The 57671-nt window shown below is 57.5% G+C and carries 49 protein-coding genes and 1 tRNA gene (2 of these 50 only partly in view); 23 read left to right on the top strand and 27 right to left on the bottom strand.

The features are described 5' to 3' along the window. From LIO64_RS05300 to LIO64_RS05255, 10 genes are all read right to left on the bottom strand, one after another. Positions 1 to 173, bottom strand: partial view of a peptidylprolyl isomerase gene (locus tag LIO64_RS05300; RefSeq protein WP_290548407.1) — the beginning only. It extends 901 nt beyond the left edge of the window; 173 of the gene's 1074 nt are visible here — the first part of the coding sequence; the start codon lies at positions 171 to 173; the stop codon falls past the left edge of the window. Between the two features lie 27 nt (positions 174 to 200). After that, positions 201 to 1295: a type IV pilus twitching motility protein PilT gene (locus LIO64_RS05295; protein ID WP_290548406.1), complete on the bottom strand. Its 1095-nt coding sequence runs from the start codon at positions 1293 to 1295 to the stop codon at positions 201 to 203. 25 nt (positions 1296 to 1320) lie between these two features. Then, a complete protein-coding gene (locus tag LIO64_RS05290) occupies positions 1321 to 2403 on the bottom strand; it encodes a type IV pilus twitching motility protein PilT (protein ID WP_290548405.1) in 1083 nt (360 codons plus the stop codon). Positions 2404 to 2820: 417 nt separating this feature from the next. Next, positions 2821 to 3204, bottom strand: coding sequence for a hypothetical protein (locus LIO64_RS05285; RefSeq protein WP_290548404.1), 384 nt, complete (start codon positions 3202 to 3204; stop codon positions 2821 to 2823). After that, on the bottom strand, positions 3165 to 3653 hold the full coding sequence (locus LIO64_RS05280) for a phage holin family protein (protein ID WP_290548403.1): 489 nt from the start codon (positions 3651 to 3653) through the stop codon (positions 3165 to 3167). Before LIO64_RS05280 ends, LIO64_RS05285 begins: the two co-directional genes overlap by 40 nt. Before the next feature lie 15 nt (positions 3654 to 3668). Beyond that, complete coding sequence (locus LIO64_RS05275) at positions 3669 to 3995, bottom strand: hypothetical protein (protein WP_290548402.1); 327 nt, start codon at positions 3993 to 3995, stop codon at positions 3669 to 3671. Between the two features lie 144 nt (positions 3996 to 4139). After that, the gene (locus tag LIO64_RS05270; RefSeq protein WP_290548401.1) at positions 4140 to 5144 is read right to left on the bottom strand and encodes an MlaD family protein; all 1005 of its coding nucleotides are present in this window, start codon (positions 5142 to 5144) and stop codon (positions 4140 to 4142) included. A gap of 18 nt (positions 5145 to 5162) precedes the next feature. Then, positions 5163 to 5981 (bottom strand): ATP-binding cassette domain-containing protein, encoded by an 819-nt coding sequence (locus tag LIO64_RS05265; RefSeq protein ID WP_290548400.1) that lies wholly within the window; start codon positions 5979 to 5981, stop codon positions 5163 to 5165. Positions 5982 to 5996: 15 nt separating this feature from the next. Beyond that, positions 5997 to 6797, bottom strand: coding sequence for an ABC transporter permease (locus tag LIO64_RS05260; protein ID WP_290548399.1), 801 nt, complete (start codon positions 6795 to 6797; stop codon positions 5997 to 5999). Between the two features lie 75 nt (positions 6798 to 6872). After that, on the bottom strand, positions 6873 to 8285 hold the full coding sequence (locus LIO64_RS05255; RefSeq protein ID WP_290548398.1) for a hypothetical protein: 1413 nt from the start codon (positions 8283 to 8285) through the stop codon (positions 6873 to 6875). A gap of 177 nt (positions 8286 to 8462) precedes the next feature. Here LIO64_RS05255 and LIO64_RS05250 point away from each other — a divergent pair, with 177 nt between their 5' ends. The 9 genes from LIO64_RS05250 (at position 8463) to LIO64_RS05210 (ending at position 20985) form a co-directional block, all read left to right on the top strand. Then, entirely contained in the window at positions 8463 to 10313 is a 1851-nt protein-coding gene (locus LIO64_RS05250) for an ABC transporter ATP-binding protein (protein ID WP_290548397.1), read from the top strand. After that, positions 10307 to 12091 (top strand): ABC transporter ATP-binding protein, encoded by a 1785-nt coding sequence (locus tag LIO64_RS05245; RefSeq protein WP_290548396.1) that lies wholly within the window; start codon positions 10307 to 10309, stop codon positions 12089 to 12091. Before LIO64_RS05250 ends, LIO64_RS05245 begins: the two co-directional genes overlap by 7 nt. Positions 12092 to 12219: 128 nt before the next feature. Then, entirely contained in the window at positions 12220 to 14160 is a 1941-nt protein-coding gene (locus LIO64_RS05240) for a phospho-sugar mutase (RefSeq protein ID WP_290548395.1), read from the top strand. Positions 14161 to 14287: 127 nt separating this feature from the next. After that, a complete protein-coding gene (locus LIO64_RS05235) occupies positions 14288 to 14800 on the top strand; it encodes a peptidoglycan endopeptidase (protein ID WP_290548394.1) in 513 nt (170 codons plus the stop codon). 136 nt (positions 14801 to 14936) lie between these two features. After that, on the top strand, positions 14937 to 16148 hold the full coding sequence (ftsA, locus tag LIO64_RS05230; RefSeq protein WP_290548393.1) for a cell division protein FtsA: 1212 nt from the start codon (positions 14937 to 14939) through the stop codon (positions 16146 to 16148). Positions 16149 to 16173: 25 nt separating this feature from the next. Continuing rightward, on the top strand, positions 16174 to 17625 hold the full coding sequence (locus tag LIO64_RS05225; protein WP_290548392.1) for a hypothetical protein: 1452 nt from the start codon (positions 16174 to 16176) through the stop codon (positions 17623 to 17625). Next, positions 17625 to 19010 (top strand): DUF6056 family protein, encoded by a 1386-nt coding sequence (locus LIO64_RS05220; RefSeq protein ID WP_290548391.1) that lies wholly within the window; start codon positions 17625 to 17627, stop codon positions 19008 to 19010. Before LIO64_RS05225 ends, LIO64_RS05220 begins: the two co-directional genes overlap by 1 nt. 78 nt (positions 19011 to 19088) lie before the next feature. Next, positions 19089 to 20075: a hypothetical protein gene (locus tag LIO64_RS05215; RefSeq protein ID WP_290548390.1), complete on the top strand. Its 987-nt coding sequence runs from the start codon at positions 19089 to 19091 to the stop codon at positions 20073 to 20075. After that, entirely contained in the window at positions 20059 to 20985 is a 927-nt protein-coding gene (locus tag LIO64_RS05210) for a hypothetical protein (protein ID WP_290548389.1), read from the top strand. The genes LIO64_RS05215 and LIO64_RS05210 overlap by 17 nt, the downstream gene beginning before the upstream one ends. A 139-nt stretch (positions 20986 to 21124) precedes the next feature. Here the strand turns inward: LIO64_RS05210 and LIO64_RS05205 are convergent, their stop codons facing one another. Further along, entirely contained in the window at positions 21125 to 22108 is a 984-nt protein-coding gene (locus tag LIO64_RS05205; protein ID WP_290548388.1) for a metallophosphoesterase, read from the bottom strand. Positions 22109 to 22157: 49 nt separating this feature from the next. Here LIO64_RS05205 and LIO64_RS05200 point away from each other — a divergent pair, with 49 nt between their 5' ends. After that, positions 22158 to 22304, top strand: coding sequence for a hypothetical protein (locus tag LIO64_RS05200; protein ID WP_290548387.1), 147 nt, complete (start codon positions 22158 to 22160; stop codon positions 22302 to 22304). Between the two features lie 158 nt (positions 22305 to 22462). Here the strand turns inward: LIO64_RS05200 and LIO64_RS05195 are convergent, their stop codons facing one another. Continuing rightward, positions 22463 to 22795, bottom strand: a complete 333-nt coding sequence (locus LIO64_RS05195; protein WP_290548386.1) for an SMR family transporter — start codon at positions 22793 to 22795, stop codon at positions 22463 to 22465. Positions 22796 to 22954: 159 nt separating this feature from the next. Next, positions 22955 to 24178, bottom strand: coding sequence for a saccharopine dehydrogenase family protein (locus LIO64_RS05190; RefSeq protein WP_290548385.1), 1224 nt, complete (start codon positions 24176 to 24178; stop codon positions 22955 to 22957). A 226-nt stretch (positions 24179 to 24404) separates the two neighbouring features. Between LIO64_RS05190 and LIO64_RS05185 the strand changes: the two genes are divergently transcribed. Next, a complete protein-coding gene (locus tag LIO64_RS05185) occupies positions 24405 to 25355 on the top strand; it encodes a thioredoxin family protein (RefSeq protein WP_290548384.1) in 951 nt (316 codons plus the stop codon). Positions 25356 to 25736: 381 nt separating this feature from the next. Beyond that, complete coding sequence (locus LIO64_RS05180; RefSeq protein WP_290548383.1) at positions 25737 to 26702, top strand: thioredoxin family protein; 966 nt, start codon at positions 25737 to 25739, stop codon at positions 26700 to 26702. 358 nt (positions 26703 to 27060) lie between these two features. Here the strand turns inward: LIO64_RS05180 and LIO64_RS05175 are convergent, their stop codons facing one another. Next, complete coding sequence (locus LIO64_RS05175; RefSeq protein WP_290548382.1) at positions 27061 to 29196, bottom strand: alpha-L-fucosidase; 2136 nt, start codon at positions 29194 to 29196, stop codon at positions 27061 to 27063. A gap of 487 nt (positions 29197 to 29683) precedes the next feature. Between LIO64_RS05175 and LIO64_RS05170 the strand changes: the two genes are divergently transcribed. From LIO64_RS05170 to LIO64_RS05140, 7 genes are all read left to right on the top strand, one after another. Continuing rightward, positions 29684 to 31543, top strand: a complete 1860-nt coding sequence (locus LIO64_RS05170; protein ID WP_290548381.1) for a peptide ABC transporter substrate-binding protein — start codon at positions 29684 to 29686, stop codon at positions 31541 to 31543. A gap of 5 nt (positions 31544 to 31548) precedes the next feature. Then, positions 31549 to 32463 (top strand): ABC transporter permease, encoded by a 915-nt coding sequence (locus LIO64_RS05165; RefSeq protein WP_290548412.1) that lies wholly within the window; start codon positions 31549 to 31551, stop codon positions 32461 to 32463. After that, the gene (locus LIO64_RS05160; protein WP_290548380.1) at positions 32460 to 33416 is read left to right on the top strand and encodes an ABC transporter permease; all 957 of its coding nucleotides are present in this window, start codon (positions 32460 to 32462) and stop codon (positions 33414 to 33416) included. The genes LIO64_RS05165 and LIO64_RS05160 overlap by 4 nt, the downstream gene beginning before the upstream one ends. Positions 33417 to 33437: 21 nt before the next feature. Further along, complete coding sequence (locus LIO64_RS05155) at positions 33438 to 33800, top strand: DMT family protein (protein ID WP_290548379.1); 363 nt, start codon at positions 33438 to 33440, stop codon at positions 33798 to 33800. 55 nt (positions 33801 to 33855) lie between these two features. Next, a complete protein-coding gene (locus LIO64_RS05150; RefSeq protein WP_290548378.1) occupies positions 33856 to 34083 on the top strand; it encodes a hypothetical protein in 228 nt (75 codons plus the stop codon). A 257-nt stretch (positions 34084 to 34340) separates the two neighbouring features. After that, positions 34341 to 35522: a tyrosine--tRNA ligase gene (tyrS, locus tag LIO64_RS05145; RefSeq protein WP_290548377.1), complete on the top strand. Its 1182-nt coding sequence runs from the start codon at positions 34341 to 34343 to the stop codon at positions 35520 to 35522. 33 nt (positions 35523 to 35555) lie between these two features. Further along, positions 35556 to 36536 carry a bile acid:sodium symporter family protein gene (locus tag LIO64_RS05140; RefSeq protein WP_290548376.1) on the top strand — a complete coding sequence of 327 codons (981 nt, stop codon included), beginning with the start codon at positions 35556 to 35558 and terminating at the stop codon, positions 36534 to 36536. Positions 36537 to 36558: 22 nt separating this feature from the next. Here the strand turns inward: LIO64_RS05140 and LIO64_RS05135 are convergent, their stop codons facing one another. After that, positions 36559 to 36915, bottom strand: coding sequence for a hypothetical protein (locus tag LIO64_RS05135; RefSeq protein WP_290548375.1), 357 nt, complete (start codon positions 36913 to 36915; stop codon positions 36559 to 36561). A 189-nt stretch (positions 36916 to 37104) separates the two neighbouring features. Between LIO64_RS05135 and LIO64_RS05130 the strand changes: the two genes are divergently transcribed. Further along, entirely contained in the window at positions 37105 to 38322 is a 1218-nt protein-coding gene (locus LIO64_RS05130; RefSeq protein ID WP_290548374.1) for a hypothetical protein, read from the top strand. Between the two features lie 42 nt (positions 38323 to 38364). Here LIO64_RS05130 and LIO64_RS05125 read toward each other — a convergent pair whose 3' ends face one another. From LIO64_RS05125 to LIO64_RS05110, 4 genes are read right to left on the bottom strand one after another with little or no spacing between them, the layout of a single operon-like run. Beyond that, on the bottom strand, positions 38365 to 40563 hold the full coding sequence (locus tag LIO64_RS05125) for a hypothetical protein (RefSeq protein WP_290548373.1): 2199 nt from the start codon (positions 40561 to 40563) through the stop codon (positions 38365 to 38367). Beyond that, positions 40560 to 42542 (bottom strand): BatA and WFA domain-containing protein, encoded by a 1983-nt coding sequence (locus tag LIO64_RS05120; protein ID WP_290548372.1) that lies wholly within the window; start codon positions 42540 to 42542, stop codon positions 40560 to 40562. Before LIO64_RS05120 ends, LIO64_RS05125 begins: the two co-directional genes overlap by 4 nt. A gap of 38 nt (positions 42543 to 42580) precedes the next feature. Further along, positions 42581 to 43525, bottom strand: a complete 945-nt coding sequence (locus tag LIO64_RS05115) for a M28 family metallopeptidase (protein WP_290548371.1) — start codon at positions 43523 to 43525, stop codon at positions 42581 to 42583. A 25-nt stretch (positions 43526 to 43550) separates the two neighbouring features. Then, the gene (locus tag LIO64_RS05110) at positions 43551 to 44435 is read right to left on the bottom strand and encodes a ParB/RepB/Spo0J family partition protein (protein ID WP_290548370.1); all 885 of its coding nucleotides are present in this window, start codon (positions 44433 to 44435) and stop codon (positions 43551 to 43553) included. Positions 44436 to 44929: 494 nt separating this feature from the next. Between LIO64_RS05110 and LIO64_RS05105 the strand changes: the two genes are divergently transcribed. Continuing rightward, the gene (locus LIO64_RS05105) at positions 44930 to 45256 is read left to right on the top strand and encodes a hypothetical protein (protein WP_290548369.1); all 327 of its coding nucleotides are present in this window, start codon (positions 44930 to 44932) and stop codon (positions 45254 to 45256) included. 163 nt (positions 45257 to 45419) lie between these two features. Then, complete coding sequence (locus LIO64_RS05100) at positions 45420 to 45812, top strand: hypothetical protein (protein ID WP_290548368.1); 393 nt, start codon at positions 45420 to 45422, stop codon at positions 45810 to 45812. Between the two features lie 127 nt (positions 45813 to 45939). On the opposite strand, the gene LIO64_RS05095 is transcribed toward LIO64_RS05100, so the two are convergent. The 4 genes from LIO64_RS05095 to LIO64_RS05080 all read right to left on the bottom strand — a co-directional run bounded on the left by LIO64_RS05095 (position 45940) and on the right by LIO64_RS05080 (position 49738). Beyond that, positions 45940 to 46521 carry a putative peptidoglycan-binding domain-containing protein gene (locus LIO64_RS05095; RefSeq protein WP_290548367.1) on the bottom strand — a complete coding sequence of 194 codons (582 nt, stop codon included), beginning with the start codon at positions 46519 to 46521 and terminating at the stop codon, positions 45940 to 45942. Between the two features lie 416 nt (positions 46522 to 46937). Beyond that, positions 46938 to 47012 (bottom strand) — tRNA-Thr (locus LIO64_RS05090). 93 nt (positions 47013 to 47105) lie between these two features. Further along, entirely contained in the window at positions 47106 to 49241 is a 2136-nt protein-coding gene (locus tag LIO64_RS05085; RefSeq protein WP_290548366.1) for a DNA gyrase/topoisomerase IV subunit A, read from the bottom strand. Between the two features lie 116 nt (positions 49242 to 49357). Continuing rightward, positions 49358 to 49738, bottom strand: a complete 381-nt coding sequence (locus LIO64_RS05080) for a hypothetical protein (protein ID WP_290548365.1) — start codon at positions 49736 to 49738, stop codon at positions 49358 to 49360. A 374-nt stretch (positions 49739 to 50112) separates the two neighbouring features. Here LIO64_RS05080 and LIO64_RS05075 point away from each other — a divergent pair, with 374 nt between their 5' ends. After that, a complete protein-coding gene (locus tag LIO64_RS05075) occupies positions 50113 to 52422 on the top strand; it encodes a hypothetical protein (protein WP_290548364.1) in 2310 nt (769 codons plus the stop codon). Between the two features lie 716 nt (positions 52423 to 53138). Here the strand turns inward: LIO64_RS05075 and LIO64_RS05070 are convergent. The 4 genes from LIO64_RS05070 to LIO64_RS05055 form a co-directional block, all read right to left on the bottom strand. Then, on the bottom strand, positions 53139 to 54359 hold the full coding sequence (locus LIO64_RS05070; RefSeq protein WP_290548363.1) for a ferrous iron transporter B: 1221 nt from the start codon (positions 54357 to 54359) through the stop codon (positions 53139 to 53141). A gap of 191 nt (positions 54360 to 54550) precedes the next feature. Then, entirely contained in the window at positions 54551 to 55036 is a 486-nt protein-coding gene (locus LIO64_RS05065) for a hypothetical protein (RefSeq protein WP_290548362.1), read from the bottom strand. 19 nt (positions 55037 to 55055) lie between these two features. Next, on the bottom strand, positions 55056 to 56636 hold the full coding sequence (locus tag LIO64_RS05060) for an arylsulfatase (RefSeq protein ID WP_290548361.1): 1581 nt from the start codon (positions 56634 to 56636) through the stop codon (positions 55056 to 55058). 95 nt (positions 56637 to 56731) lie between these two features. Continuing rightward, positions 56732 to 57671, bottom strand: partial view of an AI-2E family transporter gene (locus tag LIO64_RS05055; protein ID WP_290548360.1) — the 3' portion only. 335 nt of this gene lie beyond the right edge of the window; 940 of the gene's 1275 nt are visible here — the last part of the coding sequence; its start codon lies beyond the right edge, outside the window; the stop codon is at positions 56732 to 56734.

The raw sequence follows: 57671 nt of genomic DNA, 5'->3' as shown, positions 1-57671 counted from the left end.
TAGACTTCTGCAATTCGTGCGGAGTTGTCTCCGGGCGGCCCCGGCATCGGTTTCAGATAAGCATCCATTCTGCCGGCCAGAAAGCCATGCCAAAGAAACAGGTCCCCCACCAGATAGAGCAGGAACGCTCCGTAAATCACGAGTTTGAACGTGAATTTTCCAGTGGGGGACATGGGAAGAACAAATCAGGGGCACAGGGCCTAGTTTCCACCGCCGGAGTCTGCCAGGCGGGCGGATTCCGGAGGAAGGAAGTTGCGGAACCTCTTCTTTTCAATGCACTTCATGTAGGCTTCTTCCGGAGAGACGATGCCCTGCTGGAGTTTTTGCCAGATGGCGTCGTCCATGAATTGCATGCCCATAGCCTTGCCGCCGACGATGACGTCGGGGATTTTCTGCGTGGCTCCTTCACGAATGATGGCCGCCACGGCAGGCGTGGCAAAGAGGATTTCATTGACCGCTACGCGTCCCGGCTTGTCGCTGCGTTTCATCAGGAGCTGGGCCACGACGCCGCGAAGGGAACCCGCAAGCATGGTGCGCACCTGGGATTGCTGGTCGGACGGGAATACGTCAATGATACGGTCAATGGTCTTGCTGGCGTTGTTCGTGTGCAGGGTTCCGAACACCAGAAGGCCGGTTTCCGCCGCTGTAAGCGCCAGGGAGATGGTTTCCAGGTCGCGCATTTCACCCACCAGGACGATATCAGAGTCTTCACGGAGGGAAGCCCGCAGACCGTCTGCGAAGGAGGGCGTCTGGAGAGGCACTTCCCTCTGGGTGACGATGGATTTTTTATTGGGGTGGACAAATTCGATAGGTTCTTCCACCGTGATGATGTGCCGTGACTGGTTGCTGTTGATGTAGTCAATGATAGCGGCCAGGGTGGTGGATTTGCCGGAACCCGTGGGGCCCGTGACAAGCACCAGTCCGGATCTCATGTGGGCGAATTCCTTCACGACGGTAGGCACGCCCAGCTCTTCCAGCGTGGCAATTTTTGTGGGAATGAGACGGAAGACGGCTCCCAGACCATGCTGCTGTCTGAAGTAGTTGCAACGGAAGCGGGAGGTTTCATCCATTTCGTAGGCAAAGTCCAGATCCCCTTCCTCCAGATATTTCTGGAAGGCCTGGGGATCGCATATTTCCGCAAGAAGGTTTTTGAACGACTGGCCTTCCAGGTTTTCGTCGGAAATGGCGGAAATAGTCCCGTTGACGCGAATTTTTGGGGGCTGGCCTTCGCTGAGGTGGAGGTCGGAGCCTCCGGATTCTACGAGGTATTTAAAGTATTGGTCGATAACAGCCATAACAGGAGTGTGTCAAAATTAAAGGTTACTTGATTCCCAGGAAGGATTTCATGATGGTTTTGTCTTCCGCACGGAAGAGGCAGTCGTCCGTGGTGATGAGGCCCGCCTGGTGCAGGGCTCTCAGGGAGTCGTCCATCAGGATCATGCCCTGGGCCTTCCCGGTCTGGATGCAGCCGGGGATCATGAATGTCTTGCCTTCACGGATGCAGTTGGCAATGGCCGGTGTGTTGACAAGCATTTCAATGGCCAGGGCGCGGCCGTTGCCGTCCGCCCTGGGCACCAGCTGCTGGGAGATGATGCCGCGCAGGGATTCACTGACCATGATGCGGATCTGGTCGCGCTGTTCCACCGGGAAGACGTCCAGCACACGGTCTACCGTACGGGCTGCGGACCCCGTATGAAGGGTGCCCAGAACCAGGTGGCCGGTTTCCGCCGCCGTGAGCGCCAGGGAGATGGTTTCCAGGTCGCGCATTTCACCCACCATGATGACGTCCGGGTCTTCACGAAGAGCGCCGCGGAGAGCGCGCGCAAAGGATTCCGTATGCTTGTGCACTTCACGCTGGTTGACGTGGCAGTTTTTTGAGGGGATCAGGTATTCGATGGGGTCTTCAAGCGTGATGATGTGGTCGTGGCGGTCCTGGTTGATGAAGTCCACGATGGAGGCCAGCGTGGTGGATTTACCGGAACCCACGGAGCCCGTTACCAGAATGAGGCCGTTGGTATAGCGGGTGAGGGGAATTACATATTCCGTCGGAAGGCCGATTTCCTCCATGGTGCGCACCCGTGTGTTGATGATACGGAAGCAGATGTCATAGCCCAGACGCTGCTTGACCACGGAAGCGCGGTAGCGGCCGAACTCATTGGCATAGGCGAAGTCCACGTCTCCTTTTTGTTGAAGGCGGTTCCATTCCGGGTCTTCCAGAAAGCCCCTTGCCAGCACTTCCGTGTCCTGAGGCGTGAGATTGGGCGCTTCGTCCCAGATGGGGAGAAGCTGGCCGAACCGGCGCCAGGTGGGGCGGCTGTTGACGGCAAGGTGGATATCGGAACAGTCAAAATCCTGTCCAAGCTTAAGATATCCGTCGACGTGGGGCAAAATGTATTCGCTCATGTTGTGAATGCAGCAAACTGATAAAGCTACATACTAACGGAAACGGGGCTTTTTTGACCAGCAAAAAATGCTTGGGAAATGATTTCTGTGCATCCATTGTTCCGGTGCCCCGGCAGGACGGTCCCTTTTAAAGAAAATGGTGGCGGAGGTTGCAAAAAATGTTTGTCGGGATGCCGTGAGAAATTAGTAGATATTTTATTCCGGAGATATTGGAAACAAGGAAGGGAACGTTCTTTTAACCAAGTTTTCGATTGTCTGGAGACGTTTGTTCCTTGTTCCAGAAGGGCATTTTCTTTCCCTGTAAAGGTATTCCGTGTGGAAAATAAAGCCGACGCCAGTATTCCGACCCACTTTCTGGAAGGTTCTCCGAACCATTCCGACAGTTATCCCGGTTTTCTTCACCCGGAAAATGACCTGTTACTTGAACAGGTTGAGAATTTTTTTGCCGGCTAGGTCAATTCCCATCTTTTTTAAGGAAGGAAACGCCAGCGTAATCAGGATTTCAATGACAAAGCGGAACAGGGATGAGTTCATCAAGCTTCCAGACGTCCGCGGATGCGGCGGAGCTGTCGGTTGCTTCTTTTTCCCCGTAAACATCCTGATCAGCAGAATGCCGCCCACGGTGCCGATGATGGACCCGATGACAGGCAGGGACATGGCCCTTTTTTTCAAGTGCCGGAAATGGTCCACCTGCTGCTGCGTCTTCTGGACGAGCGTATCCGCCTCATTGACGATGTCCAGCCGGGAGGAGGCCACCCGCATCAGGAGTGCGAGCTTTTCTTGAGAGCCATTTGCAGACATGATAAATCCGTTTTAAGTTCTTCCGCCGTGGCCGGCGCGATGGGCGTGACGTGGATGCGGCTGAACATGATGAACGCCGCGGCGGCAACCAGCAGATGAAAACCGGCCGTTACTGCAAATCCGGCAATGACTCCCCAGAAGTGGGCCATGACCATGGTCAGCAGGCACCACAGGAAGAGGTAGCCGAAGACGGCCATGAAGGCACCCGCCAGAAGCAGGAGCATTTTTTTTCCCAGGCGTTGGGAGGCTTCCTCCAGCTCCAGTTTCAGCAGGGAACACAGCGCCTCCATGTGCGCGAGTGCGGCCTCTCCGGTTTCCCGGAGGGAACGGGCCATGGCTACGCCTTCTTCCTTTTCCTCCACAATGGGGGTGACGAAGGTGCGTTTGAATTTGTCAATCAGTCCCATGGCTCGGCTTGAAGAGGGGCGCCATGCGCTGGCAAAGCGCATGGCGCGGAATGAGGGTTAACGGCGGCGGATCAGAAGACCGATCAGAAGGCCCACACCCATGGCGATCAGCACGGACTGGGTGGGTTTTTCCTTCACGTATTCTTCGCCTGCTTCATGGAATTTCTTGGCCTGGTCACGAATGACTTCTCCCTTTTCCTGGGCGTAGTCACGGATGGTTCCGGCCTGTTCCGTAGCTGCCTTGCGGATCTGGTTTACTTTAGCCGCGGCGAACGCCCTGGCTTGTTGAAATCTGGTAACGGCAAGCTCGCGGGCGGAAGGGCAGGAGCAATTGGTGTCATTTGCTGCTGCGGTCGGTTCAAGTTCGGTTTGGTTGTCTTGCATGGTTGATTAGAGTGTTAAGGGTTGGTTCCTGTTGAAAAACATGTCGGCTTACATGTTTTCGCCTCTCACATTAGGGATTATTTAGCACGCTTCCCACTATTGGCAAGTGTGTAAAGCGGCTTCACCCGGAATTGTTCGCGTTCTTCAGCGGCGGCTTCCTGAAAAACCTCCGCGGGGATCCGGCTTGGCCTGGGGTTCGTTCGGATTCCGGTATCGCAGGATGCCGTAGTCCCTCAGATTCCGGATGAATTCCTGGGCATTGGAACGGAAACGTGCGTCGTAAAGGAGCAGCCCCAGGAACCCCTGGTTTTTACGCGCGTCCGCCGTGACGGAAGAGATTTGCTCGGACGCCTTGCGCAGGGCGCTCAGCGTGGGGGGGATTTCCTTGATGGCGGGGTCCAGGCTGTTGAGCTTTTCTTCCGCTCCGGCAATGATCTTGCGCGCGTCTTTGATGGTGTCCTTCATGGCCGCTACGGAGGTTCGCGTTTCTTCCATGATGGCGGGCAGCTGTTTTCCGGCCTGGTTCATCTGTGCCAGCATACTGCTGACATGCTGGAGGTTTTCCTGGCTCAGAATGCTTTCATTGATCAGTTTGGTAGTTTGGGCGAGGCCCTTGGCTGCCTCCCCGATGTTTAAAATGGCATCATCAATGTTGTCCGAATTTTTTTCAATCTGCTTGAGAATTTTCAGGATTTCCTCCGTAGCGCCCACAGCGTTGTTTTTGATCTTGCTGAAATCGCTTTCCGGCTGTCCGATGATGGTGGCATAGGGCTGGATATAGTTATGGGTGGGACGTGTCGGAGGAACGATGTCAATGTACTTGTCACCCAGGATGTTCTGCATGTCTACGCGGAAGACGGAGCCTTCCTGGATTTTCACATCGCTCTGGATGTTGGCTTCCAGCATGACTTCATTTCCGGAAGGCAGCAGTTCAGGCGCCTTGGTGACTTTTCCCACCGTGACGCCTCCCAGGCGTAACTGGGAGTCCTTGATGAGGCCTGCCGCATCCTTGAAGATGATGTTGATGGGGTAGGTTTGTTCCTTGGTGGTTTTGATGTTGCCGAACCCCAGGATGACGCCGATGATCATCAGGATTCCGGCAATCAGGAAGAGGCCCACCCAGGTTTCCGGTTTAAGTTTCTGCTTCATGGCACTGTGGTAAAATGATTATTGTTTTCGTTCCCGTTCCGCCCGTTCCAGCAGAACCCGTTGAAAGTTTTCATGACTGCCGGCCAGGGATGCCCAGTTTTCTCCGGAATCCCCGTACAGGAATCTTTGCAGGATTTCATCGTTGGAATGCAGCAATTCCTCCGGGGTTCCCGTCCAGTAAACTTCTCCGTTTCTGAGATAGACGATCTTGTCCGCAATGCGGATCACGCTGGGCATGTCATGGGAGACGATCACGGTGGTGATGCCCTTGTCCTTACATATTTGCCGGATGAGGAAGCTGATGCTGTCCGTGACGATGGGGTCCAGTCCCGCAGTGGGTTCGTCATACAGCAGGCATTCCGGCATCATGACGATGGCCCTTGCTACAGCTACGCGCTTGATCATGCCTCCGGAGAGATTGGCCGGCATTTTTTCCTGCTGCCCCAGCAGGTCTACGGAATCCAGGGCGGCGGAGATCCGGGCATTCAGCTCATCTTCATCCTTGATTCCCTCCTCCAGCAGGGGGAATGCAACGTTTTCCCCGACGCTTAGGGAGTCGAAGAGGGCTCCCTGCTGGAACATGAAGCCGATTTTGCCACGGATTTGTTTCTTGATTTTTTCCGGCGCGCCGCTGATGCGCCTGCCATCTATTTCCACATAGCCGTCCAGCGGATCCATCAAACCGTCCAGATGTTTCAGGATCACGCTTTTACCGGCGCCGGATCCGCCGATCAGCGCCACCAGCTCTCCCCTCCCCACGTCAAAGCTCACGCCTTTCAGCACTTCCTGGGTGCCGAAGCTTTGTCTGAGCTGGTGAACGCGGATGAATGGCTGCATGGCGGCGCGGAAGGGTTATCTCATGAATCCCATGGGGAAGATGGAGTTGAGAACCATGGTCAGGATGAAGTTGGCAATGAGAAGGGCCACGGAAGCGTATACCATGGCCTGCATGGTGGATTTGCCCACGCCTACGGCCCCGTTCGTGGTGTTCAGGCCTTCCTGGCAGGAGATGGTGGAGATAATGAGGCCGAAGACCAGGGCCTTGACCAGCGATACGATGATATCCCCCATGGTGACGAATTTGCTCATGAAGTGCATCCAGTAGGCCTGGTCCACATTGAAAGATGTAATGCTGACGATGTAAGCGGCGGCGATGCCGACCAGCACGGCTTCCATCATCAGGATGGGCATGGAAATGAGCATGGCCTGGATGCGTGGTTTTACCAGATAATCCACCGGGTCCACGTTCATGGAATTAAGCGCATCCACCTGTTCCGTGACTTTCATGGTGCCTATTTCCGCGGCCATGGCGGACCCGACGCGCCCCGCAAGCATCAATCCGGTAATGACGGGGCCCAATTCCCGGAACATGCCCACCGCTACAACGGCGCCACCCATGGTTTCCATTCTTACCGTCTGGAGCTGGAACAGGGTCTGGGCTTCCAGCACGGCTCCGGTAAATGCACCGGTGATAATAACCACCGGTTGGGACTGCACCCCGATTTTTGCAATTTGTTCCACAAGAACGCGCATCCGGAATTTTCCGGACCACATGCTTGCCGTTACCTTGTAAAGCAGCAATCCGATTGATCCCAGATGATCAATCAGCCCTAGAGCGGCGCGGCCGACCATGGTGGCTAAGTGGAATTGCATGGCTTCTACTAATCACTTCTTCCTCTTCAAGAGCAAGCGCAATGTGCGCCACGGGAAGAAAAGGAAGGTACTGCGTCAGTCCATCAGCCGATGGACGTAAGGCGTTTCCGGTGCGCCGGGAACGGAGCGGAGCATGAGGCGCGGCGGTAGTTTCCGCCGCATCCACTCGGAGGCGCGGGCCTGGCGCTGCATGCGGCGGATTTCCTGTTCAGATTCCGGCATGAGGTCCGCCAGCGGCGTAGCGGCTTCATGCTCCCGATGCAGGCGGATAAGGAGCTTGTCCCGCATGGCTGCATCCGGATCCGGCGCAAGAAAGCCGGGGAACAGTTCCGCCAGTTCCGTCTCATATAAATCCGCCAGCGGCATGAAGTCTGCGGCCAGGGCCGCCGGAAGAAGCTTCGGGATTGTCATCATGTCCGTTCCATTCAGGGAGGACAGCAGAAGAGAACCTTCCTCCTGCGCCCATTGGCGCATGCGCCATGCAGCCGTGAAACGGCTATCCAATTCTTCGGCGGCCCTGTTTGCAGGGAAGGGCAACTCCCTGACGGGAATGCCCATTTTGCCGGCAAAGGCTTTTGCCCGCACTAGATCCTGTTCCGGAAAACCGGGAAGATGGGGAATGATGCCCGTTACGGCCAGCGGGGGGAGTACCTGGTTTAACAAATACGCCAGAAGGAGGGAGGCGGAGTTTTCCACCAGATTCAGACAGGCGGAGGCATGGCCGGTTTTCAGGATGAAGTCCGTCATGCCTTTCCTGAGGGCATGCCGGAGCTGTTCTTCCGGTGCGGGCAGGGAAGAGTCTTCTCCCGTGGAATGTTCCGGAGAAATGATGGCGGAATCCCTCTCAAAAAGGCGCAGCCGTCCGAGAAAGGTTCCGTTGCCTGACCAGGCGGAAGACGCCCCGGGGAGCAGGAAAGGACCTTCACCTCCGGCCAGGCGGCAGGTGAAGACGGGCAGCCCTGTTTCCCGCGCCAGGCGGCAGGCTTCCTGTTCGTCCTGTTCCATCAGCCCTTCGTGCCACGCATCGGCAGGCGTGCGCAGCAGCAGGCACGGAACGGCAGAAGGGGCAGGGAAGGATTCCGACCATGGAGTGATGGAAAAAAACGCTTCATCCGCCGTCCGGCAAATGCCGAAGACAGGAACGGTTTCCATTCCCTGGACTGTCTGAGGAATAAAGGCTGGTTGGGGAAAGGAAAGGCCGTTCCGGAGCAGATGGAAGCGGAGGCCTTCCGCGTCCTCTTCCCCCAGCAGCAGGGGAACTTCTCCTATCTCCCGGGCCAGATACGCCAGAGCCGCCCGGTACTGGGACCAGAAGCCGCTGCGGAGGGCCAGTTCTCCGGTGTACATGCCGCTGAGAGCCCGGGGTGGACAAAGGACAAGCTCCGCCCCTCCGTCCAGGCAGGAACGGTACAGTTCCACAATGGTTCTGAGATTCCGGGGGAAATGGCCGGGAATGGTTTCCGGCTGGATCAGTCCTGTCTTCAGCATGCGCCGGCAGGGTAGACCATTCCGGGGAGTCGGGCAAGCCGGGATGCCCCGGCCTTTCTTCCCGGACCGTTCCTGTGGAGTTTTTGTCGCAAGGAGCTTGTCATCGACGGTTTTCATGGTATGATCTGCCCCGATTGAACTCCGTCCGTCCTCGGGCGCATCAATCCGGAACTACTTATGAGGAAACAGTCAACACAGGGGCAGGACTCCTCCCTGCAGCGCGCCGCGGCTTTATGGCGCGAGTATCTTCTCCCCTATAAAGGCACGCTGGTGTGGGCTGTAATCGGCGGCATGGTGGCCGCTGTTGCCAGCGGCTTTGGCATTCCGGTTATTTTACAGGAGATGTTCCCCGTGATTTTTGACGGGAAGCCGCTGCCTCCATGGGCGGAACGCTTTCTTCTGTGGTACGTGAGACCGGAGAATTTGCCCTGGGTGACGGTGTGGGTCACGGCGGCCATGCTTCCTCTGGTGGTGGTGGTGCGCGGCCTGTCCTCTTTCGTCAATGTTTATTTGCTTTCCAAGATTGGTCTGGGCGTGCTGGAAACGCTGCGCCTCAAGGTGTACAGAAAGTATCAGGACTTGTCCCTGGCTTTTCATGATCGCCAGCAGAAGGGGGACTTGCTGAGCCGCCTGATGCAGGATACCCAGTTCCTCCAGGGAGGCCTGGTGCAGATAGCCAATGACCTGATTATCCAGCCGCTGACTCTTCTGGCAGCGCTGGGGTTCCTGATTTACAGGGCTTCCGTGAGCGAGCAATTTCTCATTCTGCTGGCGAACATGCTTCTGGTGGGAGTTTGCGTGGTTCCCATCCGTTACATCGGCAAGAAAATGCTTTCCCGCGCGCGGGTAGTCCAGGCGAGCCAGGGCGATCTTTCTTCCACGCTTCAGGAGAACTTTTCCTCCCAGCGGGATATCCGGGCCTTTGAGCTGGAACAGCAGCAGACAGATCTGTTCAGAAGCAGGATTCGCCGCTATATCCAGGCTTCCATCAGCGCGGTCAGGTGGCAGAGCCTGCTGACGCCTTTAATCGAATTCGTCAGCGCCATTGCCATGGCCGCCACTCTTTTCGTCGGCAACATGAACGGCATGAACATGGGAGATTTCGCCGCGCTGGCTACGGCCATGTACCTTTGCTATGAACCGGTGAAAAGGCTGGGCGCGGTCCACAATAAGGCGGAAACCCTGAACGCCGGGCTGGAACGCATCAACCATGTGCTGAATGCCGCTGATGACGTCCCCGAACCGGAAGTCCCAAGGAGCCCGGAAGAATGGAAGGGTGACGTGGAATTCAGGAATGTCTGTTTCGGCTACCAGGAGGACGCCCCCGTCATGAGAAACATTGACGTCCGCATTCCGGCGGGGCAGGTGGTGGCCCTGGTAGGACCCAGCGGAGCCGGGAAAACCACGTTCATCAATCTGCTGTGCCGTTTTTACGACGTGCTTTCCGGCACCGTAAAGGTGGACGGCATTGACGTGCGTGAAATGGGCAAGAAGGACCTGCTTTCCCACATTGCCCTTGTTTCCCAGTATCCCGTGCTGTTCCGTGGTTCTGTGGCGGACAACATCCGCATCGGCCGTCCGGATGCTTCCGACGCGGAGGTGGAGGAAGCCGGGCGCATGTCCGCCGTAGACAGCTTCATCAATGAGACGGGGGAAGGCTATGCCCGGATGATCGGGGAAATGGGAGAAGGGCTTTCCGGAGGACAGCGGCAGCGCGTTTCCCTGGCGAGGGCCTTTCTGAAAAACGCGCCCATTCTGGTGCTGGATGAGGCGACCGCCTCCCTGGACATGAAGAGTGAGGAACTGATCCAGAGGGAGATTGAAAAGCTGGCCGCCGGACGCACGACCTTTATCATTGCCCACCGTTTCAGCACCATCCGCATGGCGGACCGCATTCTGGTGCTGGAAAAAGGGAGCATCATTGCGGATGGCACGCATGAGGAGCTAATGGCCTCATCCCCCTTGTACCGGGAACTTTACAATAAGCAGCAGATGGTTGCGGAAGAGGAAGGAGGCGCTTCATGTTAAAACAGTTTTTTGAATACGCACGGTATTTGAAACCGGTGATGAAACTATTCATCGCCGCGCTGGCGGCTGGGGCTTTGGCTGCTGCTGCCAGCGGTTTCGGCTTTCCGCTGATGATTGCCAAGGTGTTCCCGGTGGTGTTTGACAATACACAGATTCCTCCGGAGCTTCAGGACCTGATCGCCCGTATGGTGGACCCGGAGCACAGGCACATCGCCGTGCTTCTGATCGTATGTTCCCTGCTTCCGCTGATCTTCGCCATCCGCGGCATAGGAACGTTCTTCAATGTGTACTGGATCAGCATCGTGAGCATGAAGGTGCTGGAGGAAATCAGGCTGGACGCTTTTTCCAAATTACAGACGCTGCCCCTCTCTTTCATTGACCGTCAGAAACGGGGGGACCTGATCAGCCGCCTCATCAATGACGCCGCCAGCGTTCAGGGGGGGCTGGTGGTAGCGGCCAATGACATCATCAAACAGCCTTTCACCCTGCTGACTGCCCTCGCCTTCCTGGTATACAAGGTCTTTGTTGATCCCAATACGGCGGTGGTGTTAATGAACCTGGGGTTGGTCGTTCTGGCGATATGGCCCATCCGTTTCTTTGGCAACCGCGTGATGAAAAAGGCCAAGCAGGCGCAGGACGAGCTGGGCAATATCACGGCCGCCGCCCAGGAAAACCTGGCGTCCCAGCGTGAAATCCGTTCCTACGGCATGCAGGATCAGCAGGTGGGGCTCTTCCTGGGGTTGATTCAGCGATTTTTCAAGATCAATCTCAGAACAGTGAAGTACAGGCACTTCCTGGTGCCGGTGCTGGAAATGGTGACGGCGCTGGGCCTTGGCATCCTGCTGGTCAGGGGGCACGAAATGGGCATCACCAAGGCTGATTTCACCGCCCTGGCTGCGGCCCTGTTCATGTGTTACGATCCCCTCAAACGCCTGGGCGTAACGCTGACCAACCTGAAAAGCGCTCATGCCTCCCTGGAGCGCATCAATTACCTTCTGAAAGAGCCGGACACCATGCCGGAAGCCGCCCATCCCGTTCCTTTGGGACGCGCCACCGGGCGGCTGGACTACGACGGCGTTTCCTTCTCCTATGACGGCGTCCGCCAGGTGCTTTCCGGCATTGACGTTCACATCCGGCCCGGGGAAGTGGTTGGTCTCGTGGGGCCCAGCGGCGCCGGGAAAACCACGTTTGCCAGCCTTCTGCCCAGGTTTTACGACGTCAGTTCCGGTGCGTTGCGCATGGACGGAGTGGATGTGAGAGCCGCCTCCCTGCACGATGTGCGCAAGAATATTGCCTTCGTTTCCCAGCATCCCGTGCTGTTTCACGGGACGATTATGGAAAACATCCGGATGGGGCGGCAGGAAGCTACGGATGAGGAAGTCATGGCAGCGGCACGCGCCGCCGCCGCGGATGATTTCATCATGGGCATGCCGGACGGTTACCAGACCATGCTCGGCGATGGCGGCAGCGGATTGTCCGGCGGCCAGCGCCAGCGCGTGGCGATAGCCCGCGCCTTCCTGAAAGACGCCCCCATCCTGATTCTGGATGAAGCCACCGCCTCTCTGGATGCGGAGAGCGAGGCCCAGATCCAGCATGAGCTGGACCGTCTGGTGGAAGGAAGAACGGCCCTGATCGTGGCCCACCGCTTCAGCTCCATCCGCGTAGCGACGCGCATCCTGGTGTTTGAGGGAGGCCGCATTATTGGGGACGGAACCCATGGGGAGCTTTATGCATCCTGCCCGCTGTACCGGGAATTGTATGACCGCCAGTCTCTCTAGGTAAAAGAGGGACGGGAGCGGAAGGTTTTTTCCTGCGTCCGGATTCGGGCGGAGATGGCGATTTTTTCTCAGGCCATGGTGGAAAGAGCTATTGTCAAACAAGGGCCATGATGTACTATTCCGCCAGCATGAACACACTGGATGAAGCCCTGACGAATGCCGTTAACGAGGGGAAGCTTTTGGAATCTTCCCTGACCAATATCCGCCTTTTGCTGGCCGGAACCAAATCCCCCATAGCGCGGGAGGCTGTAGAGGAACTGGCTTCCGCCGGGGAATGGCAGGAACTGAATGACCGTTTTTACAAGACCCTGGCTTTCGGCACGGGGGGGCTGCGCGGCCGCACCATCGGTAATATCGTGACCCTGGCGGAGCAGGGGAACGGCGGCGTGAACGGCCGCCCGGAATATCCCTGCGTGGGAACCGCCTGCATGAACTATTTTAATGTGGGGCGTGCGATGCGCGGCCTGATCATTTATGTGAAAAAGCATGTGGAAGCCACGGACCCGGGTAGAAAACCGCGCCTGGTCATCGGTCACGATACGCGCCACTTCTCCCGTGATTTTGCCGAATTCTGCGCCAGGATCGGTACGGACCTTGGCTGTGATATTTATCTGTTTGACAGTCCCCGCGCCACCCCGGAGGTCTCCTTCGCCATCCGTGAATTGAATGCGGATTCCGGCGTGGTGCTGACCGCCAGCCACAATCCTTCCCATGACAACGGCTTCAAGGCCTACTTCAGCGACGGCGCTCAGCTGGTGCCCCCCCATGACAAGGCCGTGATTGCGGAAGTGAACTCCCTGACGTCCGAGGAATATGAACCGCTCCCGGAAAACCGGCGCGGATCCCTTCACGTGCTGGACGCCTCCTTTGACCGCATCTACATGGACCGCCTGAAAACCGTGCTGCTCCGTCCGGAACTCTTCAGCCGTGGCGGCGCCAAAATCGTTTACTCCAACCTGCACGGCACGGGCGGCCATATCATTGTGCCCCTTCTGAAGGAACTGGGCTGCAACGTGCAGACCGTGGCGGCGCAGGACGTGCAGGACGGCCGCTTCCCCACGGTAGCCTCTCCCAATCCTGAAAATCCTCCGGCCCTGGCGCTGGCCATTGAGCAGGCGGACGCTTCCGGCGCGGACATCGTCATTGCCACGGACCCGGACGCAGACCGCATGGGCGTGGCCGTGCGCGGGGAAGACGGAAAGATGCACCTGCTGACCGGCAACCAGATCGGTTCCCTGCTGGCGTGGTACCGCTGCATGAGCATGTCTGAGCTGGGTATCATCAATGACTCCAACCGTTCCCGCGCCGTGATGGTGAAAACTTTTGTGACGACCGGCCTGCAGGACGCCATCGGCAACCACTTCGGCTATGAAGTGGTCAACGTTCTTACGGGGTTCAAGTACATTGCCCAGAAGCTCGGCAAGTATGAAGAAGCCATCCCTGCGGAAAAACGGGAAGGCTACCGCCGCATGAGCGAGGCGCAGACGCGCGCCCTGCGCCTGGAATACAGCCGCTACTTCGTCTTCGGCGGGGAAGAGAGCTATGGGTACCTGGCCCAGGACTTTGTGCGGGACAAGGATGCCAACTCCGCCGCCATCATCTTTGCGGAACTGGCGGCCTACGCGGAAAGCATCGGCAAGAGCCTTCTGGAGCTGCTGCATGAACTCTTTGAAAAATTCGGCGTGTACCTGGAGATGGGAAAATCCCTGGTCATGGAAGGCGCAGACGGCGCGGCGAAAATCGCCGCCCTGTCCGCCTCCTATTCCGCCAATCCTCCCACGGAGGTGGACGGCGTAGCCGTCAGCGGCATCCGTGATTTCTCCAGGGGAGACATGGTGGATGTGGAAGGCGATCCCATTCCGGCGGAAAAAATGATCTTTGTGGACCTGGCGGACGGCCGCAGCTTTGCGGTGCGCCCCTCCGGAACGGAACCCAAGATCAAGTACTACCTCTTTGGCCACGGGAAACCGGGTATTCCCGTGAAGGACGCCCTGCCGGCAGTCCAGGCCTCCCTGGATTCCCTGTGGACGGCCGTGGAGAAAGATGCCCACGCCCGTTCCAACGGCTAAATATTGTTGATTTTCTTCCCCCGTCTACCATGTAATGTGGACGGGGGAAATTTATTTTCTTGCCAAGGAAGAACGAATTCCGCAGTTTATAGTTCTTATGACATTTGCGGTCCACAAAACTCTCTCCGTGGCCGGTGCCCTGTTGGCCGGCCTTCTTCTCTCCTCCTGCTCCACCCAGCAACAAGTCGAAGCTCCGGCACGGCTTCCGGCCTACCACTTCGTTCCCGGCAAGACGGCCGTTCTTCACAACGGAAAGGCCATTCCCCCCAGGAATGCCCCCGCGCAGGTAAAGCGCGCCATTGCGGCCGCCAATTCCCTGGTCAACAAGCCCTACCGTCTGGGAGGCGGCCACAGGAAACATTACGATACCCATTATGACTGCTCCGGCAGCACTTCCTTTGTGCTGAAAGAAGCCGGCCTGCTCACTTCCACCCGCCATTCCAAGCTCTTCCTGAACTACGGGCAGAAGGGGGCCGGGGACTGGATTTCCATCTATGCGAAGAACGGGCATGTTTTCATGGTCATCTGCGGCCTCCGGTTTGACACCACCGGCAGCGGGCGGCGCGGCGAAGGACCCCGCTGGAGGGTGGACGGTCGCAATGCCCGGAATTTCCTGGTGCGCCATCCCACGGGCCTTTGATCCGGTCCGGCGCGGCGGAAAACCGCGTTTTTTGCGTATAAGCACGCAGTTTTTGCGTATGCGCGCGCAGGCTTTCTTGATCAACGGGAATTAATGTGCTAACAGGTGTGAGGACGTTGATAGTTCCTTGATTTTCATGGCTAAGACAAAAATTCACGTAGGACTTGAGATAGGGACGAGCAAGACTTGCATGGTCGTGGGCGAAGTGAAGCCGGACGCGACTGTGACGATCATCGGCGTGGGTGAGGTTCCCAGTGAGGGCGTGGTTCGCGGAGAGATTGAAGACACCTCCAAGGTCATCCAGTGCATTTACGATGCCTGGAACATGGCCCAGGACCATGCGGACGTGGACATCATGACCGTCTATCTGTCCGTGACGGGCGCCCACATCGTGGGACAGAACAACCGGGGAACCTTCCGGCTGCCCCCGGATGAGAGCATCATTTCCCAGGAGCATATGGACGAGGTGACGGAAATCGCCCGTGACATTGCCCTCGGGCCGGAACAATTCGTTCTGCATCGTGTGCCCGGCCTCTTTTCCGTGGACGGCCAGGAAAACCTGACCAATCCCGCCGGCCTGACCGGAAGGACGCTGGACATTGACTGCCACATCATTCACGGCATCAAATCCCGCATTACCAACTCCTTCCGCTGCGTGCGGGAAGTGCCTCTGGACATTGCGGACGTAGTTTTTGCTCCCATCGCCACCGCCCAGTTCGTGCTCAACAGGCAGGTCAAGCAGGCGGGCGCCCTTCTCATTGACATGGGAGCGGGCACCACGGATTATGTGCTTTACCTGGACGGCCAGCTGGTGGCCTCCGGCTGCGTGCCCCTGGGCGGCGACCATATTTCCAATGACATCACGCTGATGACCGGCATTCCGCTGGCGCAGGCGGAACTGCTCAAGAAGACGGAGGGAGACGCCAACAGTTTTTCCGGAAAGACCAATGAAATGGTGCGTGTGCGCGGGGAAGGGAACATGAAGGACGCGGTCATTGAGCGCAACGTGCTGAATGAAATCATCCGTTCCCGCCTGCTGGAAATTTTCAACCTGGTCAAATCCTCCCTGCCCAAGGACACTTTCAAGGGCAACCGCTGCCATGGCGTTTACCTGTGCGGCGGAGCCAGCCTGATGCGCGGCGTGGGGGAACTGGCCTCCCACGTGTTCGGCGTGGCGATCAGCCGCCCCACGCTGGTCAAGAACGGGGCGCCTTCCTACCTGGACGATCCGCGCTACTGCACGGCCATCGGCCTGATACGGTACGCCCAGATTCTGGATGCCGAGCTGCCGCCGCAGCGCAGCTGGCTGGGACGCATGCTGGGTCTTTTTGCCGGGAAGCGTGCCTGATCAAACTCTACCCAAATCAAATACCATGCTGGACTTTTCTCCCCAGGACCCATCCGGACTACCCGGAAAAATCTCCCTGTGCGGCATTGGCGCCGCAGGCACCAAGGTGATGGAGGAAGTTCTGCTGCTGGCTCCGCAGGCGGCTTCCGTGTGCGCCATGAACCTGGACGCCCGCCTGCTGAATGCCTGTGCCGTTCCGTGCAAGGTTCACCTGGGCGCCCGGCTTACCCGCGGACTCGGCTCCGGCGGAGACGCCTCCGTGGGGGCGCAGGCGGCTTGTGAAAGTGAATCCTCCATTCTCCGGGCGCTGGAAGGCAGTGCATTGACGGTTCTTGCGGCCGGTCTTGGTGGTGGGACAGGGTCCGGCGTGGCTCCGGAGGTGGCGCGGCTGGCCAAGGAGCAGGGCTCCTACGTCGTCAGCGTCGTTATCCGCCCCTTCCGGTTTGAAGGGGAGCGGCGCGCCGCCCTGGCGGATGAAGCGCTGTCCCGGCTTGCCCTGTATTCCGACATGGTGCTGAGATTTGACAATGACGCCATGGAAAGCCTGATTGACTCTGACAAGGGAGTGCTGGAAGCCTTTTCCGTCGTCAATGCCCTGATCGCGCGCGCCGTGCTCATTGTACCGTCCCTGCTGAACTCTTCGGGAAGCCTGCTCCGCGTGGGGCTGGACGACCTGATCCGGGTGGCCGGGACAGGGAAGGGAATTTGTTCCTTCGGCGTGGGTGAAGCGTCTGCGGGCGCTTCCACGGCGGAGATGCTGGACCAGGTGCGTCATTCTCCTCTGTTCCTGGAAAAACGTTTGGGGGAAGTGGATGACGTGCTGGTGCTGGTGCGTGGCGGAAGTTCCCTGACTCTGCAGCGGCTGGAAGCGCTAGTGGGCGGTGTAGCTGAAATGCTGGGGAATGGAGTGCGTCTCCATATCGGCGCCTCCGTGGCGGAACAGGCGGAAGACCGCCTGTTCCTGACCGTGCTGGGTGTGGTTCCTGTGGATGAGCCGGAGATTTCTTCTTCCCCCGTTCTCCGCCGGGAGCCGGAAGCTCAGGCGGTTCTCGTTCCCGAGGAAGAACCTTTCATCGGGGAGGGGAAGGCCATGATTCAGCCTGTGGCTCCCGCAGCCGTTTCCGGACCGGAACTGTTTCCGGAACCGGAGCCTTCCGTTTCCGTTCCTTCCGCCAGGAGGGATGAGCATGAGCTGGAAGAGGAACTGGTGCCGGTCAGGCCTGTTCCTGCCGTGCCTGATGTGGAAGAACCATGCCCGGAACCTGTTGCGGAAGAATTTGTTGAGGATGATGAGCCGGAAGAAGAATTGATTCCAGCTCCGGACATCAAGGAACTTGAAGAAGGAACTCCTCCGGAGGAAGGAGAGGAAGAACGCGCGGGCCACGGCCTATTTGCCCGTGTGAGGCCCCTCATTCTGGATGGTGAAGACCTGGATCTGCCTCCGGCTTTGCGGAAAAAGAAACAGGACCCGAGCTGATGCCGTCTCCCCGTACGTCCAGGGTGTGGTTTTGGGCGCTGGTCGTTGCCGCCCTCCTGTATGTGGCTTTGGTCAGTTGGTGGAGTCCGTTCACCTCTGACACGTACCATCATGCCCTGACGGGCATGGAACACCGTTTTTCCTTTGGCCTGGTGTGGGAACGCTGTGTGGCCTCCTATATGAACTGGAACCCCAGGATAGGGGAATACCTGGCCTTTGCCGTGGCGACGGCAGGGAAATGGCTTTTCATTCTGGTCAACCCCTTCGTGCAGGTCGGCATCGCGCTGATGATGTTCTATCTGGCTGCCGGGAGAAGGGTCAATCCCCGTTCCTGGCCGGATGTGCGGCTGTTCGGGATAGGCCTCCTCCTGTTCTTCACCTGTACGGCCCGGCCCGGCGTCACGATTTACTGGCTCTCCGGCGCGACCAACTACTCCTGGGGCGCCGCCCTCTGGCTCGGTTTCCTGTGCCTGTACCGTGGCTTGCTGGAAAGCGGGGCAGAAGGGAAAAAAGCAGGTGGTGGAAAAAACGGCTGGGGATGGTGGGCCGCCGTGCTGGCGCTGGGATTTCTAGCGGGAATGACCAATGAAAACAACATTCCGGGAGCCTGGCTGCTGCTGGGAGCCGTGTTTGTATTCGTCCGCCTGGTACGGAAGAAAAAACTTCCCCTGTGGTTTTATGCGGGCGTTGCAGCGCATGTGGCGGGCGCCCTCTGCATGCTGCTTGCTCCCGGCGTCTCCGCGCGGATGCACTCCGCCACGCCCGGCTGCGCGGAACCCCTCTCCGGCGTGTGGGACAGGTTGGAAGCGGTGCCTGCGCTCCTGCTCCGGATGCATGAGTACCTGTTTCTTCCCGTGCTGCTGGGGTTCGTAGCTGCCTGGGTTCTGTGGAGATGTTTCCGGAGAAACCGGAGTGCCTTTCAGCCATGGAAAATCCGGATGGGGATAGCCGCAGCGTATATCCTGACGGCGTATGCCATGGCCCTTTCCTTTGCCGCCGCCGTTGTTCCGGCGGACCATGCCATGTTCTCTTCCACGCTGCTGTTCGGTATCGGCGTGCTGGCTCTTCTCCAGGCATGGTATGGCGTTCCTGCTGCCGTGCCCCGTCCGCGGATAACGGTGGCCGTTTTTCTGACACTGTCTGGAATATGCGTTCTTTCCACCCTTCACGACCACCTGCTTATGTTCCGGCAGCATGAACAGCGCGTCCGCCTGATTCTGGAACGGAAAAAAGAAGGTATTCAGGAAATCGCCGTTCCTCCCTTCAAGCGACCTTCTCCCTGGTGTTCCTTCATCTTCTGGGTGGATCTGTCGCAAAATCCGGATGACTACGTCAACCGGGGCGCGGCGATGTATTATGGCGTAAACAGTGTCAGAATTTTATAAGCAGATAAATTAATGAAATGTTAGATTTTTTTGTTGTCACTTGAAGAAGAATGGTGTTAATTGTATCTCCATTAGTTTATGAAAGGCTTCTTTAAAAGTACAAGATTTCTTTTAATATGCTGCGCGGTTTTTCTGTGTAGCTTTTCCCGTGCTGGAACGGATGAGGAGGGCGCTGGTGGGTTGAGCATTGAAACGGAAACAAAGGAATATTCCGCTGATATATATTTGGGAAACACTACTGATCGGAAGGCTGACAAAGAAAGAAAGACGATTGGTGTGGGGGAAAAGGTGACGTTGACTTTGACGGGAAAACCGTTGGGGAATATAAAAGAAGTTGAATGGAAAGTGGAAGAAAAAGGGGAGGAATACATTGAAATCCCTCAAAAAACAAAGGGAGAGTTGTCTATTACGGTTACCGCAAAGAAACGGCTTCAACAGGGTGGTTCCGCGACCATTCAGGCTATTACCAGTGAGGGGAGAAAAGTAAAGACGACACTGAACGTGGTGGTCCCCTCAGAGATCAGGGCAGAACATAAGAATGGAGGAATGGCGACGGAGAGACTTCCGGAAGGAGTGACCACCGTTATAGGAGCTTCCGCCGTCCTGAAGCTGACGCTGTACCCGACCGATGTCAGCTTCAAAAATGTCAAAATTATTGAGAGGGACAAAGGGTCGGAGCCTTCCGGTACGGATTTTGACCCAGGTCATTCTAGGAATGGTACAGATGAAGCTATCAAAGTATCTGCAACGAATCAATTGGAGGATAATGTCACGGGAGGGATTTTTGCCGTTGACGTGGAGCATTCCCATTTTCCGCAAGCGTGGGACTGGGTGTGTTCCTGGTGCATCCATGATGGAGAGGGTGGAGAGGGCACGGAGAGCCTTGACGGCCACGAGATCGTGGAAGTGCGATGCCATTTTTGTTTTGCGGAATTTTACAGGCAGGAAATTTGGGGACCGCAGCGGTATCATATCGTGACGATTACCAAATTTGGGTGCTGTGTGGACCGGGATACCGTAACCTATCGCAATAAATATTATTACAATCATGAATCCGTTCGTTAAAATAGTGCTGTTAACCGTTTGTTCTGCCGGCATCTTGTATGGTGAAGGAAATCCTGCTCTGCTCCGGCTTCCTTTGCCCGACAGCATCTCCGCGTTCAAAACGTCTCCTCAGGAAAAGAAGGAGTTTCTTTCCCTGCTGCACGAAAAGGAACTACCGGATTGTTACCGGGAGGTGCGCAAGAAGCTTGGTGCTTTTAGTTCCAAGGGAGCTGGAGACGTGAACGCAGAAGACGTGAGAGTATTGTCCTGGATTTTTTATGTTGTAGCCTCGGCGGATACGTTCCCATGGGATTACGATGAAAATACCCCTAAAGATGGTCTGTATGACAACATGGATTATGAATTGAAGACCAGAGTTGTGAGGTGGATGAACAGTTTAGCCTTGGATATATCTGAAATTGTCACCCGATGCCGTGTGAAAAGAAAGGATTTGACCGGGATATGGTCAGAGTATGGCGCGGCTGTGTTAAAAACATTCCGGGAGGGGTATGATCCGGAATTGAACCGGAAACAGGCCAAGATGAAGGAGGAATACGACAAAATGAGCGCCGAAAGGACCTGGAGGCTGGTACAGGAGCGGAAACTGAGTCTATTTGGAGGGGCGGAGCCTCGGTCGATCTATTACAACAATAAACTGCTGTCTAATGAAAACAGGAATAGTTCATGCAAGTATGATTTGGAAAAGATGCTGGAGCCTGCGTTTGTGGAGATGCTGGTTCGTTTTTATCCGGGTCAGGCCGGAGAAGTGGTCAAGTATCTTAAAAAGGCCGGATACGCTGATAAGGAAATCGGAGACCTGATTGACCGGACTGTAGGGCGTGATGGCAGAACGGAATTTTTATATAAGGGAGACCGTGGACGTCAGCACAATAAAAAGGTGAAGTCTCGTGGTTCCGGGCGTCTGGAATAATACGCGGGAACAGGAACTATCCGGAAAGGAGGAAAGCTCCTATTCTTTGCCTGGGCAGGAGTATTTTCATGCTAACCCGGAAAGCGTGGGGGGGGCTAATTTGTTCCGAAATGGAAAGAAGAAATGGTCAGGAAATTTTTCAATTTATCGGAATGTCGTAGGAGTGCAGTTTTTTAAATTCGCCGCCTTGCGGGCCTTGGTCCGTGATGCCGTTGTTGGGGGCGGAATAGGTATCCAGGGTTATAGAGTCAGGGTGGATGGTGAGAATGTAGTAGGCCGTGATGCCGGAGCGGTATTGCAGCGTTTTTACCCTGGATTTGGCAGGCAAGAGGAAAGGGAGGGGGAGCACCTTGTTTCCCGCTGGGGCGCAGATGAGGGAAGTGAGCGTGTTTTTTCCGTCCGGGGATGTGATCCTGTATAAATCATGGGCGTGCAGGTGCCCGGTGACGACGAGCCGGACGCCAGCGTCCCGGAGGTTGCGGTAAAAGATGTTCTGCTGTTCCGCCGCGCTGTCGTTATAGCGGCCCCACAGGCATTCCCGGAATTGCATGGGCGTTTGCAGGGTGCGGTGGGTGAAGACCAGGCAATGGCGCGGAACCGTGTTGGCCTTGCTCCTGTTTCGTTTGATCCATGCGCTGAAGTCCACCAGCTGGTCCGGGGTCAGGTCAATGTCCATGAAGTACAGGGAGGCGTTTTTATGGCGGATGCCGTAGTTCAGCTTTCTGGTAGCCAGGCCTTTGGCTCCCTGTTTCCGGGTGGGCAGGAAGAGTTCCCTGAATTGTTTCGCGCGGAAGGGGAGGGATTCATGGTTGCCGCGCACGGCGTAGAAGGGAATGCCTTTTTCTTCCAGTATTTTATTGAGTTCCTTGCGCTTGGCTAATCCGTTCACGGGGGCGCTTCCTTCAATGTCCGCCAGGTCTCCCACCTGCACAACCATGTCCACATGGTGCTTCAGGATTTCTCCATAAAGGGTTTTGATGAAATTGACGGCGACCCCTTCGCTTCCTTCGATGCGCTTGGGGGAGTCATGCGTGTCGCCGATGATGGCGATTTTCCATGGGGCCGGTTCATCCGCCTGTACCAATGGAAACAGAAAGATGAAAAATAATACAAGGTATTTCATGACTTCCCGTTTCTACACCCCGTCTGCTTTCCGGACCAGAAAATTATGCATGGTGAAGAAAAACGCCGTGCGGCTTTTCTTTTTTCGGAAATGGTCAGTTGCTATTCCTGTCGGCAAGGAGTTGGGATCGGTGGAATCCATTGAAAACGAGATAATTTTTCATCGCCAGGGCGCATTCCGTCAGCGCCGCCGTTAGGAGTGATGGCATGAGTCCTGTTGAAGATTCGTCTTTCTGGTGAACGGGATATCCCGTCATTTTTTGGCGGAAAGCCGTGATTTTTTTCTGGCGCATGGACGCCTCCTGAAAGAAGGAGCTTCTTCCTCCGGCAAAAACGCGTTTCCTTCTTTTTCCTGTCAATGGGAGACGGAGCTGGAAAAGACATTGATGACCAGAACCCCGGTGATGATGAGCGCCAGGCCTAAAATAGCCGGCAAATCAAGATGCTGTTTAAATAGCGCCCACCCGATGGCGGATATGAGTACAATGCCCATTCCCGACCAGATGGCGTAGGCGATGCCTACCGGAATGTTTTTCAATACGATGCTGAGGCAATAGAAGGAACCGGCATATCCTGCTATGGTCACGATGGAAGGCAGAAGCTTCGTAAATTGCTCGCTCTGTTTCAGGAAAGAGGTGGCGATTGTTTCCAGGACAATAGCCAGCAGCAGGATGAAGTATGCTTTCATGGGGTTGTTCTTGTTAAAGCATCCCGCCAGGGAACGCCCATGGAGCGGGACCGTTTCTTTTCCGAGCACAGGCAAGTATTAAGAGAGCAAAAAGCCAGGCATTTGAAGATTCAAAGCCTGGCTTCCGATGAGGCGGCCAGCTCCGGATGGAGCTGGTGATCAGTGGACTTGCAGGGCTTTGGCCTGTTCTTCCGTGAGCTCCACACACTGCCATGGAAGGCCGCGTTTGTTGAGTTCGTCCATGAATGGGTCAGGATCGTTTTGCTCCATGTTGAAAACGCCTGCTCCGGACCATTTGCCCGTCAGGATCATTTCCGCGCCGATCATGGCCGGAACTCCCGTGGTGTAGGAGATGGCCTGGGAGCCTACTTCTTCAAAGCATTTTTCATGGTCGCAGATGTTGTAAATGTACACGGCCTTGAATTTGCCGTCCTTGACGCCGGTGATGACGTTGCCGATGCAGGTTTTTCCCTTGGTGGTTTTGCCGAGGTCCCCGGGATCCGGCAGAACGGCTTTGAGGAATTGGAGCGGAATGATTTCCACGCCGTTGTACATGACCGGGTCAATGCGGGTCATACCCACGTTCTGAAGCACTTCCAGGTGCTTGAGGTAGTTCGGGGAGAAGGACATCCAGAATTGCGCCCGGCGGATGGTGGGGATGTGCTTGACCAGGCTTTCCATTTCTTCATGGTACATGCGGTAGATTTCATAGGTGCCCACTTCCTGCGGGCAGCTGAAGCTTTGGTGCATGCTCATGGGGGGCGTTTCCCGGAAGGCTCCGTCTTCCCAGTGGCGGCAGGGGGCCGTCACTTCCCGGATGTTGATTTCCGGGTTGAAATTGGTGGCGAAGGCTTTGCCATGGTTGCCTCCGTTGACGTCAATGATGTCCAGCGTATGGATTTCATCAAAGTGGTGCTTGAGCGCCCACGCCGTGAAGACGTTGGTGACGCCGGGGTCAAAGCCGGAGCCCAGCAGGGCGAAGAGTCCGGCCTTGCGGAATTTGTCCTGGTAGGCCCACTGCCAGGAGTATTCGAATTTGGCTACGTCCCTGGGTTCATAGTTGGCCGTGTCCAGGTAGTTGACCCCGGTTTCCAGGCAGGCATCCATCAGGGTGAGGTCCTGGTAGGGAAGCGCCACGTTAATCAGCAGCTGCGGCTTGACTTCGCGGATGAGAGCCACGGTGGCGGGCACGTCGTCCGCATCCACGGCATGGGTAGTGATAGTGACGCCTGTCCTGGCGCGCACGTCCTCCGCAATGGCGTCACATTTGCTTTTTGTGCGGGAGGCCAGATGGATGTGTTGAAAGATGTCCGGCAGCTGGGCGCATTTATTGGCTACCACATGTCCTACGCCACCTGCTCCAATGATTAAAACCGTATTCATGATGTGCCCAGTACATAAGTGAAAACAGGCTGAAACGCAATCTCGGAATTGGTGCAATAGTGTCACTCCCCCTTGGCCGTACGCAGGATTGGTCCCGTCGGAAGCTGTCTTCCTCCATGGAAGACGGCCCATGTGTCCTGTTGGATTTTTTCCAGGAATGATTAAAGGAGATTGACGGATTGGCCCCGAATATTCTATAACAATAATAAATATGATTGGACAAATTTTGCCAATAGTTGTTGCCGCCTGCGTCGTTCCTTGTTTTGCGGCGGAAGGATGGCTTACCGATATGGAAGCCGCCAAAAAAGAGGCCGCCGAACAGAAGAAGGAGCTCATGATCGAGTTCACCGGTTCCGACTGGTGCCCTCCCTGCATGCAGCTCCGCGCCAGCGTGTTCAGCAAGCCTGATTTCCAGAAGGAAGCCCAGAAGGATTTCGTGCTGGTGGAACTGGATTATCCGCGCAGAAAGGAGCAGCCCAAGGAAGTGAAGGACGCGAATGCCAAGCTGGCCCAGCAGTACGGGGTGCGGGCTTTTCCGACGGTAGTGTTTGCGGACGCCTTCGGCAAGCCCTTTGGCGGGTTTGTGGGCGGCCGTTCCAGGGAAGACGTGATGAAGGCCATGCAGGACGCCCTGAAGAACAAGGTTGCCCTGAAAACAGCGGAGGAAAAGGTGTCCAAAGCCACTACGGATGAAACCCGGCTTGCCGCTCTGATGGAAGTGCTCAAGCTGGCGCCGGAGAATTACGTGGACAGTTTCTATGGGGACGTGAAGGCGGAAATCAAGAAGCTGGACAAGGATGACAAGTCCGGCCTGAAAGCGGCGGAAACCCGTGCGGACCAGCTCAAGAAAGAGCGGAAGGACTTGCAGGATTTTCTGGCCGCAAAGGTGACGGACAAGGCCCCGCCCGCGGAAGCTTTGAAGGCGATCAAGGCCTATCCCAACCGTGACAAGCTTTTTCCGGAAATCCAGCAGAAGTTGCTGATGGAGGAATTCAGACCATATGTGTATTCTACCGGTGACGTGGACGGAGGTTTGCTGATTCTGGACAAGGTGATCGAGATGGTGCCAGGTACGGAAGTCTCCCATAGAGCTTTTATATTCAAAGAGGTTATTCGTGCCGACAAGGATAAGTTCAAGTCCCGGATTGAGGCGATGAGAAAAGAACAAGGCCAATAATTCATTTCTTTGTAAGGCTTGGGGAATTGCCCTGCAACGGTTGCGCTGTTGCAGGGCTTTTGTTGTGGATGGCAGCGTCATTCGATTCATCATGAGATACGGAAAATGACAGTGGCGGATAAGTTTTTTATCCGTGGATTTCACGAAAACATGTTAAAAGAGAAAAACTTCTGATTCATTTTTTTAAGAAAATAAGGAAGGCGGTTTGCAGATTGGTTCCGCATTTTTCTGAAAAAAGGAGAGAGAAGGGCGTTTGGCGGATGTCTTCCGGGGCATCTGCCGTTTTACCCGGCGAGCAGATACCATTTTGGAAATTTTCTAAAAATGATTGAACAAGAGATTGACGCAGGCTGTCCGAATATTCAGTATTGAATAGTAGATATGATTAGACAAATTCTGCCAATAGTTGTTGCCGCCTGCGTTGCTCCCTGTTTTGCTGCGGAAGGATGGCTTACCGATATGGACGCCGCCAAAAAAGAGGCCGCCGAACAGAAGAAAGATCTCATGATCGAGTTCACCGGTTCCGACTGGTGCCCTCCCTGCATGCAGCTCCGTGCCAACGTGTTCAGCAAGCCTGATTTCCAGAAGGATGCCCAGAAGAATTTCGTGCTGGTGGAACTGGATTATCCGCGCGGCAAGGAGCAATCCAAGGAAATGAAAGCCGCCAATGACAAGCTGGCCCAGCAGTATGGTGTGCAGGGATTTCCGACGGTAGTGTTTGCGGATGCTTCAGGCAGGCCCTTCGGAGGGTTTGTGGGCGGACGTTCCAAGGATGACGTGATGAAGGCCATGCAGGACGCCCTGAAGAACAAGGAAGCCCTGAACGCAGCCGAGGCAAATGTAGCCAAGGCCACCACGGATGAAGCGAAAGTTGCCGCGCTGATGGAAGTGCTCAAACTGGCTCCCCAGGAGTATGTGGACAATTTTTACGGCGACGTGAAGGCGGAAATCAAGAAGCTGGACAAGGATGACAAGTCCGGCCTGAAAGCGGCGGATGCCCATGCGGACCAGCTCAAGAAGGAGCAGAAGGGGGTGCAGGACTATCTGGCCGGCAAGCTGACGGACAAGACGACGCCCGCGGAAGCCCTCCAGGTCGTCAAAGGCTATCCTGACCGTGACAAGCTTCTTCCGGAAACCCAGCAGGAGTTGCTGATGATGGAATTCGGAACCTACCTGAATTCCACCGGTGACGTGGATGGCGCTGTGCTGATTCTGGACAAGGTGGCCGAATTGATGCCGGGTACGGAAGCCGGACAGCGGGCTCCCCGCATTAAAGCCGGTATTCTTGCCAACAAGGATCAGATCAAATCCCAGATTGAAGCCGCCAGGAAGGCGCAGAGCAAGTAATAAAGGCTCCCTTTCTTTCCCTTATCCCCTGATGGGGAATACGGCCCCGCCGCGGTTTGACGCCGCTGCGGGGTTTTTCTTTTTCCGGGAGAGCGCCGTCTGTGCGGCACTGCCGCTATGGAGAGAATGCCTTGCGGGTTATGCGTGGCCTCATCTCTCCGGGAGGATCCGTTTTTCTTGTACGCGGGGTGGGGGGAGGGGGAAAAGTCTGCATGCCTGTATTCCCGGGGACGGTAATGGAAGGGGAAGTGATGCCGTGGTGCGAATGCGCCTGCCTGCCGGAAAAGAAAACCGGCCCCGGTAAAATACCGGGGCCGGCGCGCTGCATGCTATCTCTCTCTCCTTAGGAGAAAGGGGGTCATTGAAGTTTGATGACGGTATCAATGCTGTCCCAGGTTACGCCTGCGGGCAGGGTGATTTTGTATTGGTCATCTATTTTTTCAAGCTTGGCGGTCTTTCCGTTTCCTTTACCGTTCACGATGATGGTTGCCTTCGTGAATTTCTCTCCGAGGTCTTTGATGAAGAGTGGTTCGCTTCCTTTCAGCTCTTTCCCTTTCTGGGCGATCAGCGGGCTGATATGCAGATAAACGATTTTTTTACCGCTGCTGGTGGTTTTGTAGCAGCTGCCGCCCCAGGGCTCGTCTTTGTAGGGGCCTCCGCGGGTATTGTAGATAGCCTCCCGGTAGGGGGCGATCCATTTGCCCATGGCCAGGAAGGTTTCCGCCTGTTCCGGAACCATGGTGCCCAGCGGCGTGGGCCCGATGTTGTAAAGCAGGTTGCCGTCCTTGACGGTGTTGTTGATCAGGAATTTGATGGAGGTTTCAACGGGTTTGACCTTGGCCTTGGAGGTATAGGACCAGTTGCCCGTCCAGCGCGTACCGGGAATGTCGGCCACGGTCATGCAGCTTTCCCAGGGGGTTTTGTCGTTGAACGGCCCCAGTTTGCATTCCGGCGTCAGGAAGTCGCCTTTCAGGTCGTCGGCCAGCGGGCCCTTGTTGCCTCCCCTCGTGCCGTTCATGCGGTTGTTGACCAGAATGTCCGGCTGGTACTGCTTGATGCGGCGCATCATGGTACGCGGGTCCCACTGGTTCAGGGAACTGTTGCCCAAGCTGTCGAACCAGAGCACGTCCACCTGACCATAGCGGGTGAGCAGTTCGCTGAGCTGGCCGAAGTAGTATTCCAGATAGCGGTAGTGCTGGTTGGTCAGGTAGTAGGGATTGTACCAGTCCCGGCCGGAATAATAGAAGCCCAACCTGAGCCCGGCCGCATGGGCCGCTGCCGCGAACTGCCCCACAATGTCTTTGCCGTAAGGAGTGGCGGCGATGGTGAATGTGTCGTAGTCGGAGGGGAAGTTGGAGAAGCTGTCGTGGTGCTTGGTGGTCAGCACAGCGTATTTCATGCCGCTTTTTTTGGCCACGGACATCCACTTCCTGGGATCGTATTGCTTGGGATTGAAGCGGCGATGGGCTGAGTCATATTCAAAGTCCATGACGTTTTGGTGGCCGCTCGCGCTGTCCTTGGGGCGCGCCGCATTGCGTTCCCAGCTGATTTCCCGTTCCAGCAGGGAAGAGGGGTTCCAGTGCACGAACAGGCCGAATTTGGCGTCGCGGAACCATTTCAACTGCTTGTCATTGGCCTTGAAGTCAAAGAGCCTGTTGATGGCTTCATTGATCAGGTCGCGATCCCGGACGGGAGAGAAAACGTCTTTTTCAGGAGAAAGAACCACCAGGCCTTCCGCCATGGGCTGCATGCGGAAGTTCGGCACGGGGGCCTTTTCCTTGTCTCCCAGCCAGAGGTGAAGTTTCAGGGCCTTGGCCACGTTGCCTATTTCATAGGCCTTCTGGCCGCCTGCTTCCTCCATGATTTCGTCCGGCAGCTCTTTGTTGAAAACGGCCTGCACAAAAGGATGGTTCACGTAAATTTTCCCGTTTTCCCGGAAGGGCCTGGCGTCTTCAGGCAGCGCTATCCGCTTGTTTCCGGCCATCGCGTAAGGCGCGCCGTGGAGTTTATCCGTGTCCACGGTGAAGTAAACGGCGTCCTTGAGCTTTTCGGACAGCTCCTTTTGGAGTGCATCCACATTTTCCTGGTAGCTTTTACCGGGATCAAAACGGTTGTTGATGCTTTCCGCCTGCTTTTCCGTGATGACCGGGCCTATCCACTGGCTGGCGATGGCATCCTTGGTCCCTTTGCCCACAATGATCCGGAAGTATTTTCCGGCGTCCTTGTCCGTCAGGGTGTAGGATTCCGCATCCTTGCCCTGCTGCACCGGAACGGGTTTTCCGTTTCGGGAATCCGCCTTTTCCCACTGGATGACAGGTTTGGCCGCTTCATCGTCAGGAGTGCTGTAGCGGCTTTCCAGTGTAGTGCCGACTACTTCTTCGCCGTCAATATAAGCTCTGAGCCATGGAGCTACAGGCCCTCCCCAGGCCGGCATGAGGAGCGTTCCCCCAAGCGCGGTAAGAAGACAGAATGCATGGTGTCTGAGTTTGAACATGGGAAAAAAACTAAAGGAAGGACAGTGGTGGGAACAGAATAAAAGAAGCCATTTAATAAAAGACCAGTGAAGGCCGTTGACGGATTTTCTTCTGTCAACATTCCGCGGGGAGGATATTTTCCGTTGAGAATGTGAGGCGGAGGGCAGGCGTCCCATTTGTGCAGCTCCTGCGGTAGTCAGGTATTCCTTTGGAGGCGATTTTGGTGCAGGTGGCTTGCGGCGTCCGGCTTTCCCTGCGGATGCTCTTTTTCCGTGCAGGGAGTTTTTTCCGCCTGTTGCTGGTCCGGTTCAGGACAAGGAATAGCCGTCCTGCCCGGGGAGAACGCCGTGATGTGGAACAGCACGGTGTGGAAACGGTCGTGAACGGAACGGCATAGGGCGCGGCGGCAGGGACTTCCGGGATTGTATCCTGGCTGCCGTGTCGGGGAGGTGGTATTTCTTGACGTGAAGCCTTGCGCGCGGGAAGGAAACCTGACAGAATCCCGCCATGCGCCTGTTCCTGATGTTCTGTGTGACGCTTCTGCTCGCCGGATGCGATACGCGTACCAGTGTGGAACGGGCTCAGGAGGAAGGCGTGCTGATTGTGGGGAATAATGCGGAATCGCAGAGTTTTGATCCGCACATTGCCACCTCCGTTTCCGATTTCAAGATCATCAATGCCGTGATGGAAGGGCTGCTGCGCGGGGATTCCAGGGATGACGCCGTTTTTCATCCCGCCGTGGCGGACTCCTGGACGCACAATCAGCAGGCGGACAAGTGGCGTTTTTCCCTGAGGAAGGATGCCGTATGGAGTGATGGCGTGCCGCTGACGGCTCACGATTTCGTTTATGCCTACCATCGGCTGCTTCATCCGGAGTTTGGCGGAAGGTATGCAGATATGCTTTATCCGCTGAAGAATGCGGAGGCTTATAACCGGAACAGGCGCGGCTTTCTGTTGTGCGGTCCCGGGTCCCGGCTGTCTGCGGAACTCGGCGTGGACGACGGGATGCTGGAGAGGGTGGATTGGGAAAGGCTGGACGGGATGAATGCCCGGGAGCTGGAGACGCTGCGGGAGAATTCCTCCCTGATGGAGTGGCCGGATGGGATGCCGCAGGAAGCCGTGCGGAAGATAGCGGCCCGGATGCTGGAGGATGCGCAGTCCGGACATCCGGATTTATGGGAGGAAGCCCGCGTGGGCGTGCGTGCCGTGGATGACCATGCCCTGGAGCTGGAAATGCGTTCCCCCATGCCCCAGCTTCCCCTGCTGCTGCTCCATTGCACCTGGTTTCCGGTTCCCCGCCATGCGGTGGAAGCCCATGGCGGCATGCTGGACAGGACGGGGAGCTGGACACGGCCCGGAGCGGCCGTGGGGAACGGGCCTTTCCTGATGGCGGAGCACCGTTTCAATGATTACGTGGAGGTGCGGCGCAATCCCCGGTACCGGAACGCTTCCGCAGTCCGCTTGAACGGGGTCCGTTTCCTTCCCACGGTAAACGGATTCACGGAAACCCGCATGTTCTTTAACGGCAAGCTCCATGTCACCAATAACGTGCCTCCGGAAATGACGGCGTATGCACGGGGGCGCGGCGGCGGGGATTTCTGCCAGGATGATTATTACGTGACGATTTTTTACCGGCTGAATACTTCCCGCGCTCCGCTGGATGACGCCCGCGTGCGGCGTGCGCTTTCCCTGGCCGTGGACAGGGAGGCCCTGGTGCGGGACGTGGTGTGCGGAGGCGGCCAGCCGTGCTTCGGCTTTACGCCGGACGGGGCCGGGTACCAAACGCCGCACGGGGTGGAGTTCAATCCGGAACAGGCGCGCGCCCTGCTGGCGCAGGCGGGTTTCCCCGGCGGCAAGGGGTTTCCCCGGCTGGAGCTGATGACTACGTCGCGCGAGGTTCAGAAGATCATGGCGGAGGCCATCCAGGGCATGTGGAAGAGGCACCTGGGCATTCACGTGGATATACGTTCCTGTGAATGGACGGCGTACAAGTTTGCGCAGAATTCCATGCAGTATGATTTCAGCTCCTCCTCCTGGTCCGGGGATTATCTGGACCCGTCCAGTTTTCTGGATCTGTGGAGTTCCGCTTCCGGCAATAACAATACGGGCTGGTCCCACCCTGAGTATGAACGCCTGCTGGCGGAGAGCCGCGCCACGGGAGACCAGGAAAAGCGCATGGCCCTGCTGGCCCGCGCGGAAGCGTTGATGCTGTCGGAATCCCCGGTGATTCCCCTGTACTGGGCCAAACGCTCCTACTTGAAGAGGCCGGAGGTGCGGGGATGGTATCCCCTGCTGCTGGACAACCATTTGTTTGAAGATATGAGCCTGGAGGCGCCGCAGGCGCATGGGAAGGAGGCTGCGCCTTGACCAGGATGATTCTGAAACGCCTGGGGCAGGGGATTGTGGTGCTGCTGGTGCTGGAGACCGTGACGTTTTTCCTGATACGCCTGCTGCCGGGCCATCCCTTCATGGGGGAGAAGAAGCTGCCGGAGCATGTCCTCCAGCAGCTTCAGGCCAGCTACGGGCTGGACCAGAGTTCCCTGGTCCAGTACGGCCGTTACTGGTGGAACATGCTGGCCCATGGCGACCTGGGGCCGTCCCTGGTGAAGGAGGGAATCAGCGTGGCGGACATGATCGGGCAGTCTTTTCCGGTTTCCCTCCAGCTGGGAGTGGCAGGCATGGTGATTTCCATTCTGGTGGGCATTCCCGCCGGGATCGTGGCGGCCCTGTACAAGAACAGGTGGATGGACTGGTGGGTGATGCTGGTGTCCATGGCCGGCATCTGCATTCCCGCCTTCGTGGTGGCTCCCCTGCTGGGCGTGGGACTGGGCATGCATGTGCCCGGCTTGAGCGTGGCCGGGTGGGATTCCCCCGGCTGCGTGGTTCTGCCCGCGCTGACGCTGGGGCTGGTGAACGCCGCCTATCTGGCGCGCCTGACGCGCGGCGGCATGCTTGAGGTACTGGGGCAGGATTTCATCAGGACGGCCCGCGCCAAGGGGGCGGGGCCCTTCCGCATGGTCTGGAAGCACGCGTTGCGCGGGGGGCTGATTCCTGCCGTTTCCTATCTGGGGCCGGCTTTTGCCGCCATGATTACCGGCTCCTTTGTCGTGGAGACCTGTTTCCAGGTTCCCGGCATGGGCCAGCACTTTGTGAACGCCACCACGGACAGGGATTATTTCCTGATCCAGGGGCTCGTCCTGTTTTACGGCATCCTGATCGTCGCGGCCAACCTGGCCGTGGATCTGGTGCAGATGGCCGTCAACCCCAGATTGAGAGCGGAATCATGAAGAGAGGGGAAAAAAACAGCACGGAGGAACAGGGATCTTCCCTGTGGAAGGACGCCTTTCTGCGGCTTTCACGCAACCGTGCGGCCATGTGTTCCCTGCTGGCGCTGGCGCTGATTGTGGCGGCCTGTTTTCTGGGGCCTCTCCTGCCGTGTTTGCCGCATCCGAATGTGCAGAACCTGGCGCGCATTGCGGAAAGCCCTTCCTGGGAACACTGGTTCGGCACGGACCAGCTGGGGCGTGACCTGCTGGCCCGCGTGCTGTACGGAGGCCGCATTTCCCTGCTGGTAGGCGTGGTCGCCACGGGCGTTTCCCTGGTGATCGGCGTGACGTACGGGCTGGTTTCCGGTTATGCCGGGGGACGGCTGGACGCCCTGATGATGCGCCTGGTGGACGTGCTTTTCGCTCTGCCGTTCATTGTGCTGGTTATTATTTTCTCCCTGTCCGTGGAAGAACCCGCCCGGAGGCTGACGCAGTGGGTTTCCGGCGTTACGGGGTGGTCTGTGGAAATGGTGAGTCCCATGACCGGCCTGATTCCCCTGTTCATCGCCATCGGCGCGCTGGGCTGGCTGACGCTGGCGCGCATCGTCCGCACGCAGACGCTGGAGCTGAAAGGGCAGGAGTTTGTGGAGGCGGCCCGCTCCCTGGGCATTGGGCACATGAAGATTTTATTCCGCCATATTGCGCCGAATTTATTGGGGTCCGTCATCGTGTACACGACGCTGGCCGTTCCAGGCATCATGCTGCTGGAGGCCGTTCTGTCCTTCCTGGGGCTGGGAGTGAAGGCGCCCAATTCCTCCTGGGGCACGCTGATCAAGGAGGGGGCGGACCGCATGGAGGTGAGCCCGGAATTACTCCTGTTCCCGGCGTTGCTGTTTTCCGCCACCCTGCTGGCGCTGAATTTCCTGGGGGACGGCCTGCGTGACGCCCTGGATCCCAAGTCCTCCAAGGATTGACGTTTTTTAAGTAAAAGACAAATGAAAGTCGCTTTAACGGTTTCCATGCTGGTCGTCTCCAACGTTTTTATGACGTGGGCCTGGTACGGCCATTTGAAGAAGGGTTCCCCCGCGGATGACAAGCCCCTGCTGCTGATTATCCTGATGAGCTGGGGAGTGGCGTTTTTTGAATATTGCTTCCTGATTCCCGCCAACCGCCTGGGCAATGCGGGCGGCCTTAACGTGGCCCAGCTCAAGATCATGCAGGAAGTCATCACCCTGTGCGTGTTTGTTCCCTTTGCCCTGTTCTACATTGGGGAAAAATGGAAGTGGGATTACCTGTGGGCCTTTTTATGCGTGCTGGGGGCCGTTTTCTTTGTTAACAGGGAGCGGTTGCTCGGGTGACAGACTTTTTTCATTCATATTCCTCTCCCTGAATGGTCCATTCAGAAAGATGAAGATGAACATAATAACCATTCTTGCCGTTTCCTCCGTCGCCGTTTTGGCCGCAGGATGCCACCATCACCGTGACCGCGATTATTACCGTCCCGGCCCGTCGCACCATTACGACCATAACAACCACCACAACGGCTGGCATTCCGGCCAGAACAGGCCCGGCCCCCGGCCCCGGCCCCATTACGTCACCGTCACCCAGCCTTCCTACCCCCGCCTGTACCAGCTCCTGTAGTTACTTCAGCTTTTCCGGAAGGAGAGGGAGCAACTCCATGGAACGGTGTTGAGGGAAGGGATGTCCATAGACAGATGGCCGTGCTTGCAGCCGTTCTTCGTTCTCCGGGCGTGCCGCAGGCGCAGAACCGGGAGGGCGCCGGCCGCTTCCGGGTTCCGGAGCGGATGCTTCAGCGCCCTTTGCCGGGCCTGAGGCTTCGCGCACAGGATATAAGCTTGAAAAGGCGCGCCGCCCCCGGCACTCTATGCGCCAGATCAATGACTATAGATGAGCAATTAGACCTGTTGACGGGCGGTACCGCCGTCGTGATCAGTCGTGAAGAATTAAAGGAGCGCCTCAAGCTGGGCCGTCCCCTGCGCGTGAAGCTGGGGGTGGATCCCACCGCTCCGGACATTCACCTGGGCCACACCGTGGCTATTGAAAAGTTGCGCCAGTTCCAGGAATTGGGGCACCAGGCCATTTTGCTCATCGGGGATTTCACCGCCACCATCGGGGACCCCTCCGGCCGTTCCGTCACCCGCCCCCCTCTTTCCCGGGAGCAGGTGCTGGAGAATGCGGAGACGTACACCAAGCAGGCGTTCAAGATTCTGGACCGTGATAAAACGGAGATCGTATACAACGGGGATTGGTTCCGCAAGATGACGTATGAAGAAGTGCTGAAGCTCAATTCACGCGTCACCATGCAGCAGATGCTGGCCCGGGAGGATTTCAAGGCCCGTGTGGAGGGCGGAAAGGAAGTCCGTCTGCACGAGATGCAGTACCCCATCATGCAGGGGTGGGATTCCGTGGAGATCCGTGCGGATGTGGAGCTGGGCGGCACGGACCAGCTGTTCAACATCCTGGTGGGGCGCGACCTCCAGAAGGAGGAAGGCATGCTTCCGCAGATCGCCATGACGATGCCCCTGCTGGAAGGCCTGGACGGCGTGCGCAAGATGTCCAAGTCCTACGGGAATTACGTGGGCGTGGATGAAGCTCCGGAGATGATGTTCGGCAAGATGATGAGCGCCAGCGACGAGCTGATGGACCGCTATTACCTGGTTCTGCTGGGCGAGAAGCGGGACATGGGACTGCACCCCATGGAAGCCAAGAAGCTGCTGGCCTGGAAGATTACCGCCCGCTACCATGACGCCGCCGCCGCTGACGCCGCCCGCGCGGACTGGGAAACCCGTTTTTCCAAAAGGGACCTGGCGGCCGCAGAGCTGCCGGAAGTGGAACTTTCCTCCCTGCCTGAAGGCATGAATGCGCTGGCCCTGGCATCCTTCCTCTTTGAGAAGGTTTTCCAGATCAAGAAGTCCAACGGCATTCTGCGCAAGGAGCATTTCACTCCCGGAGCCATCCAGCTGAACGACGTCAAGGTGACGGATCCCGCCGCCGTATTGGAACTGGCTCCCGGCAGCGTTCTCCGCCTGAGCAGGAAGCACGCCGTGCGCTTCAGGTAAGGGGCCGGGGACGGCGTTTACCTTTCTTCCTCCATGCCGGGATTCCTTTCCAAACTGGACCGCTTTACCGTAGGCCTCATCGCCAGCGTAAGCGCGGGGATTCTGCTTCCCTGTTCCGGCGTGTGGGATACGGTGTTCAGCCGCCTGAGTGATGCGGCCATTATCCTGCTCTTTTTCCTGTACGGGGCCAAGCTTTCCCGCCGCTCCGTGTGGGAGGGGCTGATGCACTGGCGGCTCCAGGGGCTGGTGGCCGTCAGCACCTTCGTGATTTTCCCCCTGCTTGGCATTCTGAGCATTCCCTTGTGGAACGGCGTGCTGGGGCCGGATCTGTGCATGGGCATGCTGTACGTGTGCATGCTGCCTTCCACGGTGCAGTCCAGCATTGCTTTTACCTCCATGGCGGGGGGGAATGTGGCGGCGGCCATTTGTTCCGCTTCCGTTTCCAGCCTGCTGGGGGTATTTCTTACGCCCCTCCTGGTGGGGCTGGTGTGGTCCCGCGGAGGGGAAGGAGGCGTGGATTTTTCCACCTTCCTGAACATCTGTTATATTATTCTGGTTCCCTTTGTGGCCGGGCAGCTGGCCCAGCGCTGGATTGGCAAATGGGTGATTACGCACAGGAATATTACTTCCTGGACGGACCACAGCACGATCTGGCTGGTGATTTACACGGCGTTCAGCCATGCCATGATCAACGGCGTGTGGGAGAACCTGCCCTGGTTTTCCCTGGTGGAGGTGCTGGTGTTCTGCGGCATTCTCCTGGCGGCAGTCCTGTGGCTGACGGCGTTTCTTTCCCGCAGGCTCCGTTTTTCCCGGGAGGACCGCATTGCGATCATTTTCTGCGGCTCCAAGAAGAGCCTGGCTACCGGCATCCCGATGATGAACGTGATTTTTGCCGGCGCCCCCATCGGGCTGCTGGTGATTCCCATCATGGTTTTCCACCAGCTCCAGCTGATGGTCTGTTCCTTCCTTGCCCGGAAGTGGGCGAAAGGCGTGGGAAAGGGCGGCGAGCTGTAGGACGGGGAGCCGGTTGGTCCGGTCAGTGACCGGCCATGCGCAGAATCCCGTCCTCCTGCATGTCCCGGCCAGGGACGACGACGTGGTTGCCGTAGGAGGGGATTTTGGCCGTTACGGGCTTGTTGCGGAATTTGGCCATGAAACGCTGGAAGGGCTCCATGTCCTCCGGAACGATCTTCATTTCCGTGTAAGAGGGATTGGCCTGCACGTCCGTGATTTCCACCCGGAAGGAACCTATCCCGTTGCCGTCCGGCGCATAAAATTCCAGGGATTCCTCCGTGGGGGAGGGATGCATGAAGAACAGGAAGAACATGATGCCAAGAGCAATCAGGGTGACGATGGTCAGCGGAATGTTTTTTCTGAGTGGTCTGATGTGCATGCCTGCTTTTCCTTTCTTCCATAAGACTATGGGTTTTACCGGGACGTGTCAACCCCTCCGGAGGAGGGGCATGACGCGGAGGCCCTCCATGTTCCTTGGATGGAACGGGTTCCGTCGCGGACGGTGTGGCTGGAAAAAGGATTGCGTCCACAGGGCAATGTGGTAGCTTGTGCGGACAAAGGGAGCCCTATGACCGTGCCCGTAAAGATATTGTCCGTATTGGCCGGACTGACCCTGGCCGGAAGCATTCAGGCACGCATCTGGACCAATGACCGTGGCGCAACCGTGGCGGCCGTGCTGGTGGCCGTCCGTGATGCGGAGGTGGACCTGAAGCTTCAGGACGGCCGGGTGGTGGCAGTTCCTAAAAACGTTTTTTCCGGCGCCGACCAGGAGTATATTCTGGAATGGGTAAAATCCGGCGGAACGCTTCCGGATACGGATGTGGGGGCGGAGAATCCCGCGGCGCAGGGCTCTTCCGGCTCCCGTTACGTTCCGCTGGAACCGAACTGGGACGCTCCGTGGCCTGACCGGGCGGCCGCTCCCGGATTCCTGCTGGTGAAGACCGTCCAGGAGACGGATGAGCTGAGCGTGTATGAAACGGACCATTTCATGATTGAGTCTCCCGGCAAACTGGCGGAACCGGAACGCATGGCTCTGGCGCGGCGGTTTGAGACCGTTCTGTCCGCCCTGGCGGCCGTTCCCATGAATCTGACGGTGGCGCGCCGCCCCTCCCGCAAGTATCTGGTGCGCGTATGTTTTAAGGAGGAGGATTTTGACAAGGTGCCGGGACTGCGGAACGGCAGCCTCAAGTTTTCCCCCACCAGTTTTACCGTCCTGCTGCTGCGGGACAAGAAGGGGAAGCCGCTGAAGCTGGATGCGGTAGATCCGCGTTTTGCCGTCACCCACTGGGTGGCGCAGTCCATGGATCTGGAACACTGGCTGGTGGATGGCTTTTCCGCGTACATGGCTTTTCTCCCCATGGAGAAGGAAGCCATGGTGTTCCGGAAGCTCCCCGGAAGGCTGGCCTCCATGCTTCCCCGCGCCGTGCGCACAGGCAGGGAGCCGCTGCCTGCGCTGGCGGACATGCTGGCGCGGGATTCCGTCCATTCCGCCTCCGGCCATGACCGTCCCTTGAAGGGGAATGCGGCGCGGTACTGGGCCGACCTGTTGTGGACGGTGTATTGGAGCCATCTGGAAGGGGACGGAAAGGCGGAACGCCTCAGGCGCTACCTGAAAGCCTGGGATGCGGAAGACGGCAACAAAGCGCACGCCATCCTGCTGGACGGGAAATCCCCGGAAGAGGTGCAGAAGGAGATGGCTGCCGCCTGGAAAAAGCTGGGCGTGAAGCTTCAGTTCGCCCCGCCGTCCTCTCCTGCCGCCAGCGGGGAAACGGCAGCGGAAAAGTAAGGGAAGGGAAACTTCCCCGACCGGAAAACAGGGAAATCCGGATCAGATGGTGCCGTTGAGTTTTCTGCCTATCCAGAACAGGGTGAGGAGGAAAAGAAGGGCGGCGAGCGTATACGGATTGCACCAGAGCAGGATGCGCGTTTCCATGGGAGGCGGCACGGGCAGGTCTTTGATTTCCTTGATGAGCTGCTGTATTTCCTCCGCTTTCACCATGCGTCCGCGCGTGATGGAGGCCATTTCCTCCATCAGGGCGGTATTGACGGGCTGGCCGGTTTTTTCCAGCGTTTCATTCATGGTGATGATCGGCAGGGTGACGGATTTGTCCGGCTCCGCAGAGGAGGAAGCGGTCAGCTTCCACTGGCCGGGACGGTTGACCTTCACGGAAGCGGTGAAGGAACCCCAGGTGTGGTCCATGTTATCCATCTGCACGCGGCTGGTGGTGCCTTCCGGGGCGGTGATATCCAGAAAAACCTCCCCGTTCTGGAGGGGCGCCCCCAGTTTGTCGGAGACCATGGCGGTGACGGTCAGCGTATCCCCCAGACGGGGGCGTTCCGGGTTGGGAATCAGGCGGATTCTTTCCCCGGCGGCCATGTTGCGCTGGTAGCTCATCCAGCGGGCTACCTGGCTCCAGAAGCGGTAGTGGTACTTGTCTTCCACGCCGCGCCGCCAGCGCCACGCGGAATCCGTGCCCATGAAAAGGACTTTTCCGTTGCCGTAGGACTGGGTGACGATGAGGGGAATGCGTCCGTAGGCGTTCTTGTCCGCTGCATGCACAGCCAGAACGGTGGTTCCCGCCTTGGGACGCTCCACGGGGGCGTACCAGTTGAAGCCCGGCAGGTTGCGCCATACTTCCTCGTTTTCACTTTCCGTATCCGCCAGCATGGTCAGCAGGGAGCCGCGGCCTTCCGGAGTCAGGATGAGGGGGGAGGGAGAGGGCTGGGTGGTTCCTTCCGGCTTGGCGGTGAGGAAGGTAACGGGCATCAGGTCCGCCAGTTCCGATTTCAGGAGTTCCATTTGCCTGCCCTGGTAGCCGGGAAGGAAGACGATGCCGCTGGCCTGGTTTTTTACCATGCCCTTGAGCAGGGCGGCCTGTTCGTTCGTCAGGCCCTTGGGGCCCAGTCCCACGTCACCAATGAAGATGACGTCATACTGGGCCAGGTCTTCCATCTTCTCCGGAAATCTGACCAGGTAGCCGGGGCCTTCACCCATTTCATCCAGGTTCGGATGAAAGAGCAGGGTATGCACGTCCACGCCCGGATCACGGTACAGGGCATTTCGGATGAAGCGGTATTCCCAGCGCGGCAGCGTATCAATCACCAGTACCTTGATGGATTCCTTCCTGCCGGCGATGCTGAAGGAGGAGGCATTGTTGTTGCGCATCCGTTCCTGGGGCTGGACGGGGAGCTTGAGTTCCAGCGTTTCCGCCCCTTCCTTTTCTATTTTCCACAGAACGGTGTCAGAGATTTCCCCCTGGGCCGGGATGGTGACTGTGCGGGTAATGGTTTTTCCGGTGTCTTTGGAAGTCAGGGTAAGCGTGGTCCGCGTTTCCTTGCCCAGCGTGCTTTTAATGGTGAAGGGGATCTGCACCGTCTCCCCGATGATGCCGTAGGTAGGGGCTTTTACATCCTGAAGGGCCAGGTCCGGAAGGGGATACGGACTGCCGGCGGGAATGATGAAGAGGGGGATGCCCCTGGTACGCATGCGCTGGGCCTGCGTCAGCACGGAGGAGGAGGCATTGTGGCCGCCGTCCGTGAACATGATGACGGCCCGGAGGTTGTCCGAGGAGTTCATGGCGTCTTCCAGCGGCTTGGCCAGGTCCGTGCAGGCCATGGCGTAATCCGGGGAATCCGGCGCAGGAGGGGTGCCGAAGGCGGCGTTCTCCACGACGTGCGTATCTTTCAGGGAATCCGTGCTGTTGCCCTTGATCAGCTCCCTTACATAAGCCGTGCGGGTGACGACGTGCTGGGGGGTGAGTTCCACGTCCTGCGTTTCCATGGAGCCGGAACGGTCTTCCAGGATGGAGACCTTGGGTTTTTCCTGCGGGGCGGAGGTGATGACCCATTCCGGCTGGAACAGAAGGAGGCAGATGGCCCCCAGAATCACCAGGCGCAGGAATTCCAGCTTGAACGTCAGCGGGCGCCGGTTGCGCTTGCAGGCAAGGCGGCTCATCCAGATGCCGGCGGCCATGACCAGGATGGCCAGGATGATGCTTAACGCGGTAGGTTGAAGGCTCAGGCTCATGGGAGGGTGGTGGGGGAGGGGCGTTTGACCGTGTGCCTGGGAAGGCACAGGAAAGCTTCCAGAAGCAGGCAGGCGAGAGAGATGATGAGGAAAAGCTTCCAGGCCTCCTGCACCAGGGAAGGAGTTTCCGACGTGCTTTGCATGGAGCTGATGGAGGCTTCCGGCAGAAGGAGGTGAAGCTGCTCATCCGTGATCTGGTCGGGATTGTCTTCAGACCAGGGGCGGTTGACGGCGTAGGTCTGCGCTCCCAGGCGGTAAACGCCTGCGGTGTCCGTCGGAGAGCCGGAAGGGTGGCTGCCCTGGGCGTTGTCCATGCGCATGGGGGTATCCGTGGCGGATTGCGGCAGGGCGGCGTCATTCACGCGGAGGGAGATGGAAGTGGAGAAGCGTTCCGCCCCACGGTCCGCCATGCGCTGGAGCAGGGGCAGCAGCAGGTGGCCGTCCGCCAGGTTGGACCAGGAATATTTGGGGAGGGTTCCCAGGAACAGGGCGGATCCCGTTCCCGATCTGACCTGCGCCAGGGCGCAAGTGCCGTCATCCCAGGAAGCCAGGGTGCGGTATTTGCCCTGCATGGGCTTCCGGCGCACGGCCCGGAGCCGGTTGGCTGGAATGGCCGTCTGGTCGGAGCCGTCCCGGAGAAAGCCGCGCTGGCGGTCCCATGTTTCTAGGTGGTAATACTGTTCAGGTGGGGCCGTTTCCATCGCACCCCAGGAAACGCCCAGGAACGGGTGGCGCGTGCCGTGGGCCGTGTCATCCGGCAGGAAGAGGACGAGCCCCCCTTCTTCAATAAAGGAAAGGAGCTTCTCTTCCATTTCCGCGCGCGGCGTCGGCCCGTACCAGACAACCATGGATTGGGAAGCCAGGTTGGCCTGCGCCGCCCGCGGGGTGCCGGGGAGGGTGGCTTTCCTGTTGGGGAGGCCGGGAGGGGCGGACATCAGGGAGAGGGTTTTCCCCACTTCCCCGGCAGGGCCGCAGATCAGGATGTTGGCGAGGGGCCGGGGAGCGAAGGTGAAGAAGGAAGTGTCATCCCTGGTGAAGTCGTCATGCGGCAGGGAAACGAAGCCGAAGCCGGATTCCTTGCCTTGCGGCAGCGGGATTTCCTTTCTGATGGTGGTGCTTTCCCCGGCCAGCTGGAGCGTGGCGGAGGCGGCGGCATTGTCCACGGAGAGGTGCACCGGAACGCTCTCCGGCTGGTTGGGGTTGAAGCCCTGGCGCAGCACTTCCAGGTCCAGCACCAGTTTGCCGTTATTGACCTGGGCCTGCCTGACCCTGATGCCGCGGTTGGTTTCCGGCCTGTCGCGGAGGGCCATGATGCGGATGGAAGGGGGAATGGACAGGGCGGACAGGCGCTGCCGCACGCTGGACCAGAGGGGGGAATCCGGCTTCCAGGAGGTGGATTGCATGTCTGAGGCAATCCAGATTTCCGTTTTTCCGGAACCGGATTCTTCCAGATAAGGGGTGGCTTTCTGCAGCAGGGCCGGGATGTCCGCGCCGCCGTCCGTAGTTTTGCTCACGGTCAGGTCCGCCAGGGCTTCCGGGGCGGGAATCTGGGTGACGGAGCCGGTGGTGGAGTCAAGCAGGGACAGCCGGCAGCTGCCCAGCTGCGCAAAGGTGGATTCCACCAGGGGAGGGACGGCGTCCCGCAGGGAGTTGGTCTTGTCCGGCCGCGCATCCATGGAGGCGGAACGGTCCAGAACCAGCAGGACTTCATTCAATCCGGAACTTCCCCAGCCGAAAAAGCTGCTCAGCAGGGGGCGCGCAAAGGCCGTCACCAGCGCCGCCACGGCCAGGACGCGGAGCGCCAGAATCAGGTAGTGCAGCAGTTTTTTCGTTCCCCGGGTTTCCCTGGCCGCCCGGAGGAGAAATTCCATGGCCGCCCAATGGACGGAACGGTGCCGCCACCGGTTGACCAGATGGATGATGAGGGGAATGGAAGCTGCGAAGAGGGCCCACAGCAGCCAGGGAGAGGTGAAGGACATGGTATGGCAGGGGTAGTTGGGGTTTCAGTCCTGACTCGTTAGGTAGAGGGTGGATCAGGCAGAAGCAGCCGGAGGATATGCAGGGTCATTTCTCCTGTGGTCTTGAAGGATTTCTCCCCCAGGATGTCCATGCTGTCCCTGGTCGTGTGCCACCAGTTGCCATCCTGGAAATCGTCAATAAGGTTCAGCGTGTCCATGCCGCGGTCCATGAAGGGAACGTGGTCGTCCAGAATGGCATAGTTGGATACGCCCCATTCCTCCGGAGAATAGCCCAGTTCGCGGATGGCGCGGGAATAGACGCTGTACATGGACTGAGGCGTCATGGCCGGGATGCGTATCTTTTTCCCCTGGCGTCCCACCATGTCCAGATTGAGCATCCAGCGGGGGAGCGGAGGCTGAAGGGCGGCGGCGTAATACTTGGAGCCGTACAGGCCGTCGTCGCTGTCCATGTGTTCGGCAAAACTTTCTTCTCCGTCAAAAAACACCAGCTCCACTTCCCTGGCGCGAGCGGGTTCCCCGGCCAGGATGCGGGCCGTCTCCAGAATGGCTGCGGCGCCGGAAGCCCCGTCGTTGGCTCCGGTGAATCCGGGGATGCCCGGCTTGGTGTCAATATGGCAGGTCAGCAGGCCCCGGACCGGTGTTTGGAAATCCGGCTCCTTGCCAAAACGTGCACGCAGGTTGGTGAACTGGACGACGCCCTTGGGCGTTTTTTCCTCAAAGTGCTGTTCCTGGCAGGTCCAGCCGTACCTGGCCAGTTCTTTCTTCAGGTAATCCAGTTGTCTCCGAAAGCCGGGGGTGCCGGCATTCCTGTCCCCCATTTCCGTTATCCGGGCGGCATGGAACATGGCGTTACCTCCGTTGAAATGGTCCGTTTCCTGCAGCTGGGCGGGAATGGGCTCCGCTCCGGGAGAGGGCGTTTTCACGGGTTTTCCGCACTGCATCAGCAGGGCCGTGAGCAGAATGAATCCAATGCGGGGCGTCATAGGGGAAAAAGACGGGGTGAGAAGGTTACTTGGAATCTGTCCATTCATCCTGGCCCAGAAGTTCCATGATGCGGAGGAATTCCGCCTTGCTGGAAAAGGTGATTTCAATGGCGCCGCGGGATCCCTGGCCGGAAATGTTTACCGGTGTTCCGAACTGTTTGGCGAGCACGGCGGAAATCTTCTTGTACTGCGGGGAGGTAGTCTTTCTGGAGGGAGCCGGTTCCGGAGGGTTGAGAATCTTCTGGATGGCCTTTTCCGTCTGGCGGACGGTGTACCCTTTGTTGACGATGTCGCGCCCAAGCTGGATCTGCTGATCCTGGTTCTTGAGGGAAAGCAGGACCTTGGCATGCCCCACGCTGATGAAGGCGTTGCCCAGCATGTCCTGGACCGCCTGGGGAAGGTCCAGCAGCCGCATGCTGTTGGCTACGGCGGCGCGGGATTTTCCTACCCGCTTGGCGATGTCTCCCTGCTTCATGCGGAATTCCGTTTTCAGGCGCATGTAGCCGGAGGCCTCTTCCAGCGGGCTGAGGTTTTCACGCTGGAGGTTTTCAATGAGCGCCAGTTCCAGCACATCCTTGTCGGAAGCTTCCCGGATGATGGCGGGCACGGTGGACAGGCCCAGGATGCCGGAAGCGCGCCAGCGCCTTTCCCCGGCGATCAGTTCATACTTGCCGCTCTCCGTTTTCCGGACGATCAGCGGCTGGATGATGCCGTGCTCCTTGATGGAATCCACCAGTTCTGCCAGCTGCTCCGGGGTAAAAATGGCGCGGGGCTGAAGGGAACTGGGGATGATGGAGGCATGGGATAATTGATGAACAACGTCTCCCGCCTGGGGAGCCGACAAGGATTCACGAGACAGATTTTGATTGATAAGGGCGTCAAAGCCTTTCCCCAGAGCCGATTTTGCCATAGCAGGGAAGAAACTAGCATGATCCTGTTCCGTTTTCAACAGGGTATTTGTTTCCAGAGGCGGAAATTCCCTTCCATGCGTCCAGTGGAGTTTCCTGGCCGGGAGCAGGCCTTTAAAAATGCTGCGGGGAGAGGATGTTGTCCCGTGTTTCAGGTGCGGACGGCTCCGGCGTTCTTTCCCCCTGGACGCGTCAGGCGTGTTGTCCCGCACCCTGCGGACGGGTCAAAGATGGGTTTGCCTTGAAATGGCCTGGCGGCGCGTCCCAGCCCGGAGGGGGAAGGAAGAGGAAGAAACCTTTCCTGCTTTTTCCTCTGTTCCGGCAGGTTGCTGCTATTGCGTCCCCTTACGGGTACGGGGCCTTTTCCGGCGATCAACCAACGAAAGAACAAGATGAACAGTAACAACCAGTCCTGTCATGGAGGAGGCTTCCTCCATGGAACCGCTGCGCCGCAAAAGGCGTATGAATTCCTTGAACCCTTGAATTCCGCTGTCCGATGAACCTTAACCTGACGGAAGAACAAAAAAAGGCCGCCCTGGAGGCAGGAAAGGAGGGCATGAAGAATGCCTATGAAAAAAGCAAGTCCCAGCCCGGATTGAAATGGTGGGAACGCCTCCTGTGGGTGGTGCTGGCGGGCACGGCTTATGCGGCATCCTCCCTTCTTTCCGGCTGCGGGCATACCCTTGAGGTGACGCCGGATCGGACGGAGATCTGCAAGGACGGCTCCTGCCTGGTGCTGGAGCCGGGCCGCCTGTCCTATTCCCAGGCCCAGCCGGAAACGGACGTGCCGCCCGTCATCCAGAACGCTCGGAAAGGCAAGTGACTCAGTGCCGTCCGGTCCGCGGACCTGTGAACCATTCCTTCTCCCGGCCGTTGTTCTCCGCTTTCCGGCAGGCTTATCCCTGCAGAGGCGGAGACAAACGCTCCGGTATGGATTCTTCCGGAATTTTTGCGGACCGGACGGCTTGTGAACAAAAAAGAATGGAATGAATGCACTGTCAGCAGCCGTTTCCTACTACTTGAATGCAGGGAGAAAGGCGGAGGATATGGAGGAAGACGGCCGTCATCAGGACGTATGCATCCGTACTCCGGAGCTTGTGCTGATGGCGCGCAGGGTGGATTCCTCCGCACCCTTCCGCAGGATTGTGGATGTCCGCTGCCGGTTTGCCCCGGAACAGTGCGACGCCTGGCATCTCCATTTCCTGGCGGGGGATGTACGGAAACTGCTGTCTTATGAACGGGACATTCTTTCCCTGCCGTGGATCCTGACCCAGCATGGCAAGCGAGGGGATGGCCGCCTGGTGAAATTGTCTTCTGTCCGGTTTTGCCGCCTGTTAAGGTCGTCTGTGGATGATGGGCCGGGTTTCCGGGGGAATTGATGAAACAAAAAACATCCATGCCGGTCTACCGCATGGATGTTTGGTCAGGCTTGCTGCAAGCCTGATAACAAGTTGTTTTTAATGAGGGGGGCTGATGGCCTCCTTTTCCATGATGCTGGGGAAGCCTTTAAACGAGAGAGCTGGCAAAGCGGTAGGCATTTTCACTGCGGTTCAGCCAGCCTTTCCCGAAGACAGGGAATTGCTTGCAGGATCGGTAAAAGGATTTGCGCCGCTCATGGAGGCTGGCGAGAAACTGGGACTCATTCCCCCGTGAAAGAATGGTTTGCAATGCCTGACGGGTCGCTTCTCCGGGAATGCCGTCTTCGGCCAGGGCCGCTCCGTGGTCGTTAAGCGCGCGTTGCAGTATTTTTCCGGTGTTTTTTCTGCCGGAATTAAAATAATGGTCACGCAGGATGAATTCCGTGGCGGGGTGGGCGTCGGAACCGATCCATGAGCGGACAATGGCGGTATTGTCCAGGACGTATTGAAGGCAGCCCTCCCAGGCTTCTTCCTTTTTCCCGGCGTCAAGCAAAGACTTGAGATGGTAGAACACGTCAGGTTCAATGCCGTCGCAAATGCCGCAGATTTCCCACTGGCCTCCCTTGTCTGCGGCAGGAAGGCGGGTAACCCGGAGAGCATCAGGTCCGGTAACGCGGTCATCTTCAAGGCGGAGAATGGTTGCCGCCATATTTTTTTCTGTAGTATTCATTGGTTCAACTATTCATGGTGGTTGATGGGGGGCAATAAATGCATGTTCAAGAGGGAAAGTGATCTTTTAAAGCGTCCATTTTTGTCCCTAGGAACCTCTCCGCAAATCGGATTGATGCGTTCGCCATGTGCTGCTCTGTTCTTTCCTGCGCGATGAGGGATTTGTTCCTCTTAACATATTCATGAATTATTGGCGACAAAAATGATGACGCCTGAAATTCGCAGAAAGCAGGGAAGGAGTCCGGATGAAGACAGGTGCAATTGAAGGGAACGTTATGCCGGGGATGGAATGGCTTTCTCCCCACAATCTCCGGAAAGGATACCGTTTTTGCGGCGCCGCGTGGCTTGACGTGTGGCGGATTTTCTTTTCTCCTTTAAAAGCAAACCCCTCAAGCGGTGAACTTGAGGGGTTTATGATGGAGCCGCTTGTCAGATTTGAACTGACGACCGTCCGCTTACAAGGCGGGTGCTCTACCACTGAGCTAAAGCGGCATGGTAAATGAGGTGGCACATATCTACAGAAGATGGCCCGTTGTGGCAAGCCGAAAATGGGAAGGCAGGTATGGCGCGCGCCATTTAAATGCTTCAGGAGTCAAACAGGGAGCCCTGTTCCAGTGGAGGACCGGCGGGCGGTTCCTGTTGGCCGGAGGCCGGATTGGCCTGCGGCGTTTCCGTGTCCGGAGCGGGCATGGTTTCCACCTGTTCCGCCGCAGCGGCGGGGGCTTCTTCTTCCGTTTCTTCATCCCCGGACTTTGCCGCGGGCATGATGCGGGAGACGCGCTCCACCGGATGCTTGGTGATGATGTTGCCCTGGGCGCCGCGGTTTTTAATCCTCAATTCTGCGAAGTGGAAGGGTCTGACCAGATTGCGGAGTTTCAACACGGCTTTCAGGTAAACGTTCACGCTGATCTGGGAGCTGCTTTCCTCCGTTTCATGCACGGAGAAGTGGAAGATGCGCGTTCCCTTCGCGCCGCGGGTAAGGGGGTATTCCTTGTCCCGGGTGAAGCCGCCGATGCGGAAGCGCTTGGCGTATACGGGACCGTCCCTTCCGTCCCTGTAGATCAGGTTGAAAACGGGGTCGTCATCCTTCTTGATGACGGAGATGTAAAGGGGGTTTTTACCGGCGAAGAATTTGTCCTGGATCCGCACGATTTTGAGCACTCCCGTACTGTCGATGATCAGCACGTCATCCAGCGTGGAGCATTTGCAGACGGGGGTTCCCTTCTTGACGCCATAGCCGGCGAAGCCTTCTTCATCAATGTACAAGGTTTCGTTGGCCACGGCCACCTGGGCGCGGTCCACGGAGCCGAAGGAGGAGATTTCCGTCTTCCGGGGATAGGCGGCGCCGTATTTCTTGCGCAGGGCTTCAAACCAGCGGATGGTGAATTTGGTGAGCTGGCTGAGGTTTTTCTGCGTTTGTTCAATGTCCGCCTCCAGCTGCTGGATGTGCTGGTCAGCCTTGAACGCGTCAAACTTGGAGATGCGCTTGATTTTAATTTCCGTCAGCCGTACCAGGTCGTCCCTAGTGATGGGCGCGCGCAGGGCGGAGGCAAACGGCTGCAATTCCCGGTCAATGGTGGAGAGCACTTCCTCCCACGTTTCTGAATCTTCAATGGAAAGGTAGATGCGGTTTTCAATGAAGATTTTTTCCAGGCTTGCCTGGTGCCATGCCTCGTTGAGCTCCTTGAGGCGTATTTCCTGCTCCTGGCGCAGGATTTCCTTGGTGGAGTCCGTGTTGTAGCGCAGGATGTCGCTGACGCACATGAACCTGGGCTTTTCCTCCACAATGACGCAGGCGTTCGGGGAGATGCTGACTTCGCAGGCGGAGAAGGCAAACAGGGCTTTCCTGGTCTGTTCCGGATCCGCTCCGGCCGGCAGGTGCACCAGAATGTCCACGTGCTGGGCCGTGTTGTCCTCAATGCGGGCAATTTTGATTTTCCCCTTTTCCGCAGCGGAGACGATGGTGTCAATCAGGATTTCCGTAGTGACGCCGAACGGTATTTCCGTGATGCGGAGCAGTTTTTTTGATTCCGTGACAATCCGCGCCCTGATGCGGACGCGTCCCGTTCCCCGTTCCCCGTCCCGGTAGTTGGTGGCGTCCATCACGCCTCCGGTCGGGAAGTCCGGCAGAAGCTGGAAAGGCTGCCCGCGCAAATGGGCAATGGAAGCTTCAATCAGTTCATTGAAGTTGTGGGGGAGAATTTTGCTGGAAAGGCCCACGGCAATCCCTTCCGCTCCCTGGGCGAGGAGCAGGGGGAATTTGACGGGAAGGCTGACCGGCTCCTTGTTCCTGCCGTCATAGGAAAGCTGCCATTCCGTCACCTTGGGGCTGAATACGACTTCACGGGCAAAGGAGGTGAAGCGCGCTTCAATGTAACGGGAGGCGGCTGCGGGATCCCCCGTCAGGATGTTGCCCCAGTTCCCCTGCGTGTCAATAAGCAGCCCCTTCTGACCCAGGCCCACCAGCGCGTCTGCAATGGAACGGTCACCGTGCGGGTGGAATTTCATGGTGTCGCCCACAATATTCGCCACTTTGTTGTAGCGCCCGTCGTCCAGACGGTCCATGGCATGCAGAATGCGGCGCTGCACGGGTTTGAACCCGTCATTGATCTTGGGTACGGCCCGTTCCAGAATGACGTATGATGCGTAATCCAGGAAATAGTCGGCATACATGCCTTCTACGGACTGGCTCGCGGGAGCAATATGGGCGGGTTGAGTCACGGCCGCAAATATTAAAGGAATTATTCCGCAGGGGCAAGTGCGATCTCCGTAAAGAAAATAACCGGCTTTTCCGTTAAGGAAAGCCGGTTATTCGGAAAAAGAATTGATCAAAATAATCAGGCCTGTTTGGCCGTCAGTCTGTTTTTGAGTTCTTCAGCTTCGGCACGGAGGGTGTCAAGCAAAGCTGTTTGAGCTTCAAGTTCAGCGATTTCTTCCAGCACTGCAGCCAGGCGGCGCAGATCTGCGGGCTGGGCTGCTGCAAGAGGCTGTGTTCTGGGGGAGGCTGTATTCTTCGTGCCCGGCTTGCGGCCGCGCTTGACTTTGGTGGCCTTCATCCAGCTGGAGATGGTTACCGTGCTGATACCGAAGTGTTCAGCGGCTTCCTTCTGGGCGCCCCTTTTGTTTTGGGTTTTCCGTTCAGCAATGAAATCAAGAACGGATTGTTTTTCTTCAGGCGTATAGCGCCTCTTGTTTTTGGTGCTGTCGTTGGAATTCATGATATTGACGAGTGGTCCTTTGTTTAATAAATACCCTATAGGGTAGCAAGAAAAAAGAGCATGTATTTTGACATGATTTAAAAGACCGTTTAAATGACAATCATATGTTATTGCCGTTTAGTAATGGTTTGCTTGCCGGATTCATATTTTTTATTATTAAAAAATGATATTATTTAATGTTTTTTACACGGATGTTTTCTAGATGTTTAAAGGTCTTTTTATTTTCTACTTTGCATGAAATTGTTTTTTGTAAATTCCTTGTTGAATCGGGGGTTCCCGCGGCTTCCCGGTTCCTTCGTCAGCCTGGATTTTGAGATTGCAGGGGCGGCAGGGATCATGTAGAATCAATCCAATATTCCAGCCATTTTATCATTATGACCGATCAGCCAGAAACCCCGTCTTCTCCACAGGCCCCCAAACTGCACCGGCGCCTGGTAACGGCAGCCCCTGCGGCGACGCCCAAGGTAAAGTTTGTTTCTCCCGCCGCGGAAGGAGTGGAAGTAGCCAAGCCGCGTTTCCTTACTCCGGAATTGCAGGCCAAGCTGGTTCAGGAGCAGGAGGAAGCCGCCCGCCGTGCCGCAGAGCAGGCGGAAGCGGACAGGATCGCTGCGGAAAAGGCGGCTGCCGAGCAGGAAGCCGCCCGCATTGCTGCGGAAAAAGAGGCGGCCAGAGCAGCCGCTGAAGAGGAAGCGGCCAGAATCAGGGAAGAACAGGAAGCTGCGCGGCTTGCCGCGGAGAAGGAAGCGGCACGTCTGGCTGCGGAAGAGGAGAGAGTACGGCTTGCCGCAGAACAGGAAGAAAAGGAGGCTGCCTCCAAGCCTCAGGCGGATGCCGGAGTGGAAGCTCAGATTCAGGATGCCCTTGCCAAGGTGGCGGCAGCCCAGAAGGCTCTTGCAGACGCCCAGGCCGCTGCCATGGCGCAGGCCGCCGGCGTAGTCCCCTCCGCTGGTCAGGCGCCTGAACCGGCAGTTCCGGAACCTTCTCCTGCTCCCACGGCCGGCCTTCCCAAACTGAAAGTTTTAAAGACGGCTGCTGCTCCCGCCAAGGCGGCGGATGCATCTGCCGCCGCCTCTGGTGAAAGCCCGGCGTCCAAATTGAAAGTGCTGAAATCTCCTCTTGGCAGCGTTCCGGCTCCTTCCGTGGCGTCCGCTGCTTCTTCCCAGCCCGTGCCTGCCGCGGCTGTTTCCCCCTCCACCGGGGTTCCGCTTGCGGGCGCAGGGGGCGTCCAGCCGCCAGCCGGTACGGAAACCGCCCGTGAAATGGCCGCCTCCGTGGATAAATCCAAATCCCTGCTGAGGGGCGTGATTTACGGGGTATGCGTTCTGGTTCTTGCCGCAGGCGGCGTGGGGATTTATGCATGGCACACCAACAGCAAGAAAGACCAGGTGGAAGGGGAAAATGCCCGCTTGAATACGCTGGTGATGGAAGGCGGCAAGCTGGGCCGCAGCCGACTGTTTGATTCCAAGAATCTTGGCCGTGTTCCGGACGTGAAAGTTGTGCCCAATGCGGAAGATGCCGCCCTGCTGCTGGCCAATGTGAGGGGTACCAAGGGAAACCGGGATAACTGGCCAGGAGCCGCGCACCTGGTTTCCATCATGGCCCAGATGGACGACAACATCGCCCGCCAGGTGGTGGAAGATATGAAGAAGAACGTCGGCAAGTACAGCAAGGAAAAATATTCCATGATGGTGACGCTGCTGGCCAAATCTTCCAGCCCCGTCATGCGGGATCTGCTGAAAGACCTGTACTCCTCCATCAGCGAGAGCAAGAACAAGAAAATTCAGGATAAGCAGGCCGTGGTGCTCAAGTACATGCGCTTTTCCCTGAAGCTGGATGACCTGGACGATATCATGAAGATTCTCCAGCAGAAGGATGCTTCCGCGGACCTGGTTTCCTCCGCTTTCCGCACGGCCCGTTATCTGATTGACGAGGCGCCTCCTGCCAGGCGCGTAGCGTTGTCTTCCAAGCTGTTGCAGTACCAGAAGAACATGCCTGAGGAAAACGTCAAGATTCTCTATAAGCTTCTGGCCCGCACCGGTGATCCCAAGGTGCTGGATATGATGGAAAAGAGTTACAAGGAAGATCCCAAAAAGGCTCTTGCCATCGTCACCGCCTGGGGAGACTGGAATACGGATGATGCCGTCCCGTACCTGTTCAAGGCGTGGAAGGATGAATCCCTGCATGAACGCGTGCGCTCCCAGGCCCATGACTCCATTCTCCGTGTGTTGTCCGTGGACCGTGACCGTGATGACAATGCCACGCTCAAACTGTTTGAGCCCCTGATTGAGGATGCCAAGACGAGCGAGCGCCGCCAATTCCTGGTTTCCGCCTTCAAGAGACTGAGCAACCGGCCCTATGTGATTCGTTTGCTCGGCCGGATCAAGCAGACGGCGGAAGACCACAGGGACAAGGTGGAGCCCAAGTTCCAGGCTGCGGAAGAAGCCCTGTTCAAGGCGGAAGACAAGTTCAAGGCCAACCCGAACGATGCCGCCGCCAAGGCTGATTATGAAGCCAAGGAAAAGGTTTATAATGATCTGGCCAGCCAGAAGACCGGGGAAGACAAGGTAATTACGGCCGTGGACAAGGCCTTGGAAAAGGTTAAAAAGACGCCTGTTCCCACCAAAAAGGCCGATTCCCGTGATGATCGGGAGGACGATGAGTCTTCCGTGATTAAGACGATTTAAACGGTTTTGCCAGCCGTAGCCGGGACCGGAGGGAGAATATCCCTCCGGTTTCTTTTTATAGGCGGGAATACCCTTTGTTGCGGGAAACAAGAGGCCTGCCCCTCCGGTATAAGCCGGAGCTGAAATGTCAGGAACGCTGCAAGCCGTTGCTGCAATGGAAAAAAAGCGGTGAGTGGGAGAACGGAATGGAAAGAAAGAAGCTTCTGATGGCAGAAAGAGGAGTGTCCTTCGGCCGCCTGTTTTTCAGAAGTCGCAGAGGCCTGCGGCGCTTCATGGGAAAATACCCGGAAGTCCATGGTGGCGTGTTGCTGGGAGCAAGGGGCTCCCGCCCCTTGCAAACCATGGAGGGAAATGGGGGAAGGAAAATTCTCTCCCGCTGTTCCGAGGAACCGTCCAAATTACGAAGGCCGGGAGGCCTTCGTTCCCAGGTTAAGGCGGCTGGACGTACCGGGGGTACGTTCTTCTTCGGAGATTAATGGTGGGCGCGTTACTGGGAGCAAGGGGCTCCCGCCCCTTGCAAACTCTGGCGGGAAAGGGAAGGAGGGAAAATCCTCTTTCGCTGTTCTGTGGGACAGCCCAAATTACGAAGGCCGGGAGGCCTTCGTTCCCAGACTGGGTAGCTGGATGTACCGGGGGATACGTTATTCCCCGATTTTCCCCTCGCTGCTTCTGATGCCGGATATATTCCCTGCCACCGTTTTCTGTACGTCCGGTTCTTACAGGAGCAACCCCGTCTGATATACCAGCGTAGCCGTCAGAAATCCCAGCAAGGTCAGTCCTGCGAATTGCGCCAGTGCAAACCACCAAGTGCCCGCTTCCCTTTTGGCGACGGTGACGGTGCCGATGCAGGGGAGGGCAATCAGGCAGAATATCATGATGCTGATACCCTGCAGGGGGGTGTAGCTGGCTTTAAGGCGGGCATTCAGGGTTTGCTGGGCCGCTGGTCCGGAGTCTCCGTCCTGCACGGCATAGAGGATGCCCATCTGGGTGACGAAGATTTCCTTGGCCGCAAAAGCGCCCAGGAGGGCGGAGTTGATTTTCCAGTCAAATCCGGCCACTTGCGTGACGGGTTCCATCCATTGGCCTATTTGTCCGGCATAGGAATGTTGCATGGCCGCGGCTGCATTGGGCGCCGTGCCTTCCTCCGGCCTGGGGTAGGTGTTGAGGAACCACAGGATGATGGAGGCGCCCAGGATGAAGGTTCCCGCCTTCCGGACGTACATGAAGGCCCGCGACCACATCAGGGCGCCCACCTTCCGCAGGGAAGGGAGGCGCAGGCGCTTCATGTGGTGGGGTGAATCCCTCTGCACGGTTTTGAAGAGCGTATTTTTCAGGAGCCGCGCGCAGAAGAGGGCTAGAAGGACGCCGCTGGCGTAAATGCCGAACAGCACGGTAGCCTGCAGGCGGGTGGGAAACAGGGCGGAGACGAACATCATGTAAATCGGCAGGCGTCCCGCGCAGCTCATCATGGGGAGCACGGCGATGGTGACCAGCCGGTCGTTGCGCGTTTCAATCCTTCTGGTGGACAGGATGGCGGGAACCGAGCAGCCGAAGCCAAGCAGAAGAGGGGCGAAGCTGCTGCCGTTCAGCCCCATGATTTTCATGATGCGGCTCATGAGACGGGAAACGCGCATCATGTACCCGCTGTTTTCCAGCAGGGTGATGGCTCCGAAGAGCAGCACCACGTTGGGCAGAAAAGCCAGCACGCCCCCTACGCCGCCCACCACGCCTTCCCCCAGCAGGGATTGCAGCCGGGGCCAGGGTTCCAGCAGGTGGCACGCCCATACGCTGAACATTTGCGTTCCCGTCTGGATCAGTTTGACCAGAGGGTCTCCAATGGCAAAGCTCAGAAAGAAGATGAGGTAAACAATGCACAGGAAGATAAGGGAACCCCATATCCTGTGCATCAGGACGGCGTCCAGTCTGGCTCTCCACATGGTGTCCTGCGCCTCTGCCTCCCGTTCCATAAGTTACCGGGGAATAACTTAGAGCCTGCTAATTTGACAGGCAAGCTTAAAAAGCCCGGCGTTGCATGAAGGCGCCAGGAATGCGTGCGGCCAGGGCAGGCATCCGTTGAACCGGCCCGTTCCCGGATTGTTCATCACGGCGTTCCGGAAGGGGCCTCCTGTCAGCGGCGCATGGCTGCAAGCCCTTGAATAAAAAGAATGGCTGCCGTGCAGCCGAAGATCATGGAGGGTATCCACTGGAGAATGTACAGCGGGTCTGTGGAGTCGTTCCCGTAGGAAGGGAAGAGGAAAACCATAACCAGAGAAATCAGGGCCAGGCCCCATGCCAGGAAAGATACGCCGGGAATGGGTTTTCCGGATTCTGCGGCCAGGGGCTGCCTGCGGAGTTTTTCCGCGGACCTGCGCTCTTCAGCATCTCCTCCGGAGGAGGCCTGTTTTCTTTTAACGGGTGGTAGGGAAGCCGGTTTTTTCATGGCGTTTTCCTTCTCCTGCCCGGAGGCGGAAGAGGGGGCTTCCCCGAAGGGAAGCCCCGTTTTAACATGAATCAGTGCGCCGCAGGAGGTGCAGCGCATGCCGGCTTTTGCCTCCAGTTCGGCCGGGTAGGTGTACCCGTGCCCGCACCGGGAGCATGTGGCGGATTCTTTCATGATTCAGTAGGAATGGCTGTTAGTCGTCCAGCGGAAGCAGGTCCACCAGGTCGGCCTTCGTTTCCGGCCTTTGGCGGATTTCCTGCAGCTTGGCTTTCAGCTGTTCGCAGATGTCCGGATGCTGGGAGGCCACGTTGTTGAGTTCCTTCGGGTCCTTTTCCAGGTCAAACAGGCTGCCGCCTTCCGGGGATTTGCTCATTTTTGCGACTACTCCGTTGATTCCGTCGCGGATGGCTACGCCGGCAGGGATGAACTTCCATTTGCCGTGGCGGATGGCCAGCGCCTTGCCGGTGCTGTTGATGACATGGTAGTCGCGGCCCTTGGCGGATTTGCCCAGGATGGCGGCCATCACGTTTTCAGAGTCGCGGAAGGAGTTGGCCTTGCCGGGTTCCAGCAATTGTTCCAGGGACGCGGCCAGGTCCATCTGGTTGAACAGGGCCTTGCTCGTGGTTCCGGGTTTGACCACTCCTGGCCATTTGACGATGAATGGAATGCGGGATCCGCCTTCCAGAATGCTGTACTTGCCTGCGCGGAAGGGACCGGCGGGGGAGTGGGTGGCATTGTCCCTGACGGCGAAATCCTTGTAGCCGTCGTCAAGCACCGGGCCGTTGTCGCTGGAGAAGATCACCAGGGTGTCTTTTTCCAGGCCGGCTTTTTGCAGGGCTTCCGTGATGCGGCTGACGCAGTCGTCCAGTTCCACGGTCACGTCACCGCGCACGCCGTGCGAGCTCTTGCCCACGAAGCGTTTTTCCGGGCAGCGCGGCACGTGGATGTCGTGCGTGGCGAACATCAGGAAGAAGGGTTCCTTGGCCTTGGCGCTCTTGTTGATGAATTCCACGGCTTTTTTCGTGATGAGGTCCGCGTTTTCTTCGTCCTTCCACAGGGCGCTGGTCCCGCCCTTCATGAAGCCGATGCGGCCGATGCCGTTAATAATGGCCTGGTTGTGGCCGTGGCTCCACATGAGCTTGAGCTGGTCCTTGTTGTCCTTGCCGTTGGGCAGCCCCGGAAAGTTGTGCTGGTAGGACACTTCAATGGGGTCGTTCGGATCCAGGTTGCGGACGTTCCCGTTTTCCAGAACCACGCAGGGAACGCGGTCGCCCGTGGCGGCGAAGATGAAGCTTTCATCAAAGCCGATTTCATTCGGGCTGGGGGAGATATGCTTGTTCCAGTCGATTTTCTTTCCCTTTTCCCCCAGGCCCAGGTGCCACTTGCCGACCATGTAGGTCTTGTAGCCGTGGGATTGGAGCATCTTGGGCAGCGTGGGCTTCTTGGTATCGATGATGAGGGCGGCGTCTCCCGGAAGAATGCCCGTGCCTTCCTTGCGCCAGGGGTATTCTCCGGTGAACAGGGCATAGCGGGAGGGGGTGCAGACGGATGTGGTGGAATAGGCGTCCGTAAAGCGGACACCCTGCTTGGCAAGCTTGTCAATGGAAGGGGTGGGAATCCCCTTGGCTCCATAGCAGCCTACGTCTCCATAGCCAAGATCGTCAGCGTAAATCATGACGATGGCCTTGGGCGGCTTGACCTTGGGCGTGGTGGCGGCCGGGCAGGCCGCTGCCGCCGCCAGGGCGAGCATCAGGTGTAATGCGGGTTTATTCATGGTATCAGGTGTGTGTGGTTGTTTGTGCTTAGAAAATGGTCGTAGGGCTGGTCTGGTTTCTGTCAGAGGGTGTTTTTCCTGATGTGGCTGCGTTTTTAATGAGGTTCGTCCGGGGGAGGCAGAGGCTCCGTCATGGGGCGCATGCTGGCATTCTGCCAGATGTACCGCTTGTAGAGGACCTTGATGGCTGCCGTCAGGGGAACGGCCAGCAGGGCGCCGATCAATCCGCCCAGGATGAGCGTCCAGATCAGCACGGAGAACATGACCGTAAGCGGATGAAGTTCCACGGAATCCCCCACGATTTTCGGCTGGATGACCCAGCCGTCAAACTGGTTGACGGCCAGGAAAATGCCGGAAACGATCAGCACGTGCTGGAAGTCTCCCCACGTAAACCAGGCCAGCAGGACCGCAGGAATGAACGCGGTGATGATGCCCAGGTAGGGAACAATGCCCAGCACGCAGACCGCCGCGCCGATGGTGACGGCATAAGGGAGTCCCAGAAATTTCAGGCAGATGGCGATCAGGATGCCTTCAATAATGCTCACCAGCATCTGGCCGCGGAAGAAGGAAATCAGGTACCCGTTGATTTCTTCCATGGTGTCTACCACGTCCTTTCTGAATTTGGAGGCTTTCAGCGGCAGGATGCTGGGCCATTTTTCCTTGATCTTGTCCGCTTCCAGCAGGAAATAGAAAGCGAAAATGGGCGTGATCAGAATGCTCACCATGATGCCTATGGTGCTGTAGAGTGCCCTTCCTCCGGAAGTGAGCCAGCTCATCAGCTTATCCTGGTAAAAGGAGGAATTGATGGTCATGTAGGCTCCCAGTTTTTCCCTGGCGGTTTGGGCGTTTCTCAGGACCTGGATTTCCTCATCCGTATAATGGCGGGTATTGAGCTCCCGCAGGCTGGTGCTGTAAACGCTGTCAATGGTGCGGGAGATGAAGGGGATTTCAATGGTGGAATCGATCAGTTCGGAAGTCTTGTCCCAGAGCTCCATCCGGTTGTCGATCAATTCATCCGTCTGCCGGATCAGGGGC

Origin of the sequence: Akkermansia sp. (assembly GCF_020860705.1) — a bacterium.
Lineage (GTDB): Bacteria > Verrucomicrobiota > Verrucomicrobiia > Verrucomicrobiales > Akkermansiaceae > Akkermansia.
Note: the sequence above shows the minus strand (reverse complement) of the source record. Positions and strands in the feature narration are given on the sequence as shown.

Excerpts from the sequence above, each read along its gene's own strand:
- LIO64_RS05295 (WP_290548406.1), bottom strand. The coding sequence starts at position 1,295 with ATGGCTGTTATCGACCAATACTTTAAATACCTCGTAGAATCCGGAGGC.
- LIO64_RS05290 (WP_290548405.1), bottom strand. The coding sequence starts at position 2,403 with ATGAGCGAATACATTTTGCCCCACGTCGACGGATATCTTAAGCTTGGA.
- LIO64_RS05285 (WP_290548404.1), bottom strand. The coding sequence starts at position 3,204 with ATGTCTGCAAATGGCTCTCAAGAAAAGCTCGCACTCCTGATGCGGGTG.
- LIO64_RS05280 (WP_290548403.1), bottom strand. The coding sequence starts at position 3,653 with ATGCGCTTTGCCAGCGCATGGCGCCCCTCTTCAAGCCGAGCCATGGGA.
- LIO64_RS05275 (WP_290548402.1), bottom strand. The coding sequence starts at position 3,995 with ATGCAAGACAACCAAACCGAACTTGAACCGACCGCAGCAGCAAATGAC.
- LIO64_RS05270 (WP_290548401.1), bottom strand. The coding sequence starts at position 5,144 with ATGAAGCAGAAACTTAAACCGGAAACCTGGGTGGGCCTCTTCCTGATT.
- LIO64_RS05265 (WP_290548400.1), bottom strand. The coding sequence starts at position 5,981 with ATGCAGCCATTCATCCGCGTTCACCAGCTCAGACAAAGCTTCGGCACC.
- LIO64_RS05260 (WP_290548399.1), bottom strand. The coding sequence starts at position 6,797 with ATGCAATTCCACTTAGCCACCATGGTCGGCCGCGCCGCTCTAGGGCTG.
- LIO64_RS05255 (WP_290548398.1), bottom strand. The coding sequence starts at position 8,285 with ATGCTGAAGACAGGACTGATCCAGCCGGAAACCATTCCCGGCCATTTC.
- LIO64_RS05250 (WP_290548397.1), top strand. The coding sequence starts at position 8,463 with ATGAGGAAACAGTCAACACAGGGGCAGGACTCCTCCCTGCAGCGCGCC.
- LIO64_RS05245 (WP_290548396.1), top strand. The coding sequence starts at position 10,307 with ATGTTAAAACAGTTTTTTGAATACGCACGGTATTTGAAACCGGTGATG.
- LIO64_RS05240 (WP_290548395.1), top strand. The coding sequence starts at position 12,220 with ATGAACACACTGGATGAAGCCCTGACGAATGCCGTTAACGAGGGGAAG.
- ftsA (WP_290548393.1), top strand. The coding sequence starts at position 14,937 with ATGGCTAAGACAAAAATTCACGTAGGACTTGAGATAGGGACGAGCAAG.
- LIO64_RS05225 (WP_290548392.1), top strand. The coding sequence starts at position 16,174 with ATGCTGGACTTTTCTCCCCAGGACCCATCCGGACTACCCGGAAAAATC.
- LIO64_RS05220 (WP_290548391.1), top strand. The coding sequence starts at position 17,625 with ATGCCGTCTCCCCGTACGTCCAGGGTGTGGTTTTGGGCGCTGGTCGTT.
- LIO64_RS05215 (WP_290548390.1), top strand. The coding sequence starts at position 19,089 with ATGAAAGGCTTCTTTAAAAGTACAAGATTTCTTTTAATATGCTGCGCG.
- LIO64_RS05210 (WP_290548389.1), top strand. The coding sequence starts at position 20,059 with ATGAATCCGTTCGTTAAAATAGTGCTGTTAACCGTTTGTTCTGCCGGC.
- LIO64_RS05205 (WP_290548388.1), bottom strand. The coding sequence starts at position 22,108 with ATGAAATACCTTGTATTATTTTTCATCTTTCTGTTTCCATTGGTACAG.
- LIO64_RS05200 (WP_290548387.1), top strand. The coding sequence starts at position 22,158 with ATGGTGAAGAAAAACGCCGTGCGGCTTTTCTTTTTTCGGAAATGGTCA.
- LIO64_RS05195 (WP_290548386.1), bottom strand. The coding sequence starts at position 22,795 with ATGAAAGCATACTTCATCCTGCTGCTGGCTATTGTCCTGGAAACAATC.
- LIO64_RS05190 (WP_290548385.1), bottom strand. The coding sequence starts at position 24,178 with ATGAATACGGTTTTAATCATTGGAGCAGGTGGCGTAGGACATGTGGTA.
- LIO64_RS05180 (WP_290548383.1), top strand. The coding sequence starts at position 25,737 with ATGATTAGACAAATTCTGCCAATAGTTGTTGCCGCCTGCGTTGCTCCC.
- LIO64_RS05175 (WP_290548382.1), bottom strand. The coding sequence starts at position 29,196 with ATGTTCAAACTCAGACACCATGCATTCTGTCTTCTTACCGCGCTTGGG.
- LIO64_RS05170 (WP_290548381.1), top strand. The coding sequence starts at position 29,684 with ATGCGCCTGTTCCTGATGTTCTGTGTGACGCTTCTGCTCGCCGGATGC.
- LIO64_RS05165 (WP_290548412.1), top strand. The coding sequence starts at position 31,549 with ATGATTCTGAAACGCCTGGGGCAGGGGATTGTGGTGCTGCTGGTGCTG.
- LIO64_RS05160 (WP_290548380.1), top strand. The coding sequence starts at position 32,460 with ATGAAGAGAGGGGAAAAAAACAGCACGGAGGAACAGGGATCTTCCCTG.
- LIO64_RS05155 (WP_290548379.1), top strand. The coding sequence starts at position 33,438 with ATGAAAGTCGCTTTAACGGTTTCCATGCTGGTCGTCTCCAACGTTTTT.
- LIO64_RS05150 (WP_290548378.1), top strand. The coding sequence starts at position 33,856 with ATGAACATAATAACCATTCTTGCCGTTTCCTCCGTCGCCGTTTTGGCC.
- tyrS (WP_290548377.1), top strand. The coding sequence starts at position 34,341 with ATGACTATAGATGAGCAATTAGACCTGTTGACGGGCGGTACCGCCGTC.
- LIO64_RS05140 (WP_290548376.1), top strand. The coding sequence starts at position 35,556 with ATGCCGGGATTCCTTTCCAAACTGGACCGCTTTACCGTAGGCCTCATC.
- LIO64_RS05135 (WP_290548375.1), bottom strand. The coding sequence starts at position 36,915 with ATGCACATCAGACCACTCAGAAAAAACATTCCGCTGACCATCGTCACC.
- LIO64_RS05130 (WP_290548374.1), top strand. The coding sequence starts at position 37,105 with ATGACCGTGCCCGTAAAGATATTGTCCGTATTGGCCGGACTGACCCTG.
- LIO64_RS05125 (WP_290548373.1), bottom strand. The coding sequence starts at position 40,563 with ATGAGCCTGAGCCTTCAACCTACCGCGTTAAGCATCATCCTGGCCATC.
- LIO64_RS05120 (WP_290548372.1), bottom strand. The coding sequence starts at position 42,542 with ATGTCCTTCACCTCTCCCTGGCTGCTGTGGGCCCTCTTCGCAGCTTCC.
- LIO64_RS05115 (WP_290548371.1), bottom strand. The coding sequence starts at position 43,525 with ATGACGCCCCGCATTGGATTCATTCTGCTCACGGCCCTGCTGATGCAG.
- LIO64_RS05110 (WP_290548370.1), bottom strand. The coding sequence starts at position 44,435 with ATGGCAAAATCGGCTCTGGGGAAAGGCTTTGACGCCCTTATCAATCAA.
- LIO64_RS05105 (WP_290548369.1), top strand. The coding sequence starts at position 44,930 with ATGAACCTTAACCTGACGGAAGAACAAAAAAAGGCCGCCCTGGAGGCA.
- LIO64_RS05100 (WP_290548368.1), top strand. The coding sequence starts at position 45,420 with ATGAATGCACTGTCAGCAGCCGTTTCCTACTACTTGAATGCAGGGAGA.
- LIO64_RS05095 (WP_290548367.1), bottom strand. The coding sequence starts at position 46,521 with ATGAATACTACAGAAAAAAATATGGCGGCAACCATTCTCCGCCTTGAA.
- LIO64_RS05080 (WP_290548365.1), bottom strand. The coding sequence starts at position 49,738 with ATGAATTCCAACGACAGCACCAAAAACAAGAGGCGCTATACGCCTGAA.
- LIO64_RS05075 (WP_290548364.1), top strand. The coding sequence starts at position 50,113 with ATGACCGATCAGCCAGAAACCCCGTCTTCTCCACAGGCCCCCAAACTG.
- LIO64_RS05070 (WP_290548363.1), bottom strand. The coding sequence starts at position 54,359 with ATGTGGAGAGCCAGACTGGACGCCGTCCTGATGCACAGGATATGGGGT.
- LIO64_RS05065 (WP_290548362.1), bottom strand. The coding sequence starts at position 55,036 with ATGAAAGAATCCGCCACATGCTCCCGGTGCGGGCACGGGTACACCTAC.
- LIO64_RS05060 (WP_290548361.1), bottom strand. The coding sequence starts at position 56,636 with ATGAATAAACCCGCATTACACCTGATGCTCGCCCTGGCGGCGGCAGCG.